The 55,485-nt window shown below is 58.7% G+C and carries 56 protein-coding genes (2 of these 56 cut by a window edge); 24 read left to right on the top strand and 32 right to left on the bottom strand.

Annotated elements, in window-relative coordinates:
* From BMZ35_RS07430 to BMZ35_RS07415, 4 genes are all read left to right on the top strand, one after another.
* A protein-coding gene (locus BMZ35_RS07430; RefSeq protein WP_093092298.1) for a sigma-54-dependent transcriptional regulator crosses the window boundary here: on the top strand, window positions 1-632 show its final stretch. Its footprint begins 709 nt before the window's first position; the window shows 632 of its 1,341 coding nt (coding positions 710-1,341); the start codon falls outside the window, past its left edge; it ends in the stop codon at window positions 630-632.
* 129 nt (window positions 633-761) lie between these two features.
* A complete protein-coding gene (locus BMZ35_RS07425) occupies window positions 762-1,772 on the top strand; it encodes a C4-dicarboxylate TRAP transporter substrate-binding protein (protein ID WP_093092296.1) in 1,011 nt (336 codons plus the stop codon).
* A gap of 75 nt (window positions 1,773-1,847) precedes the next feature.
* Window positions 1,848-2,480 (top strand): TRAP transporter small permease subunit, encoded by a 633-nt coding sequence (locus BMZ35_RS07420; protein ID WP_093092294.1) that lies wholly within the window; start codon window positions 1,848-1,850, stop codon window positions 2,478-2,480.
* Between the two features lie 11 nt (window positions 2,481-2,491).
* On the top strand, window positions 2,492-3,892 hold the full coding sequence (locus BMZ35_RS07415) for a TRAP transporter large permease (protein ID WP_093092292.1): 1,401 nt from the start codon (window positions 2,492-2,494) through the stop codon (window positions 3,890-3,892).
* Window positions 3,893-3,894: 2 nt separating this feature from the next.
* Here the strand turns inward: BMZ35_RS07415 and BMZ35_RS07410 are convergent, their stop codons facing one another.
* A complete protein-coding gene (locus tag BMZ35_RS07410) occupies window positions 3,895-4,776 on the bottom strand; it encodes a ribokinase (protein ID WP_093092290.1) in 882 nt (293 codons plus the stop codon).
* A 163-nt stretch (window positions 4,777-4,939) separates the two neighbouring features.
* Between BMZ35_RS07410 and mutS the strand changes: the two genes are divergently transcribed.
* On the top strand, window positions 4,940-7,555 hold the full coding sequence (gene mutS, locus BMZ35_RS07405) for a DNA mismatch repair protein MutS (RefSeq protein WP_093092288.1): 2,616 nt from the start codon (window positions 4,940-4,942) through the stop codon (window positions 7,553-7,555).
* A gap of 9 nt (window positions 7,556-7,564) precedes the next feature.
* Here the strand turns inward: mutS and BMZ35_RS07400 are convergent, their stop codons facing one another.
* The 3 genes from BMZ35_RS07400 to hrcA form a co-directional block, all read right to left on the bottom strand.
* Window positions 7,565-8,575 carry a TPM domain-containing protein gene (locus BMZ35_RS07400; protein WP_165610026.1) on the bottom strand — a complete coding sequence of 337 codons (1,011 nt, stop codon included), beginning with the start codon at window positions 8,573-8,575 and terminating at the stop codon, window positions 7,565-7,567.
* A 92-nt stretch (window positions 8,576-8,667) separates the two neighbouring features.
* On the bottom strand, window positions 8,668-9,228 hold the full coding sequence (locus tag BMZ35_RS07395; protein ID WP_093092284.1) for a nucleotide exchange factor GrpE: 561 nt from the start codon (window positions 9,226-9,228) through the stop codon (window positions 8,668-8,670).
* A gap of 10 nt (window positions 9,229-9,238) precedes the next feature.
* Window positions 9,239-10,303 carry a heat-inducible transcriptional repressor HrcA gene (gene hrcA, locus BMZ35_RS07390; RefSeq protein WP_093092282.1) on the bottom strand — a complete coding sequence of 355 codons (1,065 nt, stop codon included), beginning with the start codon at window positions 10,301-10,303 and terminating at the stop codon, window positions 9,239-9,241.
* A 115-nt stretch (window positions 10,304-10,418) separates the two neighbouring features.
* Here hrcA and rph point away from each other — a divergent pair, with 115 nt between their 5' ends.
* From rph to BMZ35_RS07370, 4 genes are read left to right on the top strand one after another with little or no spacing between them, the layout of a single operon-like run.
* Entirely contained in the window at window positions 10,419-11,132 is a 714-nt protein-coding gene (gene rph / locus BMZ35_RS07385; protein WP_093092280.1) for a ribonuclease PH, read from the top strand.
* Window positions 11,129-11,740, top strand: a complete 612-nt coding sequence (rdgB, locus tag BMZ35_RS07380; protein WP_093092279.1) for an RdgB/HAM1 family non-canonical purine NTP pyrophosphatase — start codon at window positions 11,129-11,131, stop codon at window positions 11,738-11,740. Before rph ends, rdgB begins: the two co-directional genes overlap by 4 nt.
* On the top strand, window positions 11,733-12,890 hold the full coding sequence (gene hemW, locus BMZ35_RS07375; RefSeq protein WP_093092278.1) for a radical SAM family heme chaperone HemW: 1,158 nt from the start codon (window positions 11,733-11,735) through the stop codon (window positions 12,888-12,890). Before rdgB ends, hemW begins: the two co-directional genes overlap by 8 nt.
* Entirely contained in the window at window positions 12,891-13,244 is a 354-nt protein-coding gene (locus BMZ35_RS07370) for a YbaN family protein (RefSeq protein ID WP_093092276.1), read from the top strand.
* On the opposite strand, the gene BMZ35_RS07365 is transcribed toward BMZ35_RS07370, so the two are convergent.
* The 7 genes from BMZ35_RS07365 to BMZ35_RS07335 all read right to left on the bottom strand — a co-directional run bounded on the left by BMZ35_RS07365 (window position 13,234) and on the right by BMZ35_RS07335 (window position 20,590).
* Window positions 13,234-14,124, bottom strand: coding sequence for a ParB/RepB/Spo0J family partition protein (locus tag BMZ35_RS07365; protein ID WP_093092274.1), 891 nt, complete (start codon window positions 14,122-14,124; stop codon window positions 13,234-13,236). The two genes, BMZ35_RS07370 and BMZ35_RS07365, sit on opposite strands and share 11 nt — an antisense overlap.
* Before the next feature lie 12 nt (window positions 14,125-14,136).
* Window positions 14,137-14,946, bottom strand: a complete 810-nt coding sequence (locus BMZ35_RS07360; RefSeq protein ID WP_093092666.1) for a ParA family protein — start codon at window positions 14,944-14,946, stop codon at window positions 14,137-14,139.
* Entirely contained in the window at window positions 14,939-15,565 is a 627-nt protein-coding gene (rsmG, locus tag BMZ35_RS07355) for a 16S rRNA (guanine(527)-N(7))-methyltransferase RsmG (RefSeq protein ID WP_207502914.1), read from the bottom strand. The genes BMZ35_RS07360 and rsmG overlap by 8 nt, the downstream gene beginning before the upstream one ends.
* Window positions 15,562-17,433 (bottom strand): tRNA uridine-5-carboxymethylaminomethyl(34) synthesis enzyme MnmG, encoded by a 1,872-nt coding sequence (gene mnmG / locus BMZ35_RS07350; protein ID WP_093092272.1) that lies wholly within the window; start codon window positions 17,431-17,433, stop codon window positions 15,562-15,564. The genes rsmG and mnmG overlap by 4 nt, the downstream gene beginning before the upstream one ends.
* A gap of 3 nt (window positions 17,434-17,436) precedes the next feature.
* Window positions 17,437-18,735, bottom strand: a complete 1,299-nt coding sequence (gene mnmE, locus BMZ35_RS07345; RefSeq protein ID WP_093092270.1) for a tRNA uridine-5-carboxymethylaminomethyl(34) synthesis GTPase MnmE — start codon at window positions 18,733-18,735, stop codon at window positions 17,437-17,439.
* 12 nt (window positions 18,736-18,747) lie between these two features.
* On the bottom strand, window positions 18,748-20,019 hold the full coding sequence (rho, locus tag BMZ35_RS07340; protein WP_093092268.1) for a transcription termination factor Rho: 1,272 nt from the start codon (window positions 20,017-20,019) through the stop codon (window positions 18,748-18,750).
* Between the two features lie 121 nt (window positions 20,020-20,140).
* Window positions 20,141-20,590 (bottom strand): CopD family protein, encoded by a 450-nt coding sequence (locus BMZ35_RS07335; RefSeq protein WP_093092266.1) that lies wholly within the window; start codon window positions 20,588-20,590, stop codon window positions 20,141-20,143.
* Window positions 20,591-21,009: 419 nt separating this feature from the next.
* On the opposite strand from BMZ35_RS07335, the gene BMZ35_RS07330 reads away from it, so the two are divergent.
* From BMZ35_RS07330 to dnaQ, 4 genes are read left to right on the top strand one after another with little or no spacing between them, the layout of a single operon-like run.
* Window positions 21,010-21,609 carry a Maf family protein gene (locus BMZ35_RS07330; protein ID WP_093092264.1) on the top strand — a complete coding sequence of 200 codons (600 nt, stop codon included), beginning with the start codon at window positions 21,010-21,012 and terminating at the stop codon, window positions 21,607-21,609.
* Window positions 21,606-22,439 carry a shikimate dehydrogenase gene (locus BMZ35_RS07325; protein WP_093092262.1) on the top strand — a complete coding sequence of 278 codons (834 nt, stop codon included), beginning with the start codon at window positions 21,606-21,608 and terminating at the stop codon, window positions 22,437-22,439. The genes BMZ35_RS07330 and BMZ35_RS07325 overlap by 4 nt, the downstream gene beginning before the upstream one ends.
* Window positions 22,436-23,029 carry a dephospho-CoA kinase gene (gene coaE, locus BMZ35_RS07320; protein WP_093092260.1) on the top strand — a complete coding sequence of 198 codons (594 nt, stop codon included), beginning with the start codon at window positions 22,436-22,438 and terminating at the stop codon, window positions 23,027-23,029. The genes BMZ35_RS07325 and coaE overlap by 4 nt, the downstream gene beginning before the upstream one ends.
* Window positions 23,022-23,756, top strand: a complete 735-nt coding sequence (gene dnaQ, locus BMZ35_RS07315) for a DNA polymerase III subunit epsilon (RefSeq protein WP_093092258.1) — start codon at window positions 23,022-23,024, stop codon at window positions 23,754-23,756. Before coaE ends, dnaQ begins: the two co-directional genes overlap by 8 nt.
* A gap of 37 nt (window positions 23,757-23,793) precedes the next feature.
* Here dnaQ and secB read toward each other — a convergent pair whose 3' ends face one another.
* Both secB and BMZ35_RS07305 read right to left on the bottom strand, forming a co-directional pair.
* Window positions 23,794-24,294 carry a protein-export chaperone SecB gene (gene secB / locus BMZ35_RS07310; protein ID WP_093092257.1) on the bottom strand — a complete coding sequence of 167 codons (501 nt, stop codon included), beginning with the start codon at window positions 24,292-24,294 and terminating at the stop codon, window positions 23,794-23,796.
* Between the two features lie 57 nt (window positions 24,295-24,351).
* Complete coding sequence (locus BMZ35_RS07305) at window positions 24,352-24,837, bottom strand: FxsA family protein (protein ID WP_093092255.1); 486 nt, start codon at window positions 24,835-24,837, stop codon at window positions 24,352-24,354.
* Between the two features lie 104 nt (window positions 24,838-24,941).
* On the opposite strand from BMZ35_RS07305, the gene BMZ35_RS07300 reads away from it, so the two are divergent.
* The 3 genes from BMZ35_RS07300 to BMZ35_RS07290 are packed head-to-tail and all read left to right on the top strand — an operon-like array spanning window position 24,942 to window position 27,210.
* On the top strand, window positions 24,942-25,601 hold the full coding sequence (locus tag BMZ35_RS07300) for a Tim44/TimA family putative adaptor protein (protein WP_093092253.1): 660 nt from the start codon (window positions 24,942-24,944) through the stop codon (window positions 25,599-25,601).
* On the top strand, window positions 25,598-26,635 hold the full coding sequence (mltA, locus tag BMZ35_RS07295) for a murein transglycosylase A (protein ID WP_093092251.1): 1,038 nt from the start codon (window positions 25,598-25,600) through the stop codon (window positions 26,633-26,635). Before BMZ35_RS07300 ends, mltA begins: the two co-directional genes overlap by 4 nt.
* A complete protein-coding gene (locus BMZ35_RS07290) occupies window positions 26,632-27,210 on the top strand; it encodes a Smr/MutS family protein (protein ID WP_093092249.1) in 579 nt (192 codons plus the stop codon). The genes mltA and BMZ35_RS07290 overlap by 4 nt, the downstream gene beginning before the upstream one ends.
* On the opposite strand, the gene BMZ35_RS07285 is transcribed toward BMZ35_RS07290, so the two are convergent.
* The 3 genes from BMZ35_RS07285 to hslV form a co-directional block, all read right to left on the bottom strand.
* Window positions 27,207-28,430 carry an MFS transporter gene (locus BMZ35_RS07285; RefSeq protein WP_093092247.1) on the bottom strand — a complete coding sequence of 408 codons (1,224 nt, stop codon included), beginning with the start codon at window positions 28,428-28,430 and terminating at the stop codon, window positions 27,207-27,209. The two genes, BMZ35_RS07290 and BMZ35_RS07285, sit on opposite strands and share 4 nt — an antisense overlap.
* 126 nt (window positions 28,431-28,556) lie before the next feature.
* On the bottom strand, window positions 28,557-29,867 hold the full coding sequence (hslU, locus tag BMZ35_RS07280) for an ATP-dependent protease ATPase subunit HslU (RefSeq protein ID WP_093092245.1): 1,311 nt from the start codon (window positions 29,865-29,867) through the stop codon (window positions 28,557-28,559).
* Window positions 29,868-29,928: 61 nt separating this feature from the next.
* A complete protein-coding gene (gene hslV / locus BMZ35_RS07275; protein WP_093092243.1) occupies window positions 29,929-30,486 on the bottom strand; it encodes an ATP-dependent protease subunit HslV in 558 nt (185 codons plus the stop codon).
* A 100-nt stretch (window positions 30,487-30,586) separates the two neighbouring features.
* Here hslV and BMZ35_RS07270 point away from each other — a divergent pair, with 100 nt between their 5' ends.
* Window positions 30,587-31,492 (top strand): hypothetical protein, encoded by a 906-nt coding sequence (locus BMZ35_RS07270; protein ID WP_093092664.1) that lies wholly within the window; start codon window positions 30,587-30,589, stop codon window positions 31,490-31,492.
* Between the two features lie 59 nt (window positions 31,493-31,551).
* Here BMZ35_RS07270 and trxA read toward each other — a convergent pair whose 3' ends face one another.
* From trxA to regB, 8 genes are all read right to left on the bottom strand, one after another.
* Window positions 31,552-31,872, bottom strand: a complete 321-nt coding sequence (gene trxA / locus BMZ35_RS07265) for a thioredoxin (protein WP_093092241.1) — start codon at window positions 31,870-31,872, stop codon at window positions 31,552-31,554.
* Between the two features lie 35 nt (window positions 31,873-31,907).
* Window positions 31,908-35,300 (bottom strand): double-strand break repair helicase AddA, encoded by a 3,393-nt coding sequence (gene addA, locus BMZ35_RS07260; protein WP_242654717.1) that lies wholly within the window; start codon window positions 35,298-35,300, stop codon window positions 31,908-31,910.
* Entirely contained in the window at window positions 35,300-38,227 is a 2,928-nt protein-coding gene (gene addB / locus BMZ35_RS07255) for a double-strand break repair protein AddB (protein ID WP_093092237.1), read from the bottom strand. Before addB ends, addA begins: the two co-directional genes overlap by 1 nt.
* Window positions 38,220-38,912 (bottom strand): nucleotidyltransferase family protein, encoded by a 693-nt coding sequence (locus tag BMZ35_RS07250; protein ID WP_093092236.1) that lies wholly within the window; start codon window positions 38,910-38,912, stop codon window positions 38,220-38,222. Before BMZ35_RS07250 ends, addB begins: the two co-directional genes overlap by 8 nt.
* Window positions 38,888-39,910 (bottom strand): aminoglycoside phosphotransferase family protein, encoded by a 1,023-nt coding sequence (locus tag BMZ35_RS07245; RefSeq protein ID WP_093092234.1) that lies wholly within the window; start codon window positions 39,908-39,910, stop codon window positions 38,888-38,890. The genes BMZ35_RS07250 and BMZ35_RS07245 overlap by 25 nt, the downstream gene beginning before the upstream one ends.
* Window positions 39,907-40,380 (bottom strand): tRNA (adenosine(37)-N6)-threonylcarbamoyltransferase complex ATPase subunit type 1 TsaE, encoded by a 474-nt coding sequence (tsaE, locus tag BMZ35_RS07240; protein ID WP_093092232.1) that lies wholly within the window; start codon window positions 40,378-40,380, stop codon window positions 39,907-39,909. Before tsaE ends, BMZ35_RS07245 begins: the two co-directional genes overlap by 4 nt.
* 44 nt (window positions 40,381-40,424) lie before the next feature.
* Window positions 40,425-41,945, bottom strand: a complete 1,521-nt coding sequence (locus BMZ35_RS07235) for a PAS-domain containing protein (RefSeq protein ID WP_093092230.1) — start codon at window positions 41,943-41,945, stop codon at window positions 40,425-40,427.
* A 76-nt stretch (window positions 41,946-42,021) separates the two neighbouring features.
* Window positions 42,022-43,407: a sensor histidine kinase RegB gene (gene regB / locus BMZ35_RS07230; RefSeq protein ID WP_093092228.1), complete on the bottom strand. Its 1,386-nt coding sequence runs from the start codon at window positions 43,405-43,407 to the stop codon at window positions 42,022-42,024.
* A gap of 87 nt (window positions 43,408-43,494) precedes the next feature.
* Here regB and BMZ35_RS07225 point away from each other — a divergent pair, with 87 nt between their 5' ends.
* Together BMZ35_RS07225 and BMZ35_RS07220 are read left to right on the top strand one after the other, a co-directional pair.
* Window positions 43,495-44,124 (top strand): SCO family protein, encoded by a 630-nt coding sequence (locus tag BMZ35_RS07225; protein WP_093092226.1) that lies wholly within the window; start codon window positions 43,495-43,497, stop codon window positions 44,122-44,124.
* 70 nt (window positions 44,125-44,194) lie between these two features.
* Window positions 44,195-44,749 (top strand): ActR/PrrA/RegA family redox response regulator transcription factor, encoded by a 555-nt coding sequence (locus BMZ35_RS07220; protein ID WP_093092224.1) that lies wholly within the window; start codon window positions 44,195-44,197, stop codon window positions 44,747-44,749.
* Between the two features lie 129 nt (window positions 44,750-44,878).
* Here the strand turns inward: BMZ35_RS07220 and BMZ35_RS07215 are convergent, their stop codons facing one another.
* The 3 genes from BMZ35_RS07215 to BMZ35_RS07205 all read right to left on the bottom strand — a co-directional run bounded on the left by BMZ35_RS07215 (window position 44,879) and on the right by BMZ35_RS07205 (window position 46,950).
* Window positions 44,879-45,367: a GNAT family N-acetyltransferase gene (locus BMZ35_RS07215; protein WP_093092222.1), complete on the bottom strand. Its 489-nt coding sequence runs from the start codon at window positions 45,365-45,367 to the stop codon at window positions 44,879-44,881.
* Window positions 45,364-45,927, bottom strand: a complete 564-nt coding sequence (locus tag BMZ35_RS07210; RefSeq protein WP_093092220.1) for an HD domain-containing protein — start codon at window positions 45,925-45,927, stop codon at window positions 45,364-45,366. The genes BMZ35_RS07215 and BMZ35_RS07210 overlap by 4 nt, the downstream gene beginning before the upstream one ends.
* A gap of 90 nt (window positions 45,928-46,017) precedes the next feature.
* Window positions 46,018-46,950 (bottom strand): glycosyltransferase family 8 protein, encoded by a 933-nt coding sequence (locus BMZ35_RS07205; RefSeq protein WP_165610025.1) that lies wholly within the window; start codon window positions 46,948-46,950, stop codon window positions 46,018-46,020.
* Window positions 46,951-47,118: 168 nt separating this feature from the next.
* Here BMZ35_RS07205 and ahcY point away from each other — a divergent pair, with 168 nt between their 5' ends.
* The 3 genes from ahcY (at window position 47,119) to BMZ35_RS07190 (ending at window position 49,892) form a co-directional block, all read left to right on the top strand.
* The gene (ahcY, locus tag BMZ35_RS07200) at window positions 47,119-48,513 is read left to right on the top strand and encodes an adenosylhomocysteinase (protein WP_093092216.1); all 1,395 of its coding nucleotides are present in this window, start codon (window positions 47,119-47,121) and stop codon (window positions 48,511-48,513) included.
* A 134-nt stretch (window positions 48,514-48,647) separates the two neighbouring features.
* The gene (locus BMZ35_RS07195) at window positions 48,648-49,427 is read left to right on the top strand and encodes a hypothetical protein (protein WP_093092214.1); all 780 of its coding nucleotides are present in this window, start codon (window positions 48,648-48,650) and stop codon (window positions 49,425-49,427) included.
* Between the two features lie 123 nt (window positions 49,428-49,550).
* Window positions 49,551-49,892, top strand: coding sequence for a DUF2853 family protein (locus BMZ35_RS07190; RefSeq protein ID WP_093092212.1), 342 nt, complete (start codon window positions 49,551-49,553; stop codon window positions 49,890-49,892).
* A 231-nt stretch (window positions 49,893-50,123) separates the two neighbouring features.
* On the opposite strand, the gene BMZ35_RS07185 is transcribed toward BMZ35_RS07190, so the two are convergent.
* Genes BMZ35_RS07185 through tsaD form a run of 5 tightly spaced genes read right to left on the bottom strand, consistent with a single transcriptional unit; the run spans window position 50,124 to window position 53,313 of the window.
* The gene (locus BMZ35_RS07185; RefSeq protein ID WP_093092210.1) at window positions 50,124-50,519 is read right to left on the bottom strand and encodes a DUF1761 domain-containing protein; all 396 of its coding nucleotides are present in this window, start codon (window positions 50,517-50,519) and stop codon (window positions 50,124-50,126) included.
* A 48-nt stretch (window positions 50,520-50,567) separates the two neighbouring features.
* Window positions 50,568-50,987, bottom strand: a complete 420-nt coding sequence (locus BMZ35_RS07180; RefSeq protein WP_093092208.1) for an EVE domain-containing protein — start codon at window positions 50,985-50,987, stop codon at window positions 50,568-50,570.
* Window positions 50,987-51,262: a YciI family protein gene (locus BMZ35_RS07175; protein WP_093092206.1), complete on the bottom strand. Its 276-nt coding sequence runs from the start codon at window positions 51,260-51,262 to the stop codon at window positions 50,987-50,989. The genes BMZ35_RS07180 and BMZ35_RS07175 overlap by 1 nt, the downstream gene beginning before the upstream one ends.
* A gap of 3 nt (window positions 51,263-51,265) precedes the next feature.
* Window positions 51,266-52,219, bottom strand: a complete 954-nt coding sequence (locus tag BMZ35_RS07170; protein WP_093092204.1) for an NAD(P)H-dependent glycerol-3-phosphate dehydrogenase — start codon at window positions 52,217-52,219, stop codon at window positions 51,266-51,268.
* Window positions 52,216-53,313, bottom strand: a complete 1,098-nt coding sequence (gene tsaD, locus BMZ35_RS07165; protein ID WP_093092202.1) for a tRNA (adenosine(37)-N6)-threonylcarbamoyltransferase complex transferase subunit TsaD — start codon at window positions 53,311-53,313, stop codon at window positions 52,216-52,218. The genes BMZ35_RS07170 and tsaD overlap by 4 nt, the downstream gene beginning before the upstream one ends.
* 53 nt (window positions 53,314-53,366) lie before the next feature.
* Between tsaD and BMZ35_RS07160 the strand changes: the two genes are divergently transcribed.
* Together BMZ35_RS07160 and BMZ35_RS07155 are read left to right on the top strand one after the other, a co-directional pair.
* Complete coding sequence (locus BMZ35_RS07160) at window positions 53,367-54,089, top strand: uroporphyrinogen-III synthase (protein WP_093092200.1); 723 nt, start codon at window positions 53,367-53,369, stop codon at window positions 54,087-54,089.
* Between the two features lie 77 nt (window positions 54,090-54,166).
* Window positions 54,167-55,485, top strand: the 5' portion of a protein-coding gene (locus BMZ35_RS07155) for a COG4223 family protein (RefSeq protein WP_093092199.1). It continues 4 nt past the right edge of the window; the window shows 1,319 of its 1,323 coding nt (coding positions 1-1,319); the start codon lies at window positions 54,167-54,169; its stop codon lies beyond the right edge, outside the window.

The raw sequence follows: 55,485 nt of genomic DNA, 5'->3' as shown, positions 1-55,485 counted from the left end.
TTGACGAGGTTGGGGCGTGCCCGCCTACGGTGCAGGCCAAGCTGTTGCGTGTGATCGAGGACGGGCAGGTTTTGCCCGTGGGGGCTGCGGAGCCGGTGTCAGTGAACCTGCGGGTGGTGTCAGCGACGAATGTCGATACCGAAGCGGCGGTGCGCGATGGGATCCTGCGGCAAGATCTGCTGTTCCGGCTGAATACTTTCATGCTCAGCCTGCCGCCGTTGCGCCAGCGTCGCGATGACATCATGCTTTTGGCGGCACATTTTCTAGGCGAATATGCACGACTGCACGAGACCCAACAGCCGGAAATCACGCATGAAGATGCCGCCGCGCTTTTGGCGCATGACTGGCCCGGCAATGTGCGCGAACTGCGCAATGTTTGCGAACGCCGGGTTCTGGCTGCACGGCGCGGCGGCGGGAGCCTTGGAGCGGCGATCCGGGCGGACCAGATGTTTGACGACGTGCCCGATACCCTGCGCGAGGCGGTGGCGTCGTTCGAACGCGAGTTGATTGGCAAGGCGATCAAGGCGAATGAGGGGCGCATGGATGCCGCCGCCGAAGCCCTGGGGATTGGGCGGCGGACGTTGAACGAGAAAATCGTGAAACTCGGTCTCGACAAAAACGCGCTTTTGTAGCCGCAAAACTGCCCTGCGGAAATCCGCAGGCCGCCCGACATTTCGCGCGCATTTTCCTTCATAGGCAGGTCCGGCGCGTCCCTGCATGTTACCGGCCATCCAATCCAGACGCATGCGGGAGGAAATCTTATGCGTAAACTGATGAGCCAGACGGCTGTTGCCGCCCTGACCCTTGCCTTTGCAACCGAAGCCATGGCCACCGAATGGAGCGTATCCCTCTGGGGCAAACGACGCGCCTTTACGGAACATGTCGAAAAGCTGGCCGAGCTGGTCAGCGAAAAAACCGGGGGCGAATTCACGCTGAACATCAGCTATGGCGGCCTTTCCAAGAACAAGGAAAACCTTGACGGGATCTCGATCGGCGCCTTCGAGATGGCACAGTTCTGTGCCGGGTATCACCGCGACAAGAACCCGTCGATCACGGTTCTGGAACTGCCATTTCTTGGCGTGAGTTCGCTGGAGCAGGAAGTTGAACTTTCGATGGCGGTGTATCAGCACCCCGCCGTGCAAAAGGACCTGGCGCGCTGGAACGCGACCCTCCTGATGCCGTCGCCGTTGCCGCAATATAACCTTGTCGGTGTGGGCGATGCGCCTTCGACTCTTGCGGATTTCGAAGGGCTGAGCGTGCGTGCCACCGGCGGCATCGGCAAGGCGATGGAAACCGTGGGCGCAGTGCCGACATCCATGTCAGCCTCGGAAGTGCGGCAGGCCATGGATAGCGGCATCGTCAAGGCGGTGGCCTTTGCCCCGCACGCCCACATGTCGTTCGGCACCATCGAAAACGGGACCTGGTGGACCACCAACCTCAACCCCGGCACGGTCAACTGTCCGGTTGTGGTGAATACCGATGCGCTGAATGATTTGTCTGATGAGCATCGCGCGGCGCTGCTGGAGTCTGTGGACGAAGCGCTCGCCTACTACGTCGAGTTCTACAATTCGAAAACCATGGCGGCCTGGGGTCCGGCGCTCGAAGAGCGCGGGATCGCTCAGGTCACCTTCTCGGTGGGCGCCGTTACAGCCTTCAAGGAAGCCGCCGCCGCCCCCGCCGCGGCTGCGTGGATCGAGGAAAACACCAAGCGCGGTTTGCCCGCACAAGAGTTGTATGACCTTGTGACCGGCATGATTGCCAAGGGCGAGTAAGACTCGTCTTGCGGCGTCGCCCCATGGCGACGCCGGATTTCCTTTTCCGAAATGACATATTGACGGAGGCTCGCAATGGCAGGCTCGTCACTAGTGTTGTCCGATGACAGCACGCTCAGCAAAATCGACACTTCTCTTTACAAAATGGAACGCGTTCTTGCCCTTCTGAGCGGGTTGGCAGTGTTCTCGCTCATGGTTCTGGCCGTGTTTTCGGTGGGAGGACGCAATCTCTTCAATACGCCGCTGGCGGGATACGTGGACTGGATCGAACAGGCCATGCCTTTGATCGCGTTCATGGGCGTGGCCTATACCCAGCGCGATGGCGGGCATATTCGCATGGACATGCTGGTGGGGGCCTTGAAAGGGCGGTCGCTTTATGCGGTCGAATTCCTGACGACGCTGGCCATTCTGGCGCTGATGCTGCTGTTGGTTTGGGGAAGCTGGGCGCATTTCGCGCGCAGTTTCGATTTTGGCGCACCAATGTGGAGCCGGGACAGTTCCATGGATATCGCCCTGCCCCTTTGGCCGGCAAAGCTTCTTGCACCGGTGGCGTTTGGTGTTCTGTGTCTGCGGCTTGGGCTGCAGCTTTGGGCCTATGCCCGCGCGTTTTTCCACAATGACGAAACCCCGGTCGCCGTGCCGTTGGTGGCGGATGCCGCCACACAGGCCGCGATGGAAGCCGAGCATGTCTCGGGCCACGATACGTAAGGAGCAGACACATGGAACCGATTGAAATTGGGCTTGTGGTCTCGGGTGGATTGTTGGTGCTTGTTGTTCTGGGCATGCGCGTGGCCTTCGCCGCAGGTTTGGCGGGCATGGTTGGCCTGATCTGGATCTTCTGGGCCAAGTTTGGCTATGATCCAAGCCGCTTTGGCAAGGCGCTGACCATTGCGGTGAAGACCGCCGGGCAGGTGCCGCATTCCAAGGTGTCGTCACAGGCTCTTTCGCTGATCCCGACATTCATCCTGATCGGCTATCTCGCCTATTACGCCGGATTGACCAAGGCACTGTTTGAAGCGGCCAAACGCTGGCTTGCCTGGGTGCCGGGGGGTTTGGCGGTGTCGACCGTGTTCGCGACCGCCGGTTTTGCCGCCGTGTCGGGTGCATCAGTCGCAACCTCGGCTGTGTTTGCCCGGATCGCGATCCCGGAAATGCTTGCCATCGGTTATGACAAACGGTTCGCTGCCGGGGTTGTGGCGGCAGGTGGCACGCTGGCATCTCTCATCCCGCCGTCGGCCATCCTCGTGATATATGCGATCATCGTGGAACAGGACGTCGGCAAGCTGTTGCTGGCGGGCTTCATTCCCGGTGCATTCTCGGCGGTTATCTACGGCATCCTGATCATTGGCATGGCGTTGACCATCAAGGGGTTTGGTCCTGCGGTGTCCGGGTTCACGTGGAAAGAGCGGTTCGTGTCGCTGCCACCGGCCCTGCCGATCCTGTTCGTGGTCGTGACCATCATCTTCTTTGTCTACAACCCGTTTGGTGGCGACGCCTGGGGTACGCCGACCGAGGGCGGCGCCATCGGGGCCTTTGTCGTGTTCCTGATGGCGCTGTATCGGGGGATGCGGTGGGCCGAGCTGAAGGACGCGCTTTTGGAGACCGCCAAGCTGAGCGTGATGATTTTCACGATCATCTGGGGCGTTCTGATCTATGTGCGCTTCCTTGGCTTTGCAGACCTGCCGGGCGCGTTTTCGGACTGGATTACGTCGCTCACCATGTCGCCCATGCTGATCCTGATCATGATCCTGCTCGCCTATGCGGTGCTGGGTATGTTCATGGATGCCATTGGGATGTTGTTGCTGACCCTGCCCGTGGTTTACCCAGCGGTCATGGCGCTCAACGGGGGTGAATTCGTGTCGGCGGCGGACAGCACCTTTGGCATGAGCGGACCCATGTGCGCGATCTGGTTTGGCATCCTCGTGGTGAAAATGGCCGAGTTCTGTCTTATCACGCCGCCGATTGGGCTGAACTGCTTTGTCGTGGCCGGGGTGCGCGATGACCTTTCGGTGCAGGATGTGTTCAAGGGTGTCACGCCGTTCTTTATCGCCGATGCCGTGACGATTGCCCTTCTGGTTGCCTTTCCAGCCATTGTCCTGTGGTTGCCGGGACAGGTTTAGAACTAGTCGGGGGCCCGGAAACGGGCCTCCGTCACTTCCTTGAGATCGGGAATGACATCGGCTGTACCAACCCGCGTGACCATGAGAGCGGCGGCGCGCGAAGCCAGTGTTAGAGCCTGTTCCATCGGAAAACCGCGATCTCTTGCTGCCAGAGCATAGCCGGTGAACGTATCCCCTGCCCCGGTCGTATCGACAGGTGTGACCGGCAAGGCGGGGAAATCGCGCGCTTGTCCATCGTGAATCCAGCGCGCGCCTTTTGATCCAAGCGTAACGACGACGTCTTTGACGCCCAGCGCGGCAGGGTCTTTACCGGTTTCCTCTGAAAGCTGGCTGGCCTCCACCTCGTTCAGGATCAGGAAGTCAAGGTAAGGGAGCACCTCTTCTGTGGCCGCGACATCAAAAGGCGCGGCGGCATAGGCGATATAGAGCCCAAGATTGCGGGCCATTTCCACCGCTTGCCGCTGAAGGGTGGTTTCGTTCTGAAACAAAAGCGTGTCGCCGGGAGACGCCTCAGACAGGGCTGCGGCAAGGGTGGTTTCGGGGATGGCGTGATTTGCCCCTGGTAAAAGGACAATGGCGTTCTCGCCATGGTCATCCACATTGATGATCGCGTGCCCCGTCGGGGTGTCGGGTAGTTGCGCGATGTGGCGCGTATCAACACCGAATTCGGTCAGGCGGTCTCGTGCCCAAACGCCATCTGGTCCCACTGCACCGATATGAACGACACGCGCGGCAGCTCGGGCGGCGGCGACGGACATGTTGGCGCCCTTGCCACCCAAACCGCGCGTGAAATCTGTTGCAGCCAGCGTTTCACCCGGGCCGGGCAGATGCGGGACGCGATAGAAATAATCCGCGTTGATCGAGCCGAGATTGTAGATTGCCATGTTGAGACGTCCTGTTTGCCTGAGAGGCAGTCGAGCAAATCAGGATGCGCTTGTCCATGGGGGCGTTTTCGGCTTTTCGCCCGGCGGACAAGTTTGCTAGACCTTGAGGCCAATCACCTTGGGGGCTGATGTTTTGAGTGCAGGCAAATCGGGCGTCACGCCGATGATGGCGCAATATCTGGAGATCAAGGCGCAATACCCGGATGCGCTGTTATTCTACCGGATGGGCGATTTCTACGAGATGTTCTTTGACGACGCGGTGGCGGCGGCGGAGGCGCTTGATATTGCGCTGACCAAGCGGGGCAAGCATGAGGGCGCGGAAATCCCCATGTGTGGCGTGCCCCATCATGCGGCCGAGGGTTATTTCCTGACCCTGATCCGCAAAGGGTTTCGGGTGGCGGTGTGTGAACAGCTTGAAAGCCCCGCCGAAGCCAAGAAACGCGGTTACAAGGCGGTTGTGAAGCGGGATGTGGTGCGGCTGGTGACGCCCGGCACGCTGACAGAAGATTCCCTGCTGGATGCGCGGCGACACAACTTTCTCGCGGCTTATGCCGTTGTGCGCGATGAGGCCGCGCTTGCCTGGGCCGATATATCGACGGGGGCGCTCCACGTGATGCCCTTGTCCCCCGTGCGTTTGGGGCCGGAGCTGGCAAGGCTGGCACCGTCCGAGCTTTTGGTGGCAGAAGGAAGCGAGCGTGATCTTTCCTCGATCGTCGAGGACATGGGGGTACCGTTGACGGCGGTATCGCGAGGAAGTTTCGACTCTATTTCAGCGGAAAAGCGAGTTTCTGCGCTGTTCATGGCCTCGTCTTTGGAGGCGTTTGGCACGTTTTCGCGGCCCGAAGCGGGGGCGCTTGGCGCAATTGTCGATTACCTTGAGCTGACCCAGAAGGGCAAGCTGCCGCTTTTGCAGCCACCCCAGCGCGAAGCCACCCAAGGCGTGATGCAGATTGATGCCGCGACCCGGCGCAATCTGGAACTGACTCACAGCCTGAGCGGCGGGCGGGCCGGGTCTTTGCTGGCGACGATTGACCGGTCCGTCACGGCAGGCGGGGCGCGGCTTTTGGAACAGCGGCTGTCGTCGCCTTCTTTGCGGCTTGACGTGATCCGGCGGCGGTTGGACTCGGTTTCTTACATGACGGCCCAGCGCGGCGATGCAGCCAAGCTGCGCGAAGCTCTGCGCAAGGTCCCTGATCTGGACCGCGCCCTGTCACGGCTTGCACTTGATCGTGGCGGACCGCGGGATCTGGCGGCGATCCGCAATGGGCTTGGTCAGGCGGAAACCCTGGCTGACATGCCCTTTGCGAGCGATTTGCCGGACGATTTGTCCGACGCCCTGCGGGGTCTGCAGGGGCATGACGCTTTGCTGAGCCTGCTCGACGAGGCCCTGATTGCAGAACCGCCGCTTTTGGCGCGTGATGGTGGATTCATCGCGCCAGGCTTTGACGCAGAGCTGGATGAGAGTCGCGAGCTGCGCGACGAAGGACGTGGCGTGATTGCAGGGATGCAGGCGCAATACGTGGAACAGACCGGGATCCAGTCGCTCAAGATCAAGCATAACAATGTGCTCGGCTATTTCATCGAGACCACGGCGAAACATGCGGACGCGATGATGTCGCCGCCGCTGTCGGAAACATTCATTCATCGCCAGACAACGGCCAATCAGGTGCGTTTCACCACTGTTGAGCTGAGCGAGATGGAGACCAAGATTTTGAACGCTGGGAACCGGGCGTTGGAGATCGAAAAGCGTCTCTATGACAGGCTGAAAGGTGCAATTCTGGATGTTTCGGCAAAGGTCGCGGCGGCGTCAAAAGCGCTGGCAGAGTTTGATCTTGCCTGTGCGCTGGCCGAATTGGCGGTGATAGAGGATTGGTGTCGCCCTGAGGTAAATGAAAGCCGCGATTTCGAGATCGCAGGCGGGCGGCATCCGGTGGTTGAGGCCGCCTTGCGCAAGTCGGGCGAGCCATTCGTGGCCAATGATTGCGATCTTTCCGGGGGAGATGCAGCGAGCATCTGGTTGCTGACCGGTCCCAACATGGCGGGTAAATCGACCTTCCTGCGGCAGAACGCGCTGATTGCGTTGCTGGCACAGATGGGAAGCTTTGTGCCTGCAAGCAGTGCGCGGATCGGGCTGGTGAGCCAGTTGTTTTCACGTGTCGGCGCGTCGGATGACCTCGCGCGGGGACGGTCGACCTTCATGGTCGAGATGGTGGAAACGGCAGCCATTCTCAATCAGGCGGATGACCGGGCGCTTGTTATTCTGGACGAGATCGGACGTGGCACGGCAACCTATGACGGGCTGTCGATCGCCTGGGCAACGCTGGAACATCTGCACGACGTGAACAAATCCCGCGCGCTTTTTGCCACGCATTACCACGAGATGACCCAATTGGCCGGCAAGATGGCCGGGGTGGCCAATGCCACGGTCACGGTGCGCGAATGGGAAGGTGAAGTGATCTTTCTGCACGAGGTCAAACAAGGCGCGGCGGATCGTTCGTATGGTGTGCAGGTGGCTCAGCTTGCGGGGTTGCCCGAAGCAGTGGTTGAACGGGCGCGGGTTGTTCTGGAGGCATTGGAACAGGGCGAAAGGGAGGGTCCGGCGCAAAAGGCGTTGATTGATGACTTGCCTCTGTTTGCGGCAAGTCCGGCCCCGACACCACAGGTCAAAAAAGGGCCGAATCCTTTGAAACAGAGACTGGATGAGGTGCATCCGGACGAACTGACACCGAAACAGGCGCTTGAGCTTTTGTACGAGTTGAAAGCGCTGAACGAAGGCTAGTATCAGGCTTTACCAGCTTCCTGACGCGCCGCCGCCCGAGGACGATCCGCCACCAAAGCTGCTGCTGGACGAGGAGCTTGACGACTTTTTCGGAATGATGCGGGTGACGCTCCAGTTGTCCTGACAATGGTGGCAATGATAGTCGATCCGCTTGCTGCCGGTGGAGCTTGTCGTGGCGTGGGACAGGATCGTGGTGTCTCCTTCGACCGTGCGATAACCACAAGAACGACAGGCGCCGTAACCGGAAAACCATGCTTTGTATCCCTCGACGGTCACATGATCACAGGTCGGGCATTGCCAGACGTCATAGTCGACACTTTTCAGGCGTTCTTCGGTGATTTGACCCTCTTGCAGGTGATTGTCGTCCCACACTTCATCAAGCCTGTGCATGGTCGCGCCGTCCCTGGGGCAGTGACGCGGCTTGTTTCGGCGCCAACGCCGAAACGCTCGAACGCCAAAAGCTGCGACCGGAGCAAAAAGGGCGTAGACCCAAGCACCGAGCCAATCCAGAATCCGCCGCAATGCCCCCGCGCCGCGTTCGAGCGGTCCGGCATCGTATTCGCCCGGCCAGCGCCCGGTCAGATCGCGGATCACGGCATCCACACCGTCTTCGATTCCGCGGGGAAAGTTGTCTTTCTTGAACTGTGGCGTGATGATCGTGTCGATGATATTGCCCATTGGCACGTTTTTCCGCGTGCCATACCCCGAACCGACTTCGATCCGCATGACGCGGTCGTATTGTGCGATCAGCATCAACACTCCGTCATTGCGCTGTGCGTCCCCGACTCCCCAGTAATTGAAAAGGTCCGTGGCAAAGGGTTCGATGGGGCCAAAATGCTGATAATCGGACAGCGCCTGAATGGTCACGACGGTGAATTCGATGCCCCGCCTGTCCCGCAACTCTTCGAGCTTGGCACGAATGCGCGCTTCATCCTCTTCCGGGAGAAGGTCGGCAAAGTCGTTGACGTAAAGTTCGGTGTAATCCGGAAGGGTTTGGGCCGTGGCCGGATGTGTGAGCAAGAGGCAAATGGAAAGGACTGCAAAAAGAAGTCGGCGCAAAAGAAAAACTCCCGAAGGTTCGGGAGTTTTCTAGCATTTTTTTCAATCTGTGTTTAGCCGGGGTTCGACGAAACGCCCACCTTGGCCGGACGGAGCAGACGATCATGCAGCATGAAGCCTTCGGCCGATACCTGAATGATTTCGCCGGATTTCGTTCCCGGAACAGGGGCTTCGAACATGGCTTCGTGCACCTGCGGATCAAACTTGTCGCCCACTTCCGGCGACACGACCTCGATCCCATGCTTGGCGAATGTGTTGAGAAGCTCGCGCATGGTCAGTTCGATACCTTCGATGAGCGCGGCAGACGCCTCTTTCTGCTCTTCGGTAATCGATTCCACGGCGCGTTTCATGTTGTCGAACACGGGAAGCATGTCGCGGGCCAGTTTCGAACCACCGTACTGCTCTGCTTCGCGACGGGCGCGTTCACCCCTCTTGCGCGCGTTTTCTGCGTCTGCCAGCGCCCGCATCCAGCGGTCTTTGAGCTGGTCACGCTCTGCGCGCAGCTCGTCAATCTCGGCTTCTTCGGAGCCGATCTCGGCCATGTCCTCGGCGAACTCTTCCGCCTCGGCATCCAACAGGTCATCCAGAAACTCGGGCTCTTTCCGCTCAGCCATATCTCTACCTCTAACCGCGGTCGGAAATCAGCTTGCCGACCAGTTGCGCCGTGTAATCCACAATCGGCACGATACGTCCATAGTTAAGGCGCTTGGGTCCAATGACTCCGACAGCACCCACGATCTTTCGATCAGCGTTCATATATGGAGACACCACCAAAGAGGAACCCGAAAGTGAAAAAAGTTTGTTCTCTGAGCCGATAAAAATGCGCACACCGTCGCCTTGTTCAGCAAGTTCGAGAAATTCGGCAATGTCTCGCTTGCGTTCAAGGTCGTCAAACAGGGTACGGATGCGCTCCAAATCCTGCTCTTCCTCTTCCGTGCCCAGAAGATTCGAACGCCCGCGCACGATCAGGCGTTCGTTTTGACCGCCTTCGTTGGTCCAGAGCGCCAATCCGTTTTCAACGAGATCACGCGCCAGCGAATCGATTTCCTGCCGGCGCTTGGAGATCTCGGTGCGCACGGCCTGCCCGAGCTCTGAAAGCGTGCGCCCTTCGGCAACGGCATTCAGGAAATTCGCAGCCTCACGCATCGAGCTTGGCGTTTGGCCAGCTGGCGGCGTGAACAAGCGGTTTTCGACATGGCCATCGGCAAAGACCAACACGACCAGGGCGCGATCATGTCCCAGGCTTACGAATTCGATATGTTTGATTGGCGCTTCATGTTTGGGTGCGAGCACCAGAGAGGCGCCATGCGTCACCCCGGACAGGGCCGTGCTTACCCGGTCGAGCATGGTGCCGACATCGCCGGATGCATTTCCAAGCGTGGCGTCGATCTTTTCTCGGTCGGTGCTGTCGAGGTCACCAACCTCGAGTAGCCCATCCACAAACATGCGCAGTCCAAGTTGGGTCGGCACGCGGCCCGCCGATACATGCGGGCTGTCCAAGAGACCGAGAAATTCGAGGTCCTGCATGACGTTACGGATGGTTGCCGCACTGACTTTTTCGGAAAGGGTGCGGGTTAGGGTGCGGGAGCCGACCGGATCTCCACTTTCAAGATAGCCCTCGACCACGCGGCGAAACACCTCGCGCGAGCGGTCGTTCATCTCTTCGAGTATCCTGGTGCTGTCCGTCATGGTTTTTTGCCTCACCCCTTCCATTAAAGGGCGCAAATGCCAAAGGTCAATCGGGGTTGCGCAGCCCCTGCCCCGCCGAGTATGCCCATGCCCAAAGAGAAAAAGGAATAGAGCCATGCGCCCGTCTGGAAGACAGTTGAATGAAATGCGCCCCGTGTCGATCGAAACGGGTGTGACCAAACATGCCGAGGGGTCCTGCCTGATCCGTATGGGTGACACCCATGTGCTCTGCACGGCCACCATTGAAGATCGTGTGCCACCGTTCATCAAGGGATCGGGGCTTGGCTGGGTGACGGCGGAATACGGGATGTTGCCGCGTTCGACGACAAGCCGTATGCGCCGCGAGGCTGCGGTGGGCAAACAGGGTGGCCGCACCGTGGAAATTCAACGTCTCATTGGCCGGTCGCTGCGAGCGGGCGTGGATCGGGTTGCACTCGGCGAACGCCAGATCACCGTCGACTGTGACGTGATCCAGGCCGATGGCGGCACCCGTTGCGCGTCAATCACCGGGGGCTGGGTTGCCCTGAAACTGGCGGTGAACAAGCTGATGAAAACGGGCGACGTCATCTCTGATCCGCTGGTGTCCCCGGTGGCCGCTGTTTCTTGTGGCATTTATGCCGGTCAGGCGGTTCTGGACCTCGACTATCCCGAGGATTCCGAAGCCGGTGTGGATGGCAACTTTATCATGCTTGGGAACAAGCAGATGATCGAAGTGCAGATGAGCGCGGAGGGCTCGACCTATTCCCGCGATCAGATGAACCAGTTGATCGACCTTGCCGAAAAGGGTGTCGATGAGTTGGTTGCGGCCCAAATGGCGGCGGTCGCATGACCCGCAAGTTTTCCGGCGATACGCTTTTGGTGGCGACCCATAACAAGGGCAAGCTGGAAGAAATGGCCCACCTTCTTGAGCCCTTTGGGGTCAAGGTGGTGGGTGCCGGGGACATGGATTTGCCGGAACCGGAGGAAACCGAAGATACGTTTGTCGGCAACGCCCGGATCAAGGCCCATGCTGCGGCCAAGGCGACCGGCCTGCCCGCTCTGTCCGACGACAGCGGGATCACAATTGACGGGCTGAACGGTGCGCCCGGCGTCTACACCGCCGATTGGGCCGAAACCGGCAACGGGCGTGATTTCATGATGGCGATGACCCGCGCGCATGACGAATTGGTTGCCTGCGACGCAGCGAAACCGTGGATGGCGCAGTTCCGCTGTACTCTGGTTCTGGCCTGGCCCGACGGACATGACGAAGTGTTCGAAGGCGTCGCGCCGGGGCACCTTGTCTGGCCGATCCGAGGCAAGGACGGGTTTGGATATGACCCGATGTTTGTTCCCGAAGGTCATGACGTGACCTTTGCCGAAATGGACCGTTGGGAAAAGAACAAGATCAGCCACCGCGGCAAGGCGGTTGAGCAGTTCGTGGCGGGGTGTTTTGGCTGAGGATTGGCAAAACGGGGGCTTTGGCCTTTATATCCATTGGCCCTTTTGCCAGGCCAAGTGCCCCTATTGCGACTTTAATAGCCACGTCGCCCGAGAAATCGATCAATCCCGGTGGCTTAGGGCCTATCTGGGCGAATTGGACCGCGTGGCCAACGAGACGTCGGGCCGGGTTTTGAATACGGTGTTTTTTGGCGGCGGCACACCAAGCCTGATGGACCCGGAGGTTGTCGCTTCTATCCTTGAACGCGTCCGTAAACTCTGGCCGACCTCCAATGACATGGAAACAACGCTTGAAGCGAACCCCGGTTCGGTTGAGGCCGGGCGATTTGCGGCCTATCGCCAAGGTGGCGTGAATCGAATCTCGATGGGGATTCAGGCGCTCAATGATCGTGATCTTCAACGTTTGGGGCGCATTCATACCGTCAAAGAAGCCAAGGCCGCGTTTGACATTGCCCGCAATACCTTTGAACGCGTGAGCTTTGACCTGATTTACGCACGTCAGGATCAAAGCCTTGAAGCATGGTCCAACGAACTACGCGAAGCGCTTTCGATGGCGATTGACCACTTGTCGCTTTATCAACTGACGGTCGAAGACGGCACGGCGTTCGGAGATCGCTATGCGCGCGGAAAACTGCGCGGGTTGCCCGAGGACGATCTTGCGGCGAACATGTATGAGGCCACACAGGAGATATGTGCAGCCACAGGGATGCTGCCCTACGAAGTATCGAATTATGCAGAAACAGGGTCTGAATCCCGCCACAACCTGATTTACTGGCGCTACGGGGATTATGCCGGCATCGGCCCCGGAGCACATGCGCGCCTAACGTTGAACGGACAACGCCTCGCGATTGAAAACTGGAAAGCTCCCGGCAAATGGCTTGAGGCCGCCGAGGCGGGTAATGGGGAAAGCCTGCGCGACGTGATTGCGTCAGAGGATCAGGCAACCGAATTCTTGTTGATGGGACTCCGGTTAAGCGAGGGAGTTAACCTGACACGTTACCAAGCCCTTGCCGGCCATGCGCTTGGCGGGAACAGAGTTGAGAATTTGGTTGAGCTTGGTCTGATTTCTGTTGAAGATCAGCATCTTAGGGTGCTTCCACAAGGTAGGATGGTGCTCAATTCCGTCCTGGCAGAGCTTTTGGTGGACTAGATGCGCGTTGTTTGGCTGTTACTCGGGTTGATCTGTGTCGCGCTGGCGATTGTCGGGGTGGTTCTACCGCTTTTGCCAACAGTCCCGTTCCTGTTGTTGGCAGCTTTCTGCTTTGCGCGGTCTTCGGAGCGACTGCACTACTGGCTATTGTCCCACCCCCGTTTGGGACCGCCCATTGAAGATTGGCAGTCACGCGGCGCGATCAACCCAGCAGCCAAACGGCTGGCGACGATTTCCATCGCTATTGTGTTTGGTATTTCGTTTGCCCTGGGACTAAAAACCACCGTCCTGCTGATACAGGCGGTGGTTTTGTCTGCTGTTTTGATCTTTATCTGGACACGGCCTAGTGGCTAGCAGACAGGATCCTGCAAATCTCGTCCAACTCATCTAGCGACGCATAACGGATCACAACCTGTCCGCTTTCGCCGCCGGCCTTGTGGTCCACGGAAACTTTCATCCCGAGATTGGCGGACAAATCACCTTCCAGCGCGATTGTGTCTGCGTCTTTTTGTGATTTCTCGGCCTTGGGTTTACTCGCCGGGCCGGGATTAATCGCCTTTTTGACAAGCGCTTCGGTCTGACGAACGGACATCCCGCCCTTGACCACCTTTTTCGCAAGATCAGATGCGTTTTCACTTGTGATCAACGCGCGCGCATGTCCCGCGGTCAGTTGACCTTTTTTGAGCATGTCCTGAACATCAGCGGGTAGCTGAAGCAAGCGCATCAGGTTAGCAATGTGGCTACGGCTTTTGCCAAGCGCTTCGGACAGGCGCTCTTGTGTATGGCCGAACTTGTCCATCAATTGACGATAGCCCATTGCCTCTTCCACCGGGTTCAGATCGGCCCGCTGGATGTTTTCGATAATGGCGATTTCCAGAACCTCGGTATCGTCGTAGTCGCGGACAATCACCGGAAGCTCGTGCAATTGGGCCATTTGAGATGCGCGCCAGCGGCGTTCACCGGCAACGATTTCGTAGGTGCCGTCCGATTTCTCGCGGACAATCAGCGGCTGAATAACACCCTTTTCGCGGATTGAGTTGGCAAGATCGTCCAACTGGTCCTGGGTAAATTCACGGCGCGGCTGATCCGGGTTTGGCACGATCTTTTCAATCGGCACGTTCATGTCAGCCCGGCGCGGTGCATCCGCCTCTTGCGCGACGCGCTCTTCGGTTACGTCCGCCATAAGCGCGCTCAGACCCCGGCCCAAACCACGCGACTTCTTTTTCTCTGCCATGCCCTGCCCCTCTTACGCGGCGATTCTGATATGTTTGGCGACAAGCTCTTTCGCAAGATTGCGATAGGCCTCGGCCCCCTTTGACGTCGGATCATAATCCAATACCGGTTGCGCGAAAGACGGCGCTTCGGAAACCCGAACATTTCGCGGAATCTTGGTTTCAAACACGAGATCCCCAAGGTTGTCGCGCGCATCCTGTTCGACCTGCTGCGAAAGATTGTTGCGCGCGTCATACATCGTGAGAACAACGCCCTCGATTCGCAGCGCCGGATTGGCCGTCTGGCGCACTTCCCGGACCGTCAGCATCAATTGGCTCAACCCTTCGAGCGCAAAAAATTCGCTCTGCAATGGTATCAACACGGAATGCGCTGCGATCATCGCGTTGACCGTCAAGAGGTTCAGCGATGGCGGGCAATCAATCAGGATGTAATCCCATGCAAATGGGTCCATGGCGGGCTGTCTGAGCGCATCATGCAGAAGAAAGCTGCGTTTTTCGTTTGAAATCAGCTCAATGTCTGCAGAACTGAGATCGACCGTGGCCGGAATGATCGACATTCCCGGCGTTTGTGTGGGCTGAATGACTTCTGCAAGCGGCACATCGTCCAGAAGAAGATCATAAGTGGTGTATTCCCGGTCATCCGGTTCAATACCAAGACCCGTGGACGCGTTTCCCTGAGGATCGAGGTCCACAACCAATACCCTGCACTCCTGTTGGGCCAAAGCGGCGGCCAGGTTGATTGCCGTCGTAGTTTTGCCAACGCCGCCCTTCTGGTTGGCAACGGCGATAATTCTTGGCCCTTTGGGGCGAATGGGATCAGACACGTTCAAGATCTCCAACCTTCAGAATAACGGCTTCGGGTTCAGTAATGCTTTGTATCACCTCGAGGTTGAAAGACCACGATTCCTGTGCGGTGCGAACCTCTTTTTCCCAGTTGGCGCCTTTTGGAAACAGCGCGGTCCCACCTTTGCGCAAATGCCGTTCAGTAAAAGAAAACAGGGCCGTCAGGTCGGCCAAGGCGCGCGCAGACAGGATATCCGCAGATTGAGGCGCGGCCTTTTCGATTCGATCCGTGATTACCGTCGCACTCACCCCGGTCTCCCGCAAAACCGTTCGCAAGAAGGTGCATTTTCTATGATCGCTTTCGATCATTGTCAGCCCGGCCGGAGATTGGGTTTCTGCTGCCATGATGGCGATAACCAGCCCAGGAAATCCGCCACCGCTCCCGATATCCACCCAATGCGGGACAGGATGCGTTGCAAGATTGAAAATTTGCGCGGAATCGAGAATATGGCGGGTCCACAGCGCTGAAATTGTCGATTTCGATACAAGATTGATACGCGGATTCCACTTTTCGAGGAGCGCTGCGAGCACTTTTAGTCGCTCGGATGTTTCACGTGAAACATCCAATGTGGAAAGCACGCGGTCTGCTTCGAATGTCACGCGGATTTCTCCCGAAGGGATTGGCGAATCTTGGCAAGCAACAAGGTCAATGCCGCTGGCGTCATTCCATCAATACGGCCTGCCTGCGAAAGGTTGTCCGGTCGCGCCTGCCCCAGCTTGAGTTTCAGTTCATTGGAGAGACCTTCGACCAACGCATAGTCGAAATCATGTGGGATCTTCTGGTTCTCATCGCGCTGCATCGCCTCGACATCGCGTTTTTGGCGCTCAATGTAGTTCGCATAAAGCGCATCCCGTTCAAGTTGGCGGCGCGTTTCGGGGTCCACCTCGTTAAAAACGGGGTCAAGCGGCAAGAGATCTTCGAAACCAACATCGGGAAAAGCGAGGACCTGAAACGCTGTTCTGCGATTGCCGTCTAGATTGACGGGAATCCCGCCCGTCTTGAGTTGTTTTGGGGTGTAGTCCATTGCAGTCAAAAGCGCTTTGCCAGCGGCCAAACGTTCTGCCTTTTCTCCGAATACGCGCTTGCGGTCTTCACCAACAAGCCCGAGATCAATCCCAATTGGAGTAAGTCGCTGATCAGCATTGTCGGCACGTAGAGACAGACGGAATTCGGCGCGGGACGTGAACATGCGATAGGGTTCGGTGACGCCGCGTGTGATCAGGTCATCGACCATGACACCGATATAGCTGTCCGAACGGCTAAAATGATGCGCCTCCTGCCCTTTTGCCGACAGGGCCGCATTCAGTCCAGCGACAAGACCTTGCGCTGCCGCCTCCTCATATCCTGTGGTTCCGTTGATTTGTCCCGCAAGATATAGTCCTGGAACAGATTTGACCGCCAGCGATGCGTCAAGCGCTCGCGGGTCAACATAGTCGTATTCGATCGCATAGCCGGGTTGGAGAATTTCACACTCTTCAAGGCCATAGATCGACCGGACATAATCTTCCTGAACATCTTCCGGCAGAGATGTGCTGATCCCATTCGGATAGACCGTGTCATCATCCAAACCTTCGGGTTCCAGGAAGACTTGGTGTGAGGTTTTGTCAGAAAATCGAACGATCTTGTCCTCGATCGAGGGACAGTAACGGGGTCCGACGCCCTCGATATGGCCACCATACATCGCCGATCGAGAGAGATTTTCTCGGATGATGTCATGCGTTTTTTCGTTGGTATGGGTGATACCGCAGGAGATTTGCCGAACGAATGGCTTGTCATTGAGGAACGAAAACATCGTAGGGTCTTCGTCGCCCGGCTGGGATTCGAGGAAGTCCCACTTGATTGTCTTGCCATTCAGACGCGGTGGCGTGCCTGTCTTCAGCCGGCCAAGCGGCAAGTCAAAGCTGTCGATGCGCTGAGCGAGTTTGACAGAAGGATCGTCCCCCATGCGGCCGCCAGGGCGAGACACATCACCAATATGAATGACGCCGCGTAGGAATGTACCCGTCGTCAGGACGACGGCCTGCGCCGAAATCTCTGATCCGTCAGAAAGAAGAACGCCGCGCACCGCATCGCCCACCATGCGGAAATCCGTGGCCTCGCCCTCGATCACTGTAAGGTTTTCCGTCGACAATATCTCAGCGAGCATTGCGTTCCGGTAGATTTTGCGGTCTGCCTGAGCCCGAGGGCCTTGAACGGCAGGACCCTTGCGGCGGTTCAAAAGGCGAAATTGAATGCCTGCCCTGTCGGCCACGCGCCCCATGACACCATCCAGCGCGTCGACTTCCCGGACAAGGTGGCCTTTGCCAAGGCCGCCGATCGCCGGGTTGCAGGACATCACACCAATTCCGGATTTCTTCAATGAAACAAGGGCTGTTTGCGCCCCTAACCGCGCCGCAGCATGGGCCGCATCGGCACCGGCGTGTCCGCCGCCAACAACAATGACGTCAAAATGTTTCACGTGAAACACTCCTTACTTACCGATGCAGAAGCTCGAAAAGATTTCGTCCAGCAGGTTCTCGACATCTACGCGACCGACAATTGAATCCAAAGCCCGAATCGCGCTGCGCAGTTCTTCGGCGGCAATCTCGTAGTGATCCGGTCCCAAGGCAAGCACCGCGTCGGCTGCAGCGAGGTTGTCATTGGCCCGGCTCATCGCCACGCGGTGGCGTTCGCGGGTGGCGATGCCAGAGCGCCCGGCCTGTTCCGAGAGCTTTTCCGTGATCTCGTCGACCAGCGCAGCGATCCCCTGCCCCGTTTTTCCGGAAATCGCATTGGCATCGTTTTCAAGCATATCCGCCTTGGCTGCACGAATAACATCACCGGGCAGCGGTTCAAAGTCAGGATGTTGCCCCTGTTCGACTAGGAAGACACGCAGATCGGCGGCCTCGGCACGTTGGCGCGCCCGTTCGATGCCGATCCATTCGACGTGGTCGTCAGTGTCGCGCAAACCAGCGGTGTCGAGAAGCGTCACGGGCAGACCATTCAGATCCATACGCACTTCGATCACATCGCGAGTTGTGCCAGCATATTCCGAGGTAATCGCCGCCTCGCGCCCCGCCAAAGCATTGAGAAGCGTGGATTTGCCGACGTTTGGGGCGCCAAGAATGGCAACCTCAAAACCTGTTCGAATGCGCTCTGCCGCGTTTACGCCAGCAATTTCGGTCGCCAGTTCGGCACGAACCGATTGGAGCAAACCTTGCACTTCAGGCGAGACGTCGACGGGAACTTCTTCATCGGCGAAATCAATCGTGGCCTCGAGAAGAGCAGCCGCGCGAATCAGGTTTTCTCGCCAGCCCCCGGCCAGGGTGCCAAGATCGCCGGAAAGGACACGCAAGGCCTGACGCCGCTGCGCCTCGGTCTCGGAATCGATCAGGTCGGCAAGCCCTTCGACCTGGGCCAGGTCGAGACAGCCATTTTCAAGCGCGCGGCGGGTGAATTCCCCTGCTTCTGCTAGCCGTAGTCCGTCCAGATCGGAGAGTTCGCGCAGCACCGCGTTGACCACAGCAATCGATCCGTGCAGGTGCAGTTCGAGCACTTCTTCGCCTGTAAAGCTGTTCTTTTCAGGGAAATATAGCACAAGCGCCTGATCCAGACGCCGCCCTTCGCGATCCTTCAGCAGACGCAAGGACGCCATGCGGGGCGTCGGAAGTTCGCCAAACAATGCCGCAGCGGCCTCTTTGACATGAGAACCGGACACACGAACGACAGCGACCCCCGCTTTACCGGGGGCCGTTGCCAAAGCGAAAATTGTGTCTGGCACATAGGCCATCGCGGTGAACCCTTAGGTGTTCATCGAGTCAAAGAACTCGGAATTGGTCTTGGTTTGCTTGAGTTTCGAAAGCAGGAACTCAACAGCATCGGTCGTGCCCATCGGGTTGAGGATGCGGCGCAGAACGAAGGTTTTCGCGAGATCCACCTTATCAATCAACAAGTCTTCTTTCCGCGTACCGGACTTCAGAATGTCGATCGCTGGGAAGACACGTTTGTCCGCGATCTTGCGATCCAGAACGATTTCCGAGTTACCGGTACCCTTGAATTCTTCAAAGATAACCTCGTCCATTCGCGAGCCAGTATCAATCAGTGCGGTCGAGATGATGGTCAGCGACCCACCCTCTTCGATATTACGGGCGGCACCAAAGAAACGCTTGGGGCGCTGCAATGCGTTTGCGTCCACACCACCGGTCAAAACCTTGCCCGAGGATGGCACCACGGTGTTGAAGGCCCTACCAAGTCTGGTGATCGAGTCGAGAAGGATTACAACATCTCGTTTGTGTTCGACCAAGCGCTTGGCCTTTTCGATCACCATTTCGGCGACTGCAACGTGGCGAGTGGCGGGCTCGTCAAATGTCGAAGACACAACCTCACCCTTCACAGAACGCTGCATGTCGGTGACTTCTTCGGGTCGTTCGTCAATCAGCAGAACGATCAGATAGCATTCGGGGTGATTGGCCTCGATGCTGTGGGCGATATTCTGCAAAAGAACAGTTTTACCCGTCCGCGGCGGAGCCACGATCAGCGAACGCTGGCCTTTACCGATGGGCGCGACCAGGTCGATGATGCGGGCGGAGCGGTCCTTGATGGTGGGATCTTCGATCTCCATTTTCAGGCGTTCATCGGGGTAAAGCGGGGTGAGGTTGTCGAACGCGATCTTGTGGCGCGCTTTTTCGGGCGCTTCAAAGTTGATCTGCGTGACGTTCATCAGCGCGAAATACCGCTCGGTATCCTCAGGCGCCTTGATCACACCGTCGATGGTGTCACCGGTGCGCAGTGAGTGTTTGCGGATCATCTCAGGCGAAACATAGATATCGTCAGGACCAGGCAGATAGTTGGCCTCGGGCGAGCGCAGGAAGCCAAAGCCGTCCTGAAGCACCTCAAGCACGCCCTCACCCGAGATTTCCCAGCCTTCATCCGCGCGTTCCCGCAGGATCTGGAACATCATCTCGCCTTTGCGCATGGTCGAGGCGTTTTCGATCTCGAGCTCTTCGGCCATCGCCAGAAGGTCTTTGGGGCTTTTAGCCTTGAGATCGGCCAGAGCGAGTTTTTCTTGTGTCATGGAAATATCCTGTGGCTGCCGGAATACGGCAGGTCATGTGGTCTGTATATGGAAGACACATAGCCCGGACGGGCCAGTTGACCCGCTATCTAAGCCTTGCACGCGCTAGAGTCAATTGACCCTAGAATTTCACGACGACGGAAAGAACAATGACAATCATCAGGATCGTCGGCACCTCGTTCATCATGCGGTACTGCCGCCCTGTCAGGGTGTTCTCGCCCCGCGCGAACTTTTTCCGCTTGATCATCAGCCAATGGTCAAACGCGGTCATGGCGATGATGCTTGCACCCTTGGTGTAGGGCCACACAGCGCTCCAATCGACGACGCCGGGGGTGAAGACCAGAGTGAGCCCCGCAAGCCATGTGGCGATGCTTGCAGGGGACATGATGTATCGCTGGAGTTTGAACTCCATGATCTTCAGTGTTTCATCAAGCTGATCGCCCGCTTGGGCGCGTTCTGCGTGATAGACAAACAAACGGGGAAGATAAAACAGACCGGCCATCCACGAGATCACGGCCATAATATGAAAGCTCAGAACATACGGATAAATGTCGACCAGAAAGTAACCCATGTTTCTTTGCTCTCATTGTCTCTGCGCGAACCTGACCCCTCTTAAATAAATAAAGATATATAGAAAAGGATGATGATTATGTTGGGAGCGCCGAAGCCGTGGATTAATGGTTTGTCCCACGGGCTGTCCACGTCTGGACAGAAATTGATCGAGCACGGGATGGATTACATAGTGATCTAATAACATTATGAAATAAAACACTAAAAACGAATATCTTCACCGATTCCTCTGTGGATAAAGCTGTAAGCAAAACGGTATCTTGTCAGACAATCCACAACACAAAGTTATCCCCGTCCACTGTGCAGAAAAAGCCTGACGGCGCGTGAGATCGAAGGACTTCCCCCAAGTCGCGAAACTTGCCTTAACTTTCCAGAAAGAATGCTTAAGAAACTCCTACGCTTGTCCACGGGATTATCCACATGGCTTCAAAACTTGTTCTTGCCTCGAGCTCGTCCATACGGGCACAGCTGCTGCGCAACGCCAACGTTGACTTTGATGTTGTCACGGCGCGCGTCGACGAAGACATGATCCGCCGCGCGCTTGAGGCGGAGGGGGCAGCGCCGCGTGAAATCGCCGATGCGCTGGCGGAATCCAAGGCGCGTAAAGTGAGTGGGAAACGGCCCGGTTCCTTGGTTCTGGGTTGTGATCAGGTGCTGGATTTTCAGGGCGAGGTCTTGTCCAAACCACGCGATCCCGAAGACGCGCGGGCACAGTTGCAGCGGCTTCGGGGACAGCGGCACATGCTGTTGTCCGCCGCGGTGATTTATCGCGACGGAGAGCCGCTCTGGCGGTTTGTCGGCGTGGTGCGGTTGTTCATGCGTCAGTTCAGCGACGCCTATCTTGACCAGTACCTAGATCGCAATTGGCACGAGATTCAGCACTGTGTTGGCGGATACATGCTTGAGGCCGAAGGGGTGCGGTTGTTCGAAAAAGTCGATGGCGACTATTTTACGGTTCTCGGGATGCCCCTTGTTGAAATACTGTCCTATCTGACCTTGCAGGGAGAGCTGCCAAAATGACGCTGCCGTCGATACCACTTGCCGGGGTGATCGGGAATCCGATTGCGCATTCCAAGTCGCCAAGGCTGCATGGCCATTGGTTGAAGAGGTATGGGCTGACAGGGCATTACGTGCCGCTGGAAGTGGATGCTGCGGATCTTGGGGATGTGCTCAGTGCGATGCCGCGCATGGGGTTTGTCGGTTGCAATGTGACGATCCCGCATAAAGAGCGGGTCATGGAACATGTAGACCAGATCACGGATCGCGCGACGCTGATTGGGGCAGTAAACACGCTGATCTTTCGTAACGATGGCACTATTCTGGGCGACAATACCGACGGTTACGGCTTCATCGAAAACCTGCGTCAGGGAGCGCCGGATTGGGACGCTTCTGCTGGCCCGGCCGTGGTACTTGGCGCCGGCGGGGCAGCGCGGGCAATCGTGGCCTCTCTTTTGGATGCCGGGGTGCCCGAGATCCTGCTGACCAACCGGACACGGGTACGCGCCGAGAAACTACGCGAGGATTTTGGCGCACGGATTTCGGTCGTGGAATGGGTGCAGGCCGGGAACCTCATGGAAAAAGCGGCGACGGTCGTGAATACCACCTCACTTGGTATGGCCGGAAAGGCCGAATTGCGTGTGCCATTGGATGGATTGCGCAAGGGGGTGGTTGTGACGGACCTGGTGTATAATCCGCTGAGGACACAATTGCTCGAAACTGCAGCAGCTATGGGCTGTATGACAGTAGACGGTCTGGGGATGCTGTTACATCAGGCCGTGCCGGGTTTTGAACGCTGGTTTGGTCGGCGCCCGGTTGTGGATGAAGAAACCCGTCAGGCGGTGCTGGCATGACGTTTCGTTTGGGTCTGACCGGTTCGATTGCCATGGGTAAGTCAACCACTGCCAGGATGTTTGCAGCAGAGGGGTGCGCAGTCTGGGATGCGGATGCCGCGGTACATCGCATGTATGCCCAGGGTGGGGCGGCGGTGGCGCCAATCGGGGAGAAATTCCCGGATGCCGTTGTTGACGGTATGGTGTCCCGCGAGAAGCTCAAGGAGCTGATCTCAGAGGATCCGAACGTGTTGCGGCGGATCGAGCAGATCGTGCATCCTCTGGTTGCCAAGGATCGGGCGGACTTCGCAAAGTCGGCTACTGCGGACATCATCGTTTTCGATATTCCACTTCTCTTCGAGGGTAATGGGCAAGATCAGATGGACGCGGTTGTATGTGTCTCTGTTTCACCGGAAATCCAGCGAAAACGGGTGCTGGAGCGGGGTACAATGAGCGAGGAACAGTTCGAGCAGATCCTGGAAAAACAGATGCCGAACGAGGAAAAATGCCAGCGGTCCGATTTCGTGATTGAGACGGATACACTGGAACACGCCCGCTCTGGGGTGATCCGGGTGGTTGAGACGATCAGGGGATGGGTTGGCGATGCGTGAAATCGTTCTGGATACGGAAACCACGGGATTTGATCCTGAAACCGGCGATCGGATTGTCGAGATCGGGGCGGTGGAGCTTTATAACCACCTGCCAACGGGCAAGACGTTTCACGAATACATGAACCCGGAGCGCTCCATGCCGGAAGAAGCTTTTGGCGTGCATGGGATCGGCTGTGATATTCTTGAACCGCCGCGCCCACCGGAAAAGGGCGACATCACGCTCAGGGACAAACCATTGTTCAAGGAAATCGGACAAAAGTTTCTCGATTTCGTGGGTGATGCCAAGCTCGTTATTCACAATGCAGCTTTCGACATGAAATTCCTGAATGCCGAGCTACGGTGGCTAAATCTGCGGCAGCTGCCGTGGGAACAGGCCATCGACACGCTGGCGATTGCGCGGCAGAAATTCCCCGGTTCGCCCGCATCGTTGGACGCCTTGTGCCGGCGGTTTGGAATCGACAACTCGAACAGGACCCTGCACGGCGCCTTGCTCGACTCTGAAATCCTTGCCGAGGTTTATCTGGAGCTTATCGGCGGGCGCCAGCCCGATCTCGTGCTGGCGAGCGGATCAGGTCGAAGTGGCGGTACAGCTGTTGAAGAGGATTGGCGCCCTGGAAAACGACCAACCCCCCTGCCCCCGCGTCTGACGGCGGAAGAAGACACGGCGCATCGCGCGTTTGTCGAGAAAATGGGGGAAAATGCCCTTTGGGCAAAGTTGGAAGGATAGGCGCCGCTTTCTGGGAAGAAGTGGCGCCAAATCCGGCTTAGTTGGTTGCCTGAGGCTGTTGCTCGGCTGCGCGACGCGCCACTTCGGCACGGTACAGTGCCATGAAATCGATGTTGTCGAGGTTCAGCGGCGGGAAACCACCATCGCGGGTCACATCGCTTACGATGCGGCGCAGGAAGGGGAAGAGCAAACGCGGGCATTCGATCAGCAGGAACGGATGCATCTGGTCGTCCGGTACGCCTTCGATGTTGAAGATGCCGGCATATTCGACTTCGAAGATGAACATCTCTGAGCCGTCTTCCTTGTTCTTGGAGGTGACGTTCAGCTTGATGGTGACTTCGTACTGGTGCTCCGCGGGGCGTTGCTTTGCGTCGAGATTGACCTGAACCTGAACATCCGGCTGTGCGGTGCCCGACGCACCTTTTTGTGCGAGGATGTTTTCAAAGGACATGTCACGGATGAATTGTGCAAGCACGTTCATCTTGATTTGCGGTGGCAGCTCAGCGGCCTGGGCCGCGCCGTTGTCGTTTTCCGACATATGGAATCTCCCAAAAAATAACGGTTTGCGCTGCTTTATCAGGTCAGCAGCGGGGTCTCAATGCTTAGTCCAACCAGAGGGGCGATGCGTTGGATTTTTGGGCGGATCCACCTCGGAATATTCACCTTCGATAATGTCCGCCCGAGTTGGATGTTCGCGTTGGCTTGAATGCATCGTGCCCATGGAAAAACTCTGAACACGCACACGTTTACGCAGATAAGAGAAAACCGCAACACGAACCGGCGGCATGAGCAGGGCAAATCCGACCACGTCGGTAAAGAACCCCGGAGTCAACAGCAGCGCGCCGGCAATGAGGATCATCGCGCCGTGGGCCAGGGGTTCGGTCGGATCATCCAGCTCGGAAAAAGACCTCTGAAGATTGCCGATCGCCATGGCACCCTGTGTGCGCACAAGCCAGGTGCCGATAAGTGCGGTCAGAAGGACGACGAAAAGCGTTGGCCAAAGGCCAATTGCCCCGCCCACCTGAATGAACAGTGCGATTTCGATCAGCGGAACGGCGACAAACGCCAGAAGAAGCCACATCTTTCAAATACTCCGTACGACTTTGTGACAAGGTGGACTTGACCCTGCCGGTGACTTACATAAGTGCCGTAAGACACTGTTTCCATGCCCAACCCGAGGTCGAGATGAATTCACCCCTTCTTCAGCTGCTGGTTTTAGCCGGTATCGCCGTGTTCCTGATCCTGCGGCTGAAAAATGTTCTGGGCACGCGCGACGGATTTGAACCACCGCGCGAAGTCGATTCGCGACCGGTTCAGCGGCGTGGTCCCGACCTTGAGGTGATCGAGGGCGGGCCGGATCGTGATATTCTGGATCACGCGGCGGAAGGCAGCGATACGGCCAAGGCACTGGCTGCGATGAAGTCGGTCGAGCCGTCCTTTGGGGTAAGCGACTTTCTGCAGGGTGCGCGCGGCGCGTATGAAATGATCCTGATGGGGTTCGAAAAGGGTGACCTGGCATCGATCAAGCCGTTCCTGTCGCAGGATGTTTACGAAACCTTCGCCGAGGTGGTCGAGGCGCGTGAAAAGCAGGGCCTGAGCATCGAAAGCGAATTCATCGGCTTGCGAGAAATGGCGCTGCATGAAGCAACCTTTGATCCATCGACCAGAGAAGCCGAAGTTTCGGTGCGGTATGTCGGTGAACTGACCCATGTGGTGCGTGATCGTGCCGGGGATATCGTGGAAGGCAGCGAAAGCCAGATCAAGCGCCAGAAAGACGTCTGGACGTTCGCGCGCGTGATGGGGTCGGATGACCCCAACTGGCAGCTTGTTGCCACGGGCGAATGATCCGTGCGTTTGGGGCGGCGCTGACGGCTTTCGCGGTGATGGCCGCAGGCGGTGCGATGTCCGAAACGACCATGAAAATAATCTCTTTCGATGAGCTTGAAGGCTGGGCGCAGGACGATCACGAAGCCGCGCGGCAGGTATTTCTGAACACCTGCATGGATTTCGACGCACCAGATTGGCAAACGATCTGCGCCGCGGCCACGGGGATCAAAGATGCGCGGAACTTCTTTGAGTTGCTGTTTCGACCCGTTCTGATTGAAGATGGCGCGCCGGGGTTGTTCACCGGGTATTTTGAACCAGAACTGGATGGGTCCCGCGCGCCGGACGGGCGCTATCGTTTTCCGCTCTACCGGATGCCGCCCGAGGCGCGCAAGGCGACGACATGGTTGACCCGGCGTGAGATCGAGACGACGGATGTGATGCGGGGACGCGGGCTTGAGATTGCCTGGGTTGATGATCCGGTTGAGTTGTTCTTTTTGCAGATTCAGGGTTCAGGTCGTATTCGTCTGCCCGACGGGTCGCATATTCGCGTCGGATATGGCGGGGCAAATGGCCATCCCTACCGGTCGATCGGTGTCGAGTTGGTGCGGCGCGGCGTTTACAGCGCGCATCAGGTCAGTGCGCAGGTGATCAAGAACTGGGTGCGGCGCAATCCGGAGGATGGGCCGGAACTGCTGCGCCACAACGACAGTTATGTTTTTTTTCGCGTCGTGAACCGGGTTTCGCCGGAAGAGGGGCCGTTAGGCGCAATGAACCGTTCGATCACGGAAATGCGGTCGGTTGCAGTGGACCCGGAGTTCACACCACTCGGCGCGCCGGTCTGGGTCGAAAAAGACGGAGAAAACCCGCTACGTCGTTTGATGATTGCGCAGGACACCGGGTCGGCGATCAAGGGCGCGCAAAGGGCCGATATTTTCTTTGGCACTGGCGACAAAGCCGGGCGCGCTGCTGGAAAGCTCAAGGATGAAGGACGCATGATCGTGCTTTTGCCGATACAGCGGGCTTATGCCATGTTGCCGGAGTCGGTTCTTTGAGCAGGCGGAAGTTGACAGATGACGAGATCGCGTTGTGGCGCAAGGTCACGGATACGGCTCAAAGGCTGCATCCCGAGCGCAGCATTCAGCAGCTGCCAAAACCAAAGCCCAAACCGATCAAGGCGCCCCGGCCACATCGTCCTGAAATTCAGATCGGGGCCAAGGCGGAAACCCGGATGCCGGCACATGACCTGTTGCCGGGAATATCGGAGCGCATGGCGCGCCAGCCCGTTCAGATGGACAAGAAAGCCTTTGGTCGTCTGAAGCGGGGCAAGCTGATGCCGGAAGGCAAGATCGACCTGCACGGCATGACGATGGATCAGGCGCACCCTGCCCTGACCGGGTTCCTTCTGCGGGCGCATGGCGAAGGCAAGCGGTTGGTTCTGGTAATCACCGGCAAAGGCAAATCAAAATCCGATGACGGGCCAATCCCGACCCGGCGCGGTGTTCTGAAACACCAGGTCCCACAATGGCTGGCCATGGCGCCGCTTCGGTCGGTGGTGCTGCAGGTTGCCGAGGCGCATCTCAAACATGGCGGGACCGGGGCGTATTACGTTTACCTGCGGCGGCATTAGCGCGCGGGCAGTTTTGCGTGCTGCGCGGAGATGCCGACATACATCAGCGCGGTGGTCAGCACAAAATACCCTGCAACGCCAACATATTGCGTGGCTAAATCCACCCCAAGGTCGATCAATCCGCCCGTAATGGCCGGGCCGATCGCTGAGCCAAGCACCATGACCGCCGCCGCTGCCGATTTGATCGCTCCAATATGGCGCGTGCCATAAAACTCGGCCCAGAAGGCTGCCATCAGCGTGGTGTTGGCGCCGGTTGTCAGGGCGAGGAAAAACAACCCACACAGCGCCCCCAGGATCGAACTGGTTTGTGAAAATATGAGGAACGCGGCGATCATTGGTGTCTGTGACCACGGTAAAAGCCGTGCCGTGCCCCATTTGTCCAATGCCCAGCCTGATCCGAGCATCGAAGCAATGCTGGTGAGGGTAAAGAACGGGAACAAGGCGACAAGATCGAGGTGGGCCCACCCTTTGATCTCGGCGTAATGGACCTGTTGGAAGAAAAACGCCGTGTTGAACGCAGACGGGCCAAGTACGGCGGGAACCATGAACCAGAACAGGCGATGTCGCAGGCTGTCGCGGCGGGTCCAGTGTTTGCCAGACATTCCAGCGGAATGCCTGCCTTGGGACATCATCTGTGGCGTGCGTTCCTGTGCCAGAAGCATCCAGAGAATGGGAATGCCTGCGAGCGAAACTGAGGCGGCAATCCACCAGAGGCTTTGCCAATTGTCGGCTGTCATGACCGAAACTACCATCAGCGGAAGAAAAGCTTCGCCGATTGAAAACCCAAGCGTCGCGATGGCAAGCGCCCTGCCCCGCGTGGCCACGAACCAGCGTGCCATGGCGACCACGGCAATATGGCTGAGCATGCCCTGCCCGGTAAGACGAAGGGCAAAGATCAGGAAGGGCAAGGCCCAAGCCGAATTGATCTGGGACATCCAGATGCACGCGGCGGCAAGCAACGCAAGGATGACCGCGCCAAGTGCACGCACGCGGAAATGGTCGGTCAGAACGCCTGCCCAGACCATCACGATGGCCGAAACGGTAGTTCCCAGTGAATAGATGCCGCCCCATTCGCCGTGGCTGAGATCAAACTCGGCCCGGATTTGACCTGCAAAAAGCGAGATGAAGAAAGTTTGGCCGAAACAGGACAGAAATGTCAGGTGCACGCCGGGCAACAGCCAGCGCAAATTCTCGCGCAGAAAGGCGAGCGTGGCAGTCATGTGAAGCTGCCGTTGAGAGATAAATCCTGTTTCACGGAAAGTGCCCGGATTGAGTGACAATCCGGGCACTATGCCTTGTAGATTCAGGCCCGGCCAGACGGAAAAACGCCTTGCCGACGTGTGTGATCAGAGCACGTAGCGGCTCACATCCATGGATTTTGCCAGCTCACCAAGGTTCGTATCGACAAAGGCTGCGTCCACGGTGATGGTTTCGCCAGAACGGTCGGGTGCAGAGAAACTCAGTTCCTCGAAAACACGCTCCATGACCGTGTAAAGCCGCCGCGCGCCGATGTTTTCGATCGACTGGTTCACTTCGGCGGCGATCTTTGCCAATGCGGCGATCCCGTCTTCGGTGAAGGAGACAGTCACTTCCTCGGTGCCCATGAGGGCGGTGTATTGCAGGGTCAGCGCGTTGTCGGTCTCGGTCAGGATACGTACGAAATCCTCTTCGGTCAGCGCGCGCAACTCGACGCGGATCGGCAGGCGACCCTGAAGTTCCGGGAGGAGATCCGAGGGTTTGGCGATGTGGAACGCGCCAGAAGCTATAAAAAGGATATGGTCTGTTTTGACCGGGCCATGTTTGGTGCTGACCGTGGTGCCTTCGATCAGCGGCAGCAGGTCGCGCTGCACACCTTCACGGCTGACATCGCCGCCGCGCGCCTCCTGACGGGCGCAAACCTTGTCGATTTCGTCAAGGAAAACGATGCCGTTCTGTTCCACGGCTTCAAGCGCCGCGCGGGTCACGGTTTCATCGTCGAGAAGCTTGTCAGCTTCTTCCGAGATGAGGATTTCATAGCTTTCGGCTACGGTCATCTTGCGTTTTACGGTGCGTCCGCCAAAGGCTTTTCCGAACAGGTCGCCAAGGTTCATCATGCCCATCTGGCCGCCCGGCTGACCGGGAATGTCGAACATGCCGCCCATTGGGTTGCCGGTATCGGCCACATCAAGTTCGATCACTGTGTTGTCCAGCTCACCGGACTTCAGCTTTTTGCGGAACATTTCGCGGGTAGCCTCGCGGGCGTCTTCACCAGCGATGGCCTCGATCACGCGGTCTTCGGCGGCCTGATGCGCATTGGCCTTGACGTCTTCGCGCATGGTGTCGCGGGTTTGCAGGATCGCCGCATCCACCAGATCGCGGATGATCTGTTCCACGTCGCGGCCCACATAGCCGACTTCGGTGAATTTCGTTGCTTCGACCTTGATAAACGGCGCCTTGGCCAGCTTGGCCAGACGGCGGCTGATTTCGGTTTTGCCAACACCGGTGGGGCCGATCATCAGGATGTTCTTGGGATATACCTCGTCACGCAGATCATCCGACAGCTGCTTGCGCCGCCAGCGGTTGCGCAGGGCCACGGCGACGGCGCGCTTGGCATCCTTTTGGCCGATGATGAAGCGGTCGAGTTCGGAAACGATTTCGCGGGGGGTCAGGTCGGTCATGTCCTATCCTTGTGCGGGTCAAAATTCTTGCAAGAATTTTGGTAAGGGTTTTGCAAAACCCTTACTTGGTGATCTTTTCGACAGTCAGGTTGCCGTTGGTGTAGACGCAGATATCCGAGGCAATCGCCATCGCTTTGCGGGCGACGTCCTCGGCGGAAAGATCGGTTTCCATCAGCGCCCGGCCTGCGGCCAGCGCATAGTTGCCGCCCGATCCGATCGCGGTGACGTCATGTTCGGGTTCAAGCACGTCCCCTGCCCCGGTGATCACGAAAATATCCGCGCCGTCCGACACGATCAGCATCGCTTCGAGCTTTTGCAGGTACTTGTCGGTCCGCCAGTCCTTGGCCAACTCCACGCTGGCGCGGGCCAATTGACCGGGGGTGGCTTCGAGCTTGGCCTCCAGCCGTTCGAGAAGTGTGAATGCGTCGGCGGTTGAGCCGGCAAATCCGGCGACAATATCGTATCCGCCGGGTTTCAGGCGGCGCACCTTGCGCGCCGTGCCCTTGATAACGGTCTGGCCGAGCGACACCTGGCCGTCGCCTGCAATGACGACTTCGCCGTCTTTTTTGACACCGATGATCGTTGTGCCGTGCCAACCGGGAAACTGGTCATCCGCCATGGGGCTCTCCTGTTTGCTTGACGCCCTATATGAGGCCCACGCCGCCCATGCACAAGGGTGGCCCTTGTCGCGGGTTTGTCATCGGCTTAGCGTCGGCGGCATGAGTGATACAAAACAGGTTCGGTTCTACCTACCCGACGGGCTGCGACAGAGCGCCGAGTCTGGCGAGCACAATTTTCTCAACAAGATTGCCTCGGTTCTGGGAGATGCGGGATTCAAGGCGGAATATCTCGATCCTGACATGGCCGATCCGAAGGCGCCGGGCTATTCGCTGTTCCACATGGAAGAGCCTTTTGCCGTCCGTTCCGTCACGATCCGCCGGGCCTATTACTATCCCTTCTGGCAGATCGAACGGACCAATGAGCGTTGGAACTGGGACGTGGCGCGGGCGTCGTTCGAACCTGACGCTGTGGAGCGCAAGGCGGCGGATCAGTTCTTTGGATTCTGGCAGAAGCGGCTTTTCAAGGAGCCACTCAAGTCATTGGGACAGGACGGGTTTGTCTATGTGCCCCTTCAGGGGCGTCTGACGCAGCATCGGTCTTTCCAGACATGCAGCCCGGTTGAGATGATCCTCAAAACGCTTGAACAGGACAAAACGCGGCGCGTGATCGCGGCGTTGCATCCCAAGGAGATCTATTCGGAAGAGGATTTTGCCGTGCTGGAAAGGCTGGAGGCGGCGCATGAGCGGCTGGAGCTTCGGATGGGCGAGATGGAAACGCTGTTGCCGCGGTGTGATTATGTCGTGACCGAGAATTCCAGCGTGGGTTTTGCCGGGTTTTTCTTTGGCAAGCCTTGCGTGACCTTTGCCAAGATCGATTTTCACCACATCACGGCGGATGTTGGTCGCGTTGGGATTGAAGAAGCGTTCGATGCTGTCACCCGGATGGCGCCGGATTATGCGGGGTATGTCTGGTGGTTCCTGCAACAGATGTCGATCAACGCCGGGCGGCCCGAGGCCGAGGAGAGTATCCGTGCGCGGTTGTCTGCGCTGGGCTGGCCTGTGTGATCCGGAACGAAAAAGGGCGCCCCGACCGGGCGCCCCAAATCTCAGAGTTCTGAAAGCGATCAGATCGAGTCTTCGATCCAGCTTTGCAGCGCGGCCTTGGGGGCGGCGCCTGCGCGGTTGGAAACAACTTGACCGTCTTTGAAGATGAACAGCGCCGGGATGCCGCGCACGCCCATTGCCGCAGCCGAGTTGGGGTTGCTGTCAACGTCGACCTTGGCGATTTTCACCTTGCCTTCCATCTCGGCGGACAGCTCTTCGAGCGCCGGGCCGATCTGTTTGCAGGGGCCACACCATTCGGCCCAGAAATCGACGACGACGGGGACGTCGGAATTCTTTACTTCTTCATCAAAGGTGGCATCGGTGACAGCGACGGTTGCCATGAGGTTTCTCCTGAGTGGAATTGGGTTGGCTGAACCTAGGGAGCCTCTTGGGGGGCGTCAAGGTATCCTGTGGCAGCAAGCGATTTTGTCACAAGATCGTGTGGTAGCACCATGAGTTCACTGGTGCGCGTCCAAAGGATTGCCGTTTCAATGGGTTGGCTGGGGAAGACCTGTTTCAAAGCATGCGCATAAGCGCCCATCTGGCGCAAAAGGCCGTCTGGCACTTTTTCCGGTGACTTTGGGACAACGGCATTGGTTTTGAAATCAACGGCGACAATCCTGTCTGGCAGGATCAGCAGCCGGTCGATGATCCCATGCAGGCGCTGGGTGCCAAGATCGGCCGTCACGGGAACTTCGGCTAGCGTATCCCTTGCAAAAAGTGGCGAGAGCGCGGGATTTTCAACGACGGCACAGGCCTCTTTCAGAAGATCCTGGAAATCATTTGGCTCAAGCCGGGTATCGCTTGCTTCAAGAAGCGTGCGGGCGACCTGGGGCCATTCCGAGGGCGCGAAATCGGGCAGCTGTTCCAGCAACAGATGGATTTGTGTGCCGCGTCGCTTGGCGGCCTCTTCGTCAAGCCCCGCCTCGCCCGGCAAAGCTTTGCTGCCGCCAAGGTCAGATGGGCTTAGCGCGGCTGGCGTGCGATCGGGTTCGGGAGCCGGGCTCAGGAGCAGATCGGGGATGTCCGGCTTCGCAGAGGTTTCCTCCTGTTTTGTCTTGATGACGGGCCCAGACCAATCTCCGTGGGAATACCGCAACCCCTCGCCTCCGGCAAAGGCCCAAGGATCGGCGCCAATACGGGTCATGCCGTCGCGCACGGTGTCGTACCAGCTTTGACCATCTTTCCCCAAATCCCCCGCCGCAGCCACGATCAGCCATTTTTCGGCACGGGTCATGGCGACGTACAGAAGGCGCAGGCGTTCCGCGCGCTGTGCATCGGCCATTTTTTCGCGCGCATCCATGAGCGGGCCGGGGGCCGCATCCGACGCCGTGTTCCACGTCGCCTGTCCATTCACGGGTACGATCGGGGCGTCTGTCTTGACCCGACGCTGGGCCGTATCCGGCATGATCACGATCGGCGCCTCCAACCCCTTGGAGCCATGCACCGTCATCACGCGGATGCGGTTGCCTGCGCTGTCCATCTGGCGTTTGATTTCCAGATCATCAGTTTCCATCCACAGCAGGAACCCAGTCAGGCTGGGAATGGCGTTGCTTTCATAGGCCAGCGCCTGACTCAGAAGCGCATTGATGCCATCTTCGGCTTCGGTTCCGAGGCGCGAGAGCAATTTGCGCCGCCCTTCATGGCGGGTCAGGATACGTTCGATCAGGTCATATGGGCGCAGGAAATCGGTCTGACCCATGAGGTCGTCGATCACGGCCAGTGTTTCGGGAAACTCTGCGCGGCGCCCCCGCAACTCTTCCCACAAAAACTTTGATTTGCGCCGGTGGGCCAGATCAAAAAGGGCCTGCTCGCTCCACCCGAACAGGGGAGAGCGCAGCACGGTCGCCAGCGAGAGCGAGTCCTCGGGCGTGCTCAGAAATGAGAGAAGTGCGCCAAGATCGCGCACGGCCATTTCCGCACCCACTTTGAGGCGGTCGGCGCCCGCGATGGGCAGGTTGCGCGATTTGCAGGCGCGGATGATTTCGTGAAACAGATCAGAGCGTCGTTGCACGAGGATCAGGAAGTCTCCTGCGAGAACAGGGCGTTGCACAAACGTGCCGTTTTCGAGCTTTTCCGCCGGAATAGTCTCTTCTGTGTCGATCAGGCGCTTGATTTCATCTGCGATCCGTTCGGCCAGAACAACCGTGTGGTGGGTTTCGCCCAACCGATCAACCGGATCGAACCAATCGTCCTTTTCCGCCTTGGGACCGGGTTCGACCACGGGCCAGAGATCAACGCGGCCGGGCATGTCTGCGTGAAATGCCCGATGCAGGTTTTCCCGCGGGAAGCCTGCGGCTTCGCGTCCTTCGAAACACATATCCACCAAACCGAGAATGGCTGAGGAGGAGCGGAAGGAGTATTCAAGGCTCAGGCTTTGCAGGCTGTGGCCCGAGGGGGCCATGCGCGCGGCGAATTCATCCTTCATCCGGTCGAATTCTGCCGGGTCGGCGCCCTGAAAGCTGTAGATCGACTGTTTCTTGTCTCCCACAACGAAAATGGTCCGCGCCACGTCAGAACGCGCCCCGCTTCCGCTGGTGAATTCCTGGGCCAGACGTTCGATCACCTGCCATTGCGCCGGGCTGGTGTCTTGGGCTTCATCGACAAGAATGTGGTCGATGCCACCGTCCAACCGATAAAGCACCCATTCCGCGACGGCCGGTTCGTTGAGTAGTGCCCGCGCGCGCAGGATCAGGTCGTCAAAATCCAGCCAGCCGCGCAGCTGCTTTTGTTCTTCGTAGTGCTGCAGAAAGCTATGCCCAAAGGCATGGAGCGCAAGGCTGCGGTTAATGGCGCCTAGGGCAAGCCGTTGGTCACGAGCGGCTTCGACTCGAAGCATCAGCGGCTCAATCTGTGCGATCAGATCGGGATGATCTTTTTGAACACCCTTTGTCGGAAAAGAGCCTAACTTGGCGGAAAACGGCTCTTTGGCACCACTTCCGGTAAGAAAAGCGCCTTCCAAAACCGGCAACGCCGACATGTCCAGCACCGTCAAAGTCTGTAGTTTGTCGGCGGCCTTGTTGTCCATGGTTCCGCCGGTGCGCAACGCAGCCAAAAGGCTTTGGAGCAGCTGTTCTTCATCGCCCAAGAAGACCGATCTGAGAAGGGAGTGTTCGTCCAGATTGGGTTCGACACCAAATGCTGCTGCAAGTGCGGCACGGTCCACCTGCGTGCGAAACGCATCCGCGCTGTGAACAATCGCCGACGTGAGCTTGTCGAGGCTTTCACCCGTGAAATGCCGGGCGAGGTTCTCGACAAGCGCGCTATCCGGCCCGTCGGCCATGCGGTCGGTGATCTCTTCACGCAAAAGCGCGGCGGCACGGTCTTCCATCTCCTTGAACAGGGGCGAAACTCCGGCTTCGAGAGGAAACCGCCGCAAGAGTGAAGCGCAGAACGAATGAATTGTCTGAATTTTCAAACCGCCCGGTGTTTCGATCGCGCGGGCAAAGAGTGTCCGGGCCTTTCTCAGGTCTTCGGCGGTGGTTTCGCCGTCAACGCCCAGCTCCAGAAGTTCCTTGCGCAGATCATCGTCGTCCTTCATCGCCCATGCGCCGAGCCGCTTGAACAGGCGGTTCTGCATCTCGCTTGCGGCGGCCTTGGTGTAGGTCAGGCAAAGAATGTGCTGTGGTGAGACCTCTTCGAGCAACAACCGGGCGACACGATCCGTCAGAACACGGGTTTTTCCCGATCCGGCATTGGCCGAGAGCCATGTACTGTCCCGTGGGCTTGCGGCCTGAACTTGCCGTTCGGTGGCGTCGTTGCGTTGCATCAACAAAGCTCCTCGGGATCGGGGGCGTCGGTGGCATCCCATTCGCCAAAGCGCGCAAGCTGGTCATAGTCGCCTGCTTCGCTTTCGGAATGCATGGCGCGGCGGGCGGTAAAGCCTTTGCCATCGACCTTGTAGTGGGTGATCAGGGCAACGAATTCTTCCCAGACCTTTTGCGGCGCGGTTTCTCCAAGCGGAGCCGGTACATCCTTGGGTGAAGAACCTAGTCCGATATAAATTGCATCGGCCACGGTTTCCGCGTCAAGCGAAGCAAACTCGCCACGTTCGGCCATGGCCGCTTCCAGCAGAAGCTGCTTGTCAAAGTGGATTTGCTCATCCTTGGATGGCGGACTGCCGGTTTTATAGTCGTAAAGGATCAGCCGCCCATCTTCAGCGCGGTCAATGCGGTCAGCCTTGGCCGTCAGGGTGAAATCAAGCCCGTCGATGCGGCCCGTGGCCTTGTCTTCAAAGGCGACGGGTTGCGCCCGCTGCATGCGGGCGTGTTCCGATGAAACAAAGTGGTCCGATACGCGTTCCATCCGCGCTTTCCACAGGGCCCGTGCCGTAGGCCATGGGACGTTTTTGGCAAGAACAGTCTCTGATATTTGCAAAAGCCGCTCGCGGGTGATCGCGTCCGTCCCACCTGCGTTCTTGACGAACTCTTCAAGGACATCATGCACAATGATCCCGCGCAAAAGCGCGTCTGGTGTGCGCATCAGGGGATCGAGAGGACGCAAGCGCAAGACATGTTTCGCGTAGATTGCATAGGGGTCCCGGATCAGACGTTTGATCTCCGTAACCGACAAATGATTGGGCCGAGATGCGGGCGGCGGGATGGGTGAGGGGCGTTTCACGGGGTCGACCGAGGGGAAGTCCTCCATCGCGCGGACGAGATCGAGCCAATAGGCCCCGCGCGTGCGCATGTCCTGCAAGGCATCCTGTCCGCCCTGATCCGGCAACCCCCCGAGGAGGTTGGTCAAGCGGTTGATCCAGCGCGAGGGAACGGTTTCCGCTTCATCCGACCGAATGGCACGGGTGATCCAGACTTCCGGCGCCAGAACTGCCTGTTGAAAGTCATGCGCGGAAAGTCCAATGCGGCGCTCAGGAAGCAGAAGCCCCGCATCATGACGCATTTTTCGGTTGAGCCACGGATCGGGGCTTGGCGCTTCGGGCCAGCTTCCTTCGTTCAACCCGCCAAGAATGACCAGATCGGCACCCTGAACGCGGGCCTCCAACGTGCCCCAGATCAGGATACAGGGATGGCCGCTGTCCCTGTCGCGCACTTCGGCGCGTGACAGGATCGCGCCGAACAGGTCGTCATAGTCGGCGGCAGAGATCGGCCCGGCAATGTCGGCGTGATCCCGCATGTCCTGCGTGATTTTCCGGGCTTCTTGCCCAGCCTTCTTCTGCCAAAGCTCGCCAGATCCGTCGCCCGGTCCCTGCGCAATGCGTTCGGCCAGCGCAAGATGGGTTTCCAGTCGGATGGCCAGATCGATTTCGCCCGTATCTTCGAAGCAGCAGAAGGCCCCGATCAGCCAATTCACCCAATCCGGCGCGTCGTCGCCCATGGCAGTACCCCAGGCCAAGAGCGACTGGGGATCGGGGTAGGTCACACCCCTGCGCCGCATCCAAAGTTCAAGTTCGCGCGTCAGGCGCAGGTGGGGGCCGCGATCCTGTCCGCTGTGGGTGAGTGGATGCTTGAGCAGGGTCAGCAGGGCTTCGGAAGTCAGTTTGTGCTGAAATAGAGCCGCTATGTGGCGCAGGAAGCGCCCCGGCGGTGAAAGTTGGAGCGGCGTGCCGGCGCTGTCATCGGGTTCGATGTCCCAGCGATCCAGTGCGGTTGCAACCTGTCGCGTCAGCATCCGGTCGGGCGTGATCAGGGCGGCGGTTTGGCCATCCTCTGCCGCTTGGCGCAAGCGCGCTGCGATGGCCAGCGCCTCTTCGCGCATCGAGGCCGCCTCGATCAGCGTGACGTTATGGGTGGCATGGCCTAGATCGCGCAAGGCTGGGCCTTCGGTCAACCACTGATCGGTGACGGGGGCCGGACGCAACGCGAGCGAAACCAGCTTGTTGCGCGCGGGGCAGGGCGGTTGATTGGCGTTCCAGCAGTCGATATCTGCCGCTGCAATCTCGAGCCGGTCCATGAGCTTGCGGAACCGGAACTGCGGGTGATCTTCGCTTTGCAGCGGGTCTGACAGGGCGTCCCAGACCGCATCGGGCGTATCGAAATCAAAACCGGGCAGGATGATCGCGCCTTGAGGCAGCTGGGCAATGGCCTGCATCAGAAGCATGGTTGTGCCACGAGAGCCGGTGGACCCGGCAAGGATGACAGGATGCGCCGGGGGGGCGACCCGCCAGTCTTCAATCATGCGCTCGACGACCATCCTTTGACGGCTTTGCGCGTCGGGTGCGGTATCAACATCATTCAGAAAATGCCGCACGATCCCGAGAAACGCCTTGGCTCGCGCCCAGTGTCCCGATTGATCGGTCACATCCAGCGCTTCGATCGCATCAAATGAGACACCTTCGCCCTGCATCTCATCCATCAGGCCAGCAAGGCTGTCAGCCAGATCGTAAATTGACGCGCGGGATGCCAGATCGGGTTGTTGATGCAGGAGTCGGGAAATCAGCTGGATCAGTTCAAAGCGACGGCGCAGGGCAGGGACCGGGGCGGGGAGGTCGGCAGCTCCGACACCCCGACCCAGATCGGTCAGCAACTGGATGCGGGGCAAAAGTCTGGCGGGACCAGTGTCAAACAGCGCCTTGACCCGCCGGGCCATGCGCGCGGTGTTCACAACAAGCTGCACGCGGGCCATTTCAAGGGGCGGGCGATGGGCGAGGCGGTCGTTCAACCCCAGGACAAGGGCCGCCGGAAAATCTACGCCCGGGGGCACGGCAAAGACGCGAGCTTTGTCGGTGGGGTCAAACATGGGACTCTTTCAACAAGGATTCAGCGAGGCGCAGACCGTCGGGATTGCCCACGTCACACCATTTGCCAGGGTAGCTGACCCCGAAAAGGCGTTTGTCCCGGATCATCTGATCCCAAAGCAGGTTCAGGGAAAAGGACTGGTCCGGGATGTCGGCGAGTCCTTCGGTTTTGAGGATTTGCACACCACCATAGATCACGTCCAGTCCGCGTGTGATTTGGCCCGTTTGTGACAAGTGGAAATCACCTTTGCCAGCATGGCCGAGTGTTTGGGCGCGGGGCACGCAGACCAACAATCCGTCCATTTTGTCGGGATCCCAATGATCAAGCGCCATTTCGAAAGGGTTTGGTCCGGACCAGATCGCGTCAGTATTCGTGGTCATCACCGGACCCTCACCCAAGAGAGGCAGGGCATGCCGGAGCCCGCCCCCGGTGTCGAGGATGTCCGGCGTTTCGTGTGACATCCGGACATCCGTATCCGCCAAGTGCGTACGCAGCTGCTCCGGCAGGTAGTGCAGGTTGGCGACGATGCGCTCGGGTTCAACCATTCTGACAAGCCCAAGCGTGTGGTCGATCAGCGGAACGCCGCAAACCTGGATCAAGGGTTTGGGACAGTCGGCGGTCAGGGCGCCCATACGCGTTCCGAAACCGGCAGCGAACATCATCACAGAACGGGGTATTTGCCGCATTTGTCTTTCAGCTTTTGCAAGAGGGCGGGGGATGGCTCGGGCAGGTCAACAAGCACCTGTTCGCGGATCGCGGCAAGTGCCGGGTGTTCAAGGTCGCGCAGGACAAAACCCCAGACGCGCGGGATGAGATCGACATAATGCGGCTTGGCGAAGTGCATGGACAGCCGGGCAAAGGCGCCAAGAATACGCAGATTTCGCTGAACGCCCAAAACCGCGTAGGCGGTCTGAAAATGTTCGGGGTCAACATCAGTTACGGCGAGGTATCGAGCAATCATCGCTGTTTCCACGTCGCTGGACACATCGCGCCGGGCATCCTGCAGAAGCGAAACCAGATCATAGGCGGGGTGTCCCAACATGGCATCCTGAAAATCCAACAACCCGACCCGCGCGACCCCCCGGCGATCCGGAAGCCACAACAGGTTCTCGGCGTGATAGTCGCGCTGGACAAGCACGCTTGTGTCGTTTGCGTGCTGATCCAATAGCGACCGGAAGGCCAGCATGAACCGGCTTTTCGCTCTGTCGACCTCCAGATCCGCCCCGCGTGCATACCAATCATATGAGAGTGCGGCCATGTTGGTCATGACCTCGGGGCCGTATGTCTTCAGGCCAGAGGGGGGGCGTGTCTGGTGTAGTGCGACCAGCACGTCTGTTGCGGCCGCATAAAGGAGCATTTCCTGGTCTGGTTTCGAAACCAAAACCCGCGCGAACAGATCATCGCCCAGGTCTTCGATTAGAAGAAGGCCATGCTCGGTGTCACAGGCTAGGATTTCCGGTGCCGACAGGCCGGTATCTCTGAGGTGCTTCGCGATATGAACGAATTCCGTGACAGGCTCGTTCTTGTCCGGTGGCGCATCCATAAGTACGGCCACTTCGCCGTTCTTGCGGGTGATGCGTTCGTAGCGGCGGTTGGAGGCATCACCGGCAAGCGAGGCCCGTGCTGCATCATTCCAGCCGCTTTCCTCAAGAAACCGGGTAATCCGGGTGTTGCGTTCACTCATTGGGAAATCTCTTGGACAAGGGGTGTCCACCGGCCGGTTTGCCAGGACAGGGTCAGTTTGCGTTGGCCTTCGGTGTCTCCAAGCGAAAAGTCCAGCCGAAGGGCGCTTTGGGGTGCCAATTCTGCGAGTCGATCAGGCCATTCAACGAGACAGATCGCATCTTCGAACGCGTCCGTCAGCCCGAGCTCCACAACCTCGTCCGGGGATGTCAGGCGATACAGATCCGCGTGCCAGATTTCGGACCCAGGCGTTTCGTAGGTTTGTACCAGCGTGAATGTAGGGGATGGAACGTCCTCTGGTTCGCTCAACAAGGATTGGATCAGGGCGCGGGCAAAATGGGTTTTCCCCGCGCCGATGTCGCCCTGCAAAAGCAGCACGTCCCCGGGCCGCAAGCCGGGTGCGATCCACCTGGCAAGAGCGGCGGTTTCATCGGGAGTACTTAGAAAAAGGGTCGTGCTTTGGCGCGTCATGGCGCAAGACTACAGCGAACCCCGGCACCTGCAAGCGGTTCGGTTCAGATCGGTTCCGGAACGGACGCCAATGGCGCATTCGCTGCTTCGACGGCAATGCAGAACCTGATCAACGTGGCCCCCCTGTCAACCGGGTGAACCGACAGATGAATGCGTTCGCCAGTGCGCATTTCGACCGTTTCGTGCCATGGTGTCCTATCCGTTGGCGCCATGACAAAGGCTTGCAGTCGCGCCCACACGTCCGTCTCATTGGTTTCGTTGCGCCAAACCGGCAAAGCGTCGCGCAGCGTGTACTCGGCAAAGCTTGTGTCCGGGTCGGTCCGCCAGAGGGTGCAGTAGGATGTATTGTACAAGCTCAGCCTTCCGGTTGCCGAAAAAACGGCAACGGCATCGGGCAGGGCGTCAATCACCGATTGGTTCAGCTCCAGATCGGCCCGGAATCGCCGGGTCAGCGAAATCTCGGCGCTGATGTCTTCGAAAAGAAAAGCGATGGCCCCGTCCGGATGCGGCCGCCCCGTGACGCGATAGGTCAACCCCGACGGCAGGGTCCACGTTTCCGCGTAGCGACCGTCGGCTGCTGCAACCACCAGTTCGGCGATTTGCTCGCGCCAGCTGGCGTAATTCTTGGGCTCGGGCATGACCCGGTTTTCGCGCATCCTGTCAAAGAAGGCGACGAGGCTGGGGCGGCCCGACAGAAAATCTGCAGGCAGTACCGTGAGGTCGATCAAGGCCGGGTTGAAAAGGGCAAGTTGTCGGTTGCGATCAAAGATGGCCAGCCCGATCGAGAGTTGCGCGAAGGTTTTGGTCAGGGTTTGCACAAAATTGCGCTGGGCGACTTCCGCGCTCACGATGGCATTGGCGTCGCTGGCATAGCACATGGTTTCGTCCCCGGTACTGACGCGAATGATGTCGTACCAGAATGTCTGGTTGTGAGATTTGTCGGTGATCCCGGTTCGAAATGGTTCCCTGTCGGGCAGGTCCAAATCAATGTCGAAAATCGGGTGCCCCTGATCACCTTCGTGCCCCAGCCGTTTGGCGAGCAAGTCATAGGCAGCGTTCCGCCATATGACCTGTCCGGCCTTGTCGACCTGCCAAATCGGGTAGGGCGCGTTGGCTACGGCCTTCCAGGCCCGGTTGTTGCGGGCGGGAATTTGTCCAGGGTCGGCATGAATCGTGACTCTCGCCGTATTTCCCCGTTGATCAATGATTGCAAGATCGGACCGGGCGGGATCCTTGGCGCGAAGGGTTATGCAGGACCGTTCCTTGTCCGCGCCCTGGACGGTCGGAAATTCGGGGAAATCAGACACAAGCGCCTGATACAGGTCGCCCCAGACATATTCTGCAGACCGTAAGGGACCGATCCGTTCCAACCCAAGCGGGTTGGCATCCTCTAGTACGCCCGCGCGAAAAAGAAAGATGGCCGCCTCGTGGCTTGTGCGACCATGGGTGTGTTCTGCCGTTTCTCCTGTTTTGCGCAGGCGATGACCCAGCGTCAGAACCGAGAGCACGATGGCCGCGCTGACAAAGACAGCAAAGACATAGGAAATGAGCCCAGAGTCAAACATTGGGGGCCTCTCGTGATGGGGTCAGGGAAAACATAGTCGTCCGGCCAGGGTTAAGGATCTGTTAACCCGTGCAAACCTATTGAGAAATCACCGGGTTTTGCCCCATCTCCACCGCATGCTCGCCATAGACGGCATCGATCAGGTGCCTCGGCCAGACGACCTCGACAATCGCGCCAGACCGTGATGGCTCATCGCTGTTGGGGGTGAAATCGCCCGATCCATTGGCAAAGCTGAGTTCTGCGCCAGACCGTTCGAGAAGGGTCTTGGCAATGAAAAGACCAAGCCCCATGCCTTCGTAACCCGGGCGCTGTGCGCGGTCCCGTTCAGATCTGCGGCGTCGCACGAAGGGGTCTCCGATCCGACCGATCAGGTGCGGAGGGTAACCGCGACCGTCGTCCATGATGCGGATGGAAATCGTATAGTCTGTCCATTCCGTTTCCACCCAGACCGTGGTGGACGCAAAATCCACGGCGTTCTGGACGAGATTGCGCAGGCCATGAATGATTTCTGGTCGGCGCAGGACCATGGGCGCGTTTTCAAGATCGTGGTGTTCGAACAGGACGTCCTTGCCGCGACCCAGATGCGGGTCGGCAGCTTCTTCGATCACGGTTGACAGGGGTGCTTTGCGCAGATGCAGGTCGTCCTTTCCGGCCCGCCCCATTGAGCGCAGGATATCACGGCACCGATCCGCCTGTTCGCGAATCAGCGCGGCGTCTTCGCGCAATTCGGGGTGATCGTCGAGTTCCTCCATCAGCTCGGCGCTGGTGAGCTTGATTGTGGCGAGTGGCGTCCCAAGTTCATGCGCGGCAGCGGCAACAACACCGCCAAGGTCGGTTAGTTTCTGTTCACGCGCCAGCGCCATATGGGTTGCGGCAAGCGCTTCGGACATGGAGGACATTTCCGATACCACACGGCGCGAATAGACCGAGCTGAACAGGATTGCGATCACGATGGCGGCCCAGTTGCCGAACAGGAACACATCGGGGATACGCAGCACGAAATACTGCTGCGTGCGCAGGGGCATATAGTATTCCAGCATGATCGTGACGAGCGCGATGGCAAGCGACGCGATGATCACGGTCGAGCGTACGGAAAGAACCGACGCGGAAATTGTCACCGGACCGACCACCAGAACAGAGAACGGATTGTTCAAACCCCCCGTCAGGAACAGCAGGAAACAAAGCTGTAACAGGTCAAAAAGGATCATGAAGCTGTTTTCGGTTTCCGATAGCAGCTTGTTTTCCGGGAAGACGAACATCGCGATCAGGTTGCCGATCACAGAAATGCCCACCGCCAGATAACAAAGCCCGAATTCCAGTTCGAGATCAAAGGTGAACTGCGCGATAACCAGCGCGACCACCTGGCCAAAAATGGCGATCCAGCGGACCAGGATGATGGTGCGCAGCCGAATCCAGTTTCTCCGGCCCCCGACAGAGAGCAGTTCACTTGAAAAATCCGACATTTGCGCGCCTTTCCACTTGTCTCTGCCCGATCAATTGTTAGGTCTCTGCCAGACATCATTCAACATGACTTTGCCAGGGGTGCCGCCATGGCCCGTATTGCTGCCATCATTGCTGTTTTTGCCACGATCCTCGTTCTGGGTGGAATGTGGTTCATCTCGCAGGATCAGGGGGGCGATGACCAGTTTGCCCAGTGCCGTGAAGGGCAGGTGGCCGGGGGAGCTTCTGCCATCGGCGGGCCGTTCGAACTGGTCAGCGAGACCGGTGAGACCGTGACCGACAAGGATGTTCTGACGGAGCCGTCGCTGCTCTATTTCGGCTATACTTTTTGCCCCGATGTCTGTCCGATGGACACGTCGCGCAATGCGGAAGCCGTTGAAATTCTTGAATCAAATGGAAAAATGGTTCAGCCGATATTTATCTCGATCGATCCGGCACGCGATACGCCCGAGGTCATGGCGGAGTTCACCGACTACCTGCACCCGCGCATGTTGGGGCTGACAGGATCACCGGCGCAGATCAAGGCGGCTAGCCAAGCTTATCGCACCTATTACAAGAAGCAGGATCCCGAGGACGGGGACGAGGAATTCTACCTCGTTGACCACTCGACCTTTACCTATCTGACGCTACCCGGGCACGGGTTTGTCGAGTATTTCCGCCGGGATGTGACACCTGAACAGATGGCGGACCGGGTCGGGTGTTTCCTCGAAAACATGTAATAGTTCCATGGCGTTTGACCCGGGCCGTGCACCAAGTTAAAACTTGGAAAATGCTATAGGGAAGAGGCGCATGGTGGAAGAAAACCTGCAGGAGATCGGACCGGACAAATCCTTGCTTCTGGTGGATGATGACGAGCCGTTTCTGCGCAGGTTGGCCAAAGCCATGGAAAAACGCGGGTTCGAAGTGGAAACCGCTTCTTCCGTCGCCGCAGGCAAGGCGATTGCCACGGCCCGTCCCCCGGCCTATGCAGTCGTGGACCTTCGGCTGGAAGACGGCAACGGACTTGATGTAGTCGAGGTGCTGCGCGAAAAACGCGAGGATTCCCGAGTGGTTGTGCTGACCGGCTATGGCGCGATTGCCACCGCCGTGGCGGCGGTCAAGATCGGGGCCACGGATTACCTTTCCAAACCTGCGGATGCAGCCGACATCATGAACGCGCTTATCAGCCGGGAAGGGGAGCTTCCCCCACCACCGGAAAACCCGATGAGCGCGGACCGGGTGCGTTGGGAACATATCCAGCGCGTATATGAGCTGTGTGACCGCAACGTGAGTGAAACGGCCCGCCGGTTGAACATGCATCGCCGGACATTGCAGCGTATCCTTGCCAAACGCAGCCCGCGTTAAGACATCACGAAAGCACCGTTTTCCAACGTCGGTTTGACGTCGGTATCCTGTCGGTACTGCGTCGGTGCCCGATTGTGTGCGTTGGTCGATTGTAAGTGAGTATTTTTGACAAGATGAAGGCCGGAGCGCTCAGAGATCGTAGCGTTTCAGGATCTTGTCGACGGTTTGGCCATTGGGCAGCGTGATCCCGGTCAGGCGCTGGTACGGCTCGAATCCCCGGCTTTGGTAATAAGCGAGGCCACCCGAATTATCAGCACGGATGTTGGCGTTGATCCATCGATACCCGAGGGCGCGCGCGGCGGATCTTGTCGCGTCAAACAGGGCCGACCCGGTTCCCAGCCCCGTTCGGCCGACCCGCACGAACGTGGCGATGTCGCATGCCTTGGGCGGCAGTTCGGGATGCGGTGCGATCCATTGGAAACCCAGCACTTCTCCGGTCGGGTCTTCGGCCAGATGCCAGGCCGAATGCACGGCGTTTATTTCCATCTTCGCCTGAAAGGCGTCACGCGACATTGGAGCGGTGAGGGCGGTGGTGCCGCCAATCGCGATGATCTCGTTCAGCAGGTCACACATGGCACCGCTATCCAGCGCACCGGCCCGGCGGATATGCAGGGTCATAGCGCGGCCAGAAGTTCGGCGTGGCGCGCGGTGTAGTCGGCGCGCACGTCAAGCGGTGGGCGCAGGCGGATCGACAGGCCGTCGATGATGTTCGGGTCCGGCCTGCCAAAGAACTTGTTGGCCTCGGCGGTCGAGAAACCAGCGATCTGGGTGGCTTCCATCCACGCGCTGATCCGGTCGGCGCGCTTGATCTGGGACTTGATCCGTTTCGGGGTTTCGGCGGGTAGGCCAAACCGGATGTGAATGGCTGCCGTCAAGCGGTCGTCCAGCTTGCCGTAGTCGGGGCCGACGGCGGCTTTGACCGGGGAAATCATGTCGCCGATCACGTATTCCGGGGCGTCGTGCAAGAGCGCGGCAAGGCGCCATTTAGTTGGTGCGGTCGGGTACATGCGGCCGAAAAGCTCTTCGACCAGCAGCGAGTGTTCGGCCACGGAATAGGCGAAATCCCCGAGCGTTTGCCCGTTCCAACGGGCCACGAAAGCGAGACCGTGGGCGATATCTTCGATCTCGATATCCACGGGGGTCGGGTCGAGCAGGTCAAGCCTGCGACCAGAGAGCATTCTTTGCCAAGCGCGCGCCACGGGAAGTCCTCTTTTTGGATGCAGTGTGCCTAGCGCAGGGGGAGCGCCATGCGCAACGGGGATTGTGGCCTAAAGTCGGGTTTCGAACGGGTGCTTGTGTCGCGACATGTATCGCAGGTAGCGCGGCAGGTACTGCACATGGCCGATAAGGTTGTCGAGTTGATGCCAAAGCGGTTCGCGTAACGGCTTTCGATCCGGGGGAACGGATGTGTCGCCACCGGCGTAGGTTTCGATGATGGGGCGCGGGAACCGGGTTTCTTTCTCGTACCCATGCCAGGGGCGCGGGTTGCTTGAAAAATGGATCAGGCACGGGCGGGCCATCCGGGTGTAGGCCGGAAACCTGTTCGGAAACTGCCAGTTCCAGCGCGGTGAAAGCTCGGCAAACTGCCCCTGGACGGCCATGTTGAGAAGGGATTGGTCGTGATACTTCAGGGTAATTCCCGATTGGTTGACGGCGAGCATCTCGGCAAGCAATCCTTGCTCGGCAAAGGCGGAGGTATCAATCAGCAGGACACCGGAATTGAAATAGCGATTGGCCGCGATGCCGTGGTTTTCAAAGTCGATGATCGGTTTTTCGCCCTGCCAGAAATGCTCCTTGTCGAGCGCCGCGGCGAGTGCGTGCGGCCCGAGATCGATATCGAACAGGCGTGATAAATCTGGGCTGCAAAGGTAGGTGTCGGCATCCAGATAAAGGATGCGGTCGTATTGGTCCTGGAAGATATCCGGAAGCCAGAGCCGTAGATAGGCAATCGAAGGCAGCCAGCGCAGGGGCAGGTTTTCCGCCCGCATCCTTTCATTCAGGTTCAGAACCTCGTTTCGAATGCCCAGATCAGCAAGAGGCCGGGGGATCGGAAGCGGTTCGAGGCTCGCAATGATGATGTCAAAGTCGCGGGGGCGGGACAGGGTGATGATACGCTGAGCCGCCAGCAGAGCATAGCCGAGCCACCCCGCGTCAACCGTGAAGATGACCGCTTTATTATGGGTAGGCGCTTGGGGTGTCACTGCAGGCTCCGCATTTGGCGGCATAAGACCATATGCGAGCAGGGCCGCCAACCCGATTGTGGCCCGAGCCTCTTGCCGTCCAGGACAGGTCGTATACGTGCCATTGTCGAAAGCCGTGGTCGGTGTTATCTGACCCCTCAAATCCATGGATCAAAGGAGCTGGGCGCTATGGCGACCGACTATATCGTGAAAGACATCAGCCTTGCAGAGTTTGGCCGCAAGGAACTGGATATTGCCGAATCCGAAATGCCGGGCCTGATGGCGTTGCGCGAGGAATACGGCGACAGCAAACCCCTCAAGGGCGCGCGGATCGCCGGGTCGCTGCATATGACGATCCAGACCGCAGTTCTGATCGAAACACTGGTGGCGCTGGGCGCGGATGTGCGCTGGGCTTCGTGCAACATCTTCTCGACGCAGGACCACGCCGCGGCGGCGATTGCCGCGTCGGGCGTGCCGGTCTTTGCGATCAAGGGCGAGACGCTGGAAGAATACTGGGATTATGCCGATCGCATCTTCATGTTCGAAGAAGGCGGCTGCAACATGATCCTCGACGATGGTGGGGACGCAACCCTGTACATCCTGCTGGGTGCGCGGGTCGAGGAAGGCGAGACCGATATCATCGAGAACCCGCAATCCGAGGAAGAGGTTGCCCTGTTCGCGCAGATCAAGAAGCGCCTCAAGGAAAGCCCCGGCTGGTTCGTGAAACAGCGCCACATGATCCAGGGCGTGACCGAAGAAACCACCACGGGCGTGCATCGCCTTTATCAGATGATGGAAAAGGGCCATCTGCCCTTCCCGGCGATCAACGTGAACGACAGCGTGACCAAGTCGAAATTCGACAACAAATACGGCTGTAAAGAGAGCCTTGTGGACGGTATCCGCCGCGCCACCGATACGATGATGGCGGGCAAGGTTGCCGTCGTCTGTGGCTATGGCGACGTGGGCAAAGGTTCGGCGGCCAGCTTGCGCGGTGCGGGTGCGCGTGTGAAGGTGACCGAGGTGGACCCGATCTGCGCGCTTCAGGCGGCGATGGACGGGTTCGAAGTGACCACGCTGGAAGATGAAGTGGCAAGCGCCGATATCTTCATCACCACAACCGGCAACAAGGACGTGATCCGCATCGAGCATATGCGCGAGATGAAGGACATGGCCATCGTCGGAAACATTGGCCACTTCGACAACGAAATTCAGGTGGCGAACCTCAAGAACCACAAGTGGACCAACATCAAGGAACAGGTGGACATGATCGAGATGCCCTCGGGCAACCGCATGATCCTCTTGTCCGAGGGCCGTCTCTTGAACCTTGGGAATGCCACTGGTCATCCTTCGTTCGTGATGTCAGCGTCCTTTACCAACCAGGTTCTGGCGCAGATCGAGCTGTTCACCAAAGGCGACCAGTACGAGAACGAAGTGTATATTCTGCCCAAGCATCTGGATGAAAAGGTTGCGCGGCTGCACCTGGACAAGATCGGCGCCAAGCTGACCAAGCTGCAGCAAGGTCAGGCGGATTATATCGGTGTTTCAGTTGATGGGCCGTTCAAGCCCGAGCACTATCGATACTGAACTCCACCTAAGAGCATGAACAAGAGAACCCGGCCAGTATCTGGCCGGGTTTTCTATTTTAGGCAGAATTGTGGTCGCCCGGAATCGGCAACCGTATTAGGGTGGCGGGGACAAAAGCCTTGGGTGGATTGGCCATGAAAAGAGTTTTGAGCATTGCGGCAGCTATTTGGACGCTGGGTATCGCGGCGACAGCGGATGAGGGTACAGATCTTGGACAGCAATTGTCCAACCCGGTGTCCGACCTGATCAGCCTGCCTTTCCAGCTGAACTATGACGAGGGTCAAGGGGCTGGCAATGGCAGCCGTTTTACGTTCAACATCCAGCCGGTCGTGCCAATCGCGCTTTCTCCGGACTGGAACTTGATCTCACGCACGATTTTACCGGTGATTTCTCAGGACAACGTCATTGGTGGGACAAGCCAGTCGGGGATTGGCGACATTGTGCAAAGCTTCTTCTTCTCGCCATCGCGTCCCACAGCGAATGGGTTGATCTGGGGTGTCGGGCCGGTTTTCCTATTGCCGACGGCCACAGATAACGCGTTGGGCGTAGACACATTCGGGGCGGGCATCACCGGGGTTGCGCTCAAGCAGACGGGGCGTTGGACCTATGGCGCGCTTGCCAATCACATTTGGGATATCAGCGGACCTGCAAGTATCAATGCGACCTTCTTCCAGCCATTCCTTGCTTATGCTGGCAACAATAACTGGACCTATACGATCAATTCCGAGTCGACCTATGACTGGAACACGGATCAGGCGTCCGTGCCGATCAACGTAGTTGTGAGCAAGCTGGTCAAGTTCGGGAACCGCCCGGTCAGCCTTGGACTTGGGGTGCGCCGCTATGTCGACTCCGCTCCTGGCGGGCCATCTGGCTGGGGGGGGCGTCTGGTTATGACATTCCTGTTTCCCAAATAGGCGGGCCGGGGAAAACCTTGTTCGATTCCCCCTTTGTGTCGTGCAGCGAGATGCCTAACCTGATCGTGAACCACGGTCGCGACTGCGGCGGTGCAGTTTTGGCCGTTAAAAGGGAGAAAACACATGGGCAAACGTGACGATTTGATTGCAAAATATGCGGACGATCTCAGGAACAAGTGCGGGATGGACCCGGATATGGACCTGCTGACCAAGGTGACGATCGGATGTGGTCCGGCGATCTACAATGATGATGCCTCGACCGTTGCCGCGTCTCAGGACAGCGAGCTGGAAACGGTCAAGTCCAACTTTCTGATCAAGAAGCTGGGCCTGTCGGATGGGCCCGAGCTCATGGAAGGGATCAATGCCGTGATCGAGACCTATGGCCGGTCCGAGCGCAACAAGTATCGTGCGGTTGTCTATTACATGCTGACCAAGCATTTCGGCAAGGAAGCCATCTACGGCTGATCCTGCCTTTTTATCACTTCATGCGCAGCGCCCGGTCCCCTCGGTCCGGGCGTTTTCATTTCGACATTGATTTTAGGTACTTGGCATTTGCCGCGACTCGGATCGAGCGGTAAATTACATGTATCGGGCCAGGATGGCCGGAACCTTATTAGAATTCACGTGTGGTGGTTAGGGAACACGTGGGGTACGGGGGTTCCGGTTGTTTGGCCGGGCCCCCGTTTTTATTCCGGCTCAAAGAAGGGTCAGCACGACACCCATGATGGTGCAGCCAATTGCGGCATACCCCCCATCGATCAGCATCAGTGTCCGGTTACGTCCGGCAAAGGCATAGTTGGTGACCAGCCATGGCGCGGCGAGGAAAAGGCCGATGCCCAGCCCGGCGGTAAAGCCCGCGCCGACGGTTTCTATCCCCGAGAGCGAAAAAACGTGGCGCATCATTCCGGCAACCAGCAGGGCACAGATGAAGGCCGCGACATAGGGCATGGCGCTACCTGTGTTGACGGGGCGGCCGTCTTCGCCAACTTCGACACCGGCAGCTTTCATCCAGGCTTGGGACAGCGCCATGTACCAGATCGCGCCAAAAATATATGAGGCCAACGCTGCGGCCACGACAATCGCAATTTCCATGGGTTCGTTTCCCGATCAATTGATCCTGGCGCAACTATGCCCGATTTGTCAGCCTTGCATACCGCCGATTTCGCAGATGATCGCCCATTCCTCTTCTGTCACGGGCTGCACCGACAGGCGCGAGTTTTTGACCAGAACCATCTCCGCCAGACGCGGATCGGCCTTGATCATGTCGAGCGATACGGGCTTGGGCATGGTTTTCAGTGCCTTGATATCCACGCATTCCCAGCGCGCATCGTCGGTGGTGCTGTCCGGGTGGGCCTCGGCGATGACTTCGACAATGCCGACCACGGATTTCTCTTTCTGGCTGTGATAAAAGAAACCCCGGTCGCCAACGGCCATCTCGCGCATGAAGTTGCGCGCCTGATAATTGCGCACGCCGTCCCATTCCTCGCCCGCGTCGCCCTTGTCGAGCTGGTTTTGCCAGCTCCAGGTCGAGGGTTCGGATTTGAAAAGCCAGTAGCGCATCACCCCAGGACCTTGTTCCAGGCAATGAGCTCGACCGAGGCAAAGAGGTCGGCCGCCTTGTAGGGATCATTTGCCGCCCAGGCCTGGGCTTCGGACATGTCTTCGACGTTCAGGATGATCAGCGAGCCGCACATGTTGCCGTCGTCGTCAAGGAAGGGGCCGGCGGTTTCCACGGTGTCACCGCTTGATTTGAGGTAGGCCACATGGGCGTCGCGGTTGGCTTTGCGAATATCAAGCGCGCCGGGTTTGTCCTTGGCAATAAGAGCGATACGCATGGGTCATTCCTCCTTGAGGGGTCGGGACAGAAGTGTGCGGATGGCGTCGGTCACGCTGACCGAGCCGGTGGAAAGCTGGTGAACCATTTGGCAGATCGGCATATCAAGGCCGATCTGCTGGGCGAGCCGGGTCACGGCCTCGGCGGTCTTGGCGCCTTCGACAGTGATCGTGGGATCAAAGGGCTTCTCTTGGCCAAGGGCAAGGCCAAAGCGGTAATTGCGCGACTGTTCGGACATGCAGGTCAGGGCGAGATCGCCCATGCCAGACAGGCCCGAGAGGGTTTCGGAGCGCGCGCCAAGGTGAATCGCAAGCCGGGTCATCTCGGCAAAACCACGGGTCATCAGCGCGGCGCGGGTGCTGTCACCCATGCCTTGACCGATGCAGGCGCCACAGGCGATGGCGATGACGTTCTTAAGCGCGCCGCCCAGTTCCGCGCCAATGACATCCGTACTTCGGTAGAGGCGCAGGGCTGGGGTGGCGAGCTGATGTTGCAGGGATCGCCCGATCGCCTCGTCTTGGCAGGCGAGCGTCAGTGCGGTGGGCAGGCCACGTGCAATATCGGCGGCAAAGCTGGGGCCTGTTAGGATCGCGGGCGTGGCCTCGGGTTTGAGCCGCGAGAGCACCTCGGCCGGGCCGGTGAGCGTGTTTAGGTCGATCCCCTTGCAGCAGGCTACCAACGCCTTGCCAGAGAGAGGGGTGTCAAACTGATCCAGTACCGTGGAAAGGCTCTGCATCGGAGTCGCCAGTAGCAGTGTATCCGCCAGAGCAGATTGAGCCAGATCCCCCGTAACAGAGACTGATTCCGGCAGCGTGACACCTGGAAGGCGTAGGCTTTGGCGGGTGGACTGCAACGCGCTGGTGTCCCGCGCCCAAAGGGTCACTTCGGCGCCGCTGCGTGCGATTGAGATGGCAAGTGCAGTGCCAAACGCGCCTGCGCCGATGACTGCGATACTCATGCCTTGGCCCCCTTCTTTCCGCTACCCAGAAGCGCCGGGGCGGTTTTATCGAGCGGCCAGCGCGGGCGGGCGGAGAGAGTCATATCGTCCTTCGCCCCAGCGCGGAAGCGTTCGAGCCCGGCATAGGCAATCATCGCCGCGTTGTCGGTGCACAGATGTAGCGGTGGGGCGGTAAACGTAGTGACGTTTTCGGCGCAAATAGTCTCTAACCTTGCCCGAATCGCCGTATTTGCGGCCACGCCGCCTGCGACGGCAAGAACAGGTTTGCCGGGGTTTTCCGCAAGGTAGAGTTCAAGCGCGCGGCGCGTCTTCTCGGCCAGGACATCCACGACGGCCGACTGGAACCCGGCGCAGAGATCGGCGCGGTCCTGTTTCGTCAGGCCTCCCTTTTCCGCAATCACCGCGTCGCGGGCGCGCAACAGGGCGGTTTTCAGACCCGAGAAGGACATGTCGCATCCGGGGCGGTCGAGTAGCGGTCGGGGGAAACGAAAGCGTTTCGGATCACCCTTTTCCGCTTCGGCCTGTACCGAAGGGCCGCCGGGCTGGGGCAGCCCCAGAAGGCGTGCGGTCTTGTCAAAAGCCTCTCCCGGGGCGTCGTCGATCGTGCCGCCAAGCCGAGAAAAGCTTTCTGGGCCGTGGGCGATCAGGAACTGGCAATGCCCCCCCGAGACCAGAAGCATCAGGTAGGGAAAGGTGATCTGATCGGTCAGGCGCGGGGTGAGGGCATGACCGGCAAGATGGTTGACCCCGACAAGCGGGATAGCGAGACCCGTCGCCAGTCCCTTGGCGCACATCACGCCGGACAACACGCCCCCGATCAACCCCGGACCGGCGGTCACGGCGATGGCGTCGATCTCGGGTAGGGTCAGGTTGGAGGCCGCAAGCGCCTCTTCGATACAGATGTCGAGCTTTTCAGCGTGGGCACGGGCGGCGATTTCCGGGACAACGCCGCCGAACGGAGCGTGAAGCTCCGTTTGTCCATGCACGACCGAGGCCAGGATTTCGGGCGCGTCGGTGCCGGACTGGCGGATGATGGCGGCGGCGGTATCATCACAGCTGCTTTCAAGCCCGAGAATGGTCAGGGTGCCTGTCATGGGCTGTCTTGATCCTTGTCGTTGCGCCAATGTCTTATGGCAGGTAACACCGGATGGCGGCTCAAACAATCCCGGCGCTTCTCATGAACGGAACTTGTCCCACGATCCTGTTGACCCGGCCCGCCCCCGCGTCGCGCAAATTCGCGCAGCGATTGAGGGATGCGGGTGTCACGGCGCCGATCGTGACGTCTCCTCTCATGCGGATCGAACCGGTGGCGGCGTCGGTGCCGGAGGGTCTGCGCGGGGTGCTGTTTACGTCGATGAATGGGGTGGCCGCTGTTGAGGGGCGGAGTTTGCCGGCCTGGTGCGTCGGCGATGCGACCGCGGCTGCTGCGGCCCGCGTCGGATGGCAGGCAATATCTGCGGGGGGTGATGCCGAGGCGCTTTACAAGCGGGTTTTGGCCGATGCGCCCCACGGCCCCTTGCTACATCTGCGCGGGGAGCACGCGCGCGGCGATCTGGCCAGACGGCTGAGCGCAGCGGGGATCGAAACATCAGAGACCGTCGTCTATCGACAGGTAACCGAACCTCTCGGACCGGAGGCGCGGCGGCTTCTGTCGGGAGACTCCCCTGTATTGGTGCCGCTTTTTTCGCCAAGAAGTGCCGAGACATTTCTTGCAGAGACGCCATTTCGCGCCCCGGTGGTCGGAATCGCGATCAGCACCGCAGTTGCCGATATTCTGGCCAAAGCAGGTGTTGCGCGGATTGACGTTGCGGCGGAACCGACGGCAGACGCCATGATTAAGGCGATTTTGGTGCGTCTGGGTGCAGACTGACGCATTGAGGACGCGGGTGTCCTCGCCTAAGTTGTTGGGTGAAAGTTATATTCAGACCGGATTCGAAAGGGTGACTGGTGGGCAACTCCGACAAGACCGACAAACCGGCAGAAGACAAGATTGAGGCGGAGGCGCCGAAAATTGATGAGATTCACGACGCCGTAATCATCGAAGATATTCCGCCAGAAGGGGACACCCCTGCCGATTCAGACGCAGATGTTGAGAGAGATAACTCTGTTGAAGCGGATGCGCGTGACGAAGAGATATCCGAGTCTGAGCAGGCAGACGAGGCTTTGGACCCCGAGACCGATGTGGATGATGAGACATCTGACTTACAAGAGGGTTCAGATGATGCTTCCGACTCGGCCAGCGAAGAGATCGTGGAAGAAACCTCGGCGCAAGCACCTGCGCCCGTGGCGACCTCTGGCGATGAGCCGCGCAAAGGTGGCTTTGTCCCGTTGTTGATTGGTGGGGTAATTGCCGGTGCGATTGGCTTTGGCGTTGCGGTCTATTTCGGGGATCAACTGGGGCTTGGCGCGAACTATGACGAAGACCTGGCCGTGCTGCGCCAGCAGATCGGGGATCAGGACGATCTGATTGCCAAGCTGCAAAGCAACCAGGCCAAGATTGGCGAAACCGCCAACGCGGCCCGTGAAAGTGCATCGGGCGTTGCTGGATTGAGTGAAACGGCCAATGCGCTGGGCGCGCGGGTCGAAGAGGTGGCCGATCAGGTCGCCATGCTGAACCAGCGTCTCACGGATATTGAGAAGCGCCCGCTGAACGAAGGGCTGTCGGCGGCAGCCATTGCGGCCTACGAGCGCGAGGTCGAAGAGCTCAAGGAACTGGTCGCGGCGCAAAAGGCGGAAGCGGCCGAGTTGAAAGACAACGCCGCCCTGTCGGCGCAAGCGGCCCTAGCGCGCTCAGCGGTGACGCGGATCGTAGCTGCGCTTGATTCCGGCGCATCATATCGCGCGGCCATCGTGGACTATGGGTCTGCCACCGGAAAAACCGTGCCCGACGTGCTCGAAGCCCATGCCGATGACGGCGTGATCACCATGGCGGCGTTGTTGGATGCCTATCCCGATCATGCGCGGGCCGCCCTTGCGCAGGCGCGGGCCGAGAAGGTGGACGAAGGCAAGGGCAACAAGCTGGGTGAATTCCTGAAATCGCATCTGGGCGCACGGTCGGTTGAACCCAAGGAAGGTACGGACACAGACGCCATCCTGAGCCGGGTCGAAGCTGCCATGCGCGAAGGGCGGCTGGCGGATGGGCTGGCGGAGTTGGATACACTGGCAGAAGGCCCGAAATCGGTCATGGCAGAGTGGCGCGCCTCTGCAGAAATCCGTTTGGCAGCCACCACGGCCGCCGAAGAACTGGCGCAAAGCCTGAACAGCAA

Source organism: Shimia aestuarii, assembly GCF_900114635.1.
Classification (GTDB): Bacteria; Pseudomonadota; Alphaproteobacteria; order Rhodobacterales; family Rhodobacteraceae; genus Shimia; species Shimia aestuarii.
Note: the sequence above shows the minus strand (reverse complement) of the source record. Positions and strands in the feature narration are given on the sequence as shown.

Bases quoted from the DNA above. Each gene is read 5' to 3' on its own strand.
- BMZ35_RS07425 (WP_093092296.1), top strand. From the start codon at position 762: ATGCGTAAACTGATGAGCCAGACGGCTGTTGCCGCCCTGACCCTTGCC.
- BMZ35_RS07420 (WP_093092294.1), top strand. From the start codon at position 1,848: ATGGCAGGCTCGTCACTAGTGTTGTCCGATGACAGCACGCTCAGCAAA.
- BMZ35_RS07415 (WP_093092292.1), top strand. From the start codon at position 2,492: ATGGAACCGATTGAAATTGGGCTTGTGGTCTCGGGTGGATTGTTGGTG.
- BMZ35_RS07410 (WP_093092290.1), bottom strand. From the start codon at position 4,776: ATGGCAATCTACAATCTCGGCTCGATCAACGCGGATTATTTCTATCGC.
- mutS (WP_093092288.1), top strand. From the start codon at position 4,940: ATGATGGCGCAATATCTGGAGATCAAGGCGCAATACCCGGATGCGCTG.
- BMZ35_RS07395 (WP_093092284.1), bottom strand. From the start codon at position 9,228: ATGGCTGAGCGGAAAGAGCCCGAGTTTCTGGATGACCTGTTGGATGCC.
- hrcA (WP_093092282.1), bottom strand. From the start codon at position 10,303: ATGACGGACAGCACCAGGATACTCGAAGAGATGAACGACCGCTCGCGC.
- rph (WP_093092280.1), top strand. From the start codon at position 10,419: ATGCGCCCGTCTGGAAGACAGTTGAATGAAATGCGCCCCGTGTCGATC.
- rdgB (WP_093092279.1), top strand. From the start codon at position 11,129: ATGACCCGCAAGTTTTCCGGCGATACGCTTTTGGTGGCGACCCATAAC.
- BMZ35_RS07370 (WP_093092276.1), top strand. From the start codon at position 12,891: ATGCGCGTTGTTTGGCTGTTACTCGGGTTGATCTGTGTCGCGCTGGCG.
- BMZ35_RS07365 (WP_093092274.1), bottom strand. From the start codon at position 14,124: ATGGCAGAGAAAAAGAAGTCGCGTGGTTTGGGCCGGGGTCTGAGCGCG.
- mnmE (WP_093092270.1), bottom strand. From the start codon at position 18,735: ATGGCCTATGTGCCAGACACAATTTTCGCTTTGGCAACGGCCCCCGGT.
- rho (WP_093092268.1), bottom strand. From the start codon at position 20,019: ATGACACAAGAAAAACTCGCTCTGGCCGATCTCAAGGCTAAAAGCCCC.
- BMZ35_RS07335 (WP_093092266.1), bottom strand. From the start codon at position 20,590: ATGGGTTACTTTCTGGTCGACATTTATCCGTATGTTCTGAGCTTTCAT.
- BMZ35_RS07330 (WP_093092264.1), top strand. From the start codon at position 21,010: ATGGCTTCAAAACTTGTTCTTGCCTCGAGCTCGTCCATACGGGCACAG.
- BMZ35_RS07325 (WP_093092262.1), top strand. From the start codon at position 21,606: ATGACGCTGCCGTCGATACCACTTGCCGGGGTGATCGGGAATCCGATT.
- coaE (WP_093092260.1), top strand. From the start codon at position 22,436: ATGACGTTTCGTTTGGGTCTGACCGGTTCGATTGCCATGGGTAAGTCA.
- dnaQ (WP_093092258.1), top strand. From the start codon at position 23,022: ATGCGTGAAATCGTTCTGGATACGGAAACCACGGGATTTGATCCTGAA.
- secB (WP_093092257.1), bottom strand. From the start codon at position 24,294: ATGTCGGAAAACGACAACGGCGCGGCCCAGGCCGCTGAGCTGCCACCG.
- BMZ35_RS07305 (WP_093092255.1), bottom strand. From the start codon at position 24,837: ATGTGGCTTCTTCTGGCGTTTGTCGCCGTTCCGCTGATCGAAATCGCA.
- BMZ35_RS07300 (WP_093092253.1), top strand. From the start codon at position 24,942: ATGAATTCACCCCTTCTTCAGCTGCTGGTTTTAGCCGGTATCGCCGTG.
- mltA (WP_093092251.1), top strand. From the start codon at position 25,598: ATGATCCGTGCGTTTGGGGCGGCGCTGACGGCTTTCGCGGTGATGGCC.
- BMZ35_RS07285 (WP_093092247.1), bottom strand. From the start codon at position 28,430: ATGACTGCCACGCTCGCCTTTCTGCGCGAGAATTTGCGCTGGCTGTTG.
- hslU (WP_093092245.1), bottom strand. From the start codon at position 29,867: ATGACCGACCTGACCCCCCGCGAAATCGTTTCCGAACTCGACCGCTTC.
- hslV (WP_093092243.1), bottom strand. From the start codon at position 30,486: ATGGCGGATGACCAGTTTCCCGGTTGGCACGGCACAACGATCATCGGT.
- BMZ35_RS07270 (WP_093092664.1), top strand. From the start codon at position 30,587: ATGAGTGATACAAAACAGGTTCGGTTCTACCTACCCGACGGGCTGCGA.
- trxA (WP_093092241.1), bottom strand. From the start codon at position 31,872: ATGGCAACCGTCGCTGTCACCGATGCCACCTTTGATGAAGAAGTAAAG.
- addA (WP_242654717.1), bottom strand. From the start codon at position 35,300: ATGCAACGCAACGACGCCACCGAACGGCAAGTTCAGGCCGCAAGCCCA.
- addB (WP_093092237.1), bottom strand. From the start codon at position 38,227: ATGTTTGACCCCACCGACAAAGCTCGCGTCTTTGCCGTGCCCCCGGGC.
- BMZ35_RS07250 (WP_093092236.1), bottom strand. From the start codon at position 38,912: ATGCGGCAAATACCCCGTTCTGTGATGATGTTCGCTGCCGGTTTCGGA.
- BMZ35_RS07245 (WP_093092234.1), bottom strand. From the start codon at position 39,910: ATGAGTGAACGCAACACCCGGATTACCCGGTTTCTTGAGGAAAGCGGC.
- tsaE (WP_093092232.1), bottom strand. From the start codon at position 40,380: ATGACGCGCCAAAGCACGACCCTTTTTCTAAGTACTCCCGATGAAACC.
- BMZ35_RS07235 (WP_093092230.1), bottom strand. From the start codon at position 41,945: ATGTTTGACTCTGGGCTCATTTCCTATGTCTTTGCTGTCTTTGTCAGC.
- regB (WP_093092228.1), bottom strand. From the start codon at position 43,407: ATGTCGGATTTTTCAAGTGAACTGCTCTCTGTCGGGGGCCGGAGAAAC.
- BMZ35_RS07225 (WP_093092226.1), top strand. From the start codon at position 43,495: ATGGCCCGTATTGCTGCCATCATTGCTGTTTTTGCCACGATCCTCGTT.
- BMZ35_RS07220 (WP_093092224.1), top strand. From the start codon at position 44,195: ATGGTGGAAGAAAACCTGCAGGAGATCGGACCGGACAAATCCTTGCTT.
- BMZ35_RS07215 (WP_093092222.1), bottom strand. From the start codon at position 45,367: ATGACCCTGCATATCCGCCGGGCCGGTGCGCTGGATAGCGGTGCCATG.
- BMZ35_RS07210 (WP_093092220.1), bottom strand. From the start codon at position 45,927: ATGCTCTCTGGTCGCAGGCTTGACCTGCTCGACCCGACCCCCGTGGAT.
- ahcY (WP_093092216.1), top strand. From the start codon at position 47,119: ATGGCGACCGACTATATCGTGAAAGACATCAGCCTTGCAGAGTTTGGC.
- BMZ35_RS07195 (WP_093092214.1), top strand. From the start codon at position 48,648: ATGAAAAGAGTTTTGAGCATTGCGGCAGCTATTTGGACGCTGGGTATC.
- BMZ35_RS07190 (WP_093092212.1), top strand. From the start codon at position 49,551: ATGGGCAAACGTGACGATTTGATTGCAAAATATGCGGACGATCTCAGG.
- BMZ35_RS07185 (WP_093092210.1), bottom strand. From the start codon at position 50,519: ATGGAAATTGCGATTGTCGTGGCCGCAGCGTTGGCCTCATATATTTTT.
- BMZ35_RS07180 (WP_093092208.1), bottom strand. From the start codon at position 50,987: ATGCGCTACTGGCTTTTCAAATCCGAACCCTCGACCTGGAGCTGGCAA.
- BMZ35_RS07175 (WP_093092206.1), bottom strand. From the start codon at position 51,262: ATGCGTATCGCTCTTATTGCCAAGGACAAACCCGGCGCGCTTGATATT.
- BMZ35_RS07170 (WP_093092204.1), bottom strand. From the start codon at position 52,219: ATGAGTATCGCAGTCATCGGCGCAGGCGCGTTTGGCACTGCACTTGCC.
- tsaD (WP_093092202.1), bottom strand. From the start codon at position 53,313: ATGACAGGCACCCTGACCATTCTCGGGCTTGAAAGCAGCTGTGATGAT.
- BMZ35_RS07160 (WP_093092200.1), top strand. From the start codon at position 53,367: ATGGCGGCTCAAACAATCCCGGCGCTTCTCATGAACGGAACTTGTCCC.